This is a genomic window from Steroidobacter cummioxidans (genome assembly GCF_003104955.1).
Genome location: NZ_LSRW01000033.1, coordinates 56223 through 107371, shown reverse-complemented (window position 1 = coordinate 107371; position 51149 = coordinate 56223). Strand labels below are relative to the sequence as shown.

Sequence of the window (51149 nt, the reverse complement as noted above, 5' to 3'; positions counted from 1 at the left end):
TTTCCGGAGCTGGCCTGGTTGTTGGTGCCGTTCGCCACGTTGGTGGCGGCGTCACGCGTAGTGCTGGGCCTGCACTACCCGACCGATGTGGCCGCTGGTGCCATCATCGGCGCGACGTTGGCCATGGTCAGCATGGTGGTGTTCACGGTCGTTTGATGGCGTAAGAGGCGTCGGTGGCTCGCGGCGTCGGGAGTGTCCTAGCTCCTCCCGGCACCGGGCACGGCCGGAGCGCACTGCGCTCCTACACCGCACGTCCATGATGAGCCCTGCTGTTGCGGTCCCGTCCCTGTACCGCAAAGCTGCCGGGAGAAGCTAGGACACTCCCGACGCCGCCGATGCGTCAGCTGCGCGTTCGCGCGTGACTCGGATGCAATCCCGCGTCAGCTGCGCGTTCGCGCGTGACTCGGAGGCAATTCGGCGTCAGCTGCGCGTTCGCGCGTGACTCTGCTCCGATCCGCTCATCCCATGCAAAACCTCTCTGCCGGGAAGCTTCGAAGGTGCGGTGGCGCTCAGTATTTAGCGTAGCTCTTCTCTTCGACGATCTTCGAGCCGAGCTTGGTGTTGATCGTCTTCTTCACCGCCGCGCGCTCGTCGTTGTTGATGTACACGGCGCGCGCCAGCTCGATGAACTCCTGATCGAAGGTGCGCTGACGCTCCTTGTCGCGGATGTCGTCCTCGATGTCCCACAGCTTCTTGTTCACGTCGCGCAGCTGTTGCCACTCGGCATCGATGTTGGTTGCCGCGTGAGGTGAGCTGCGCCAGGTTTCCTGCAGCAGTTGCAGCTCCACTTTGACGTTGGCCAGCTTGGTTGCGTCGCTGATGTTGGCGGCCTTGATCTCCAGGATGGTGATCTTGTCGATCAGCTCGCCGGGAGAAATGGGAACTTTGATTTCGGTGCTCATGATGAAACTCTCAGGCCGGGCCCCAGTAGCCCAGGCGCTTGCGGATTTTGATTTTACGCCACCAGTTGCCCGGTTTCGGCCTGGCATTGCGGGCGCCGGCGGCGATGAATTCGTCGACGGCGTCGAGCACGCGTTCGCTCGAGTGGCCGTCGCGGTAGGGATGGATTGAATCGGCGTACTCGCGGATCGACTGCATCAGTTCCGGCGGCCGCGACAAAGCCCGCTCGATGGCGGGGAGCAGCTGGTCCGGTGAGTCGATGTCGATCAATTGCGGGCCGGGCCGGCGATTCTTGAAGGTCACGACCGGCTTGTAGGTCAGCAGGAACTCGTTGAGCGCGGAGGACGTGTCCGAGATCATCATGTCGACCTGCGGGAACAGGTCGAGAATGTTGTCTTCGGTGGCGAAGCGCAGGTACTCGTTCTCCAAGGCCTTGTATTTCGCGACAGTCTCGGGCGCGCTCTTCGGATGCAACGTCACGATCCAGCGCCAGCGGCCGGTACGCGACATCTCGCGAATGTTTTCATAAAGAATGGACGCCGCACTCCACGAAGGCGAGAACGTCGAGTGATACAAAATCACCGGCTGCGCCCGTACCGGCGGCGGCTCAGGGGCTCCATGCTCGCGCATGAATGGGTCGAGCTTGGGCCAGCCCGTTTCTCTCACGGCGAAGTGTCCCAGCTCGCGTGATTTCTCGGTGAACGCCTGCGTGTCGCGTGCGCCGGTCGTGCAGTACAAGTCGAAGAAGCCGCGAATATAGATGTGGCGCGGCTTGCCAGCGTCGAAGCCATGGAACACTTCGACCTTCGCGCCAGGAAAAAAGTGCGGCACGGCGTTGCTGGAGGTGAGCACGGCGATCGGTGCGAACTCGCGTACCTCGCGTGTGGTGCGAAGGAATGTTTCATTCGAACGCAGTTCTTCGCCGCCGGGGCCGTCGAAGAACCAGGCGGCTTTGTGTCCGCGCGCCCAGATCGCTTCCTGCAGAGGACGCAGAATGGCGAGCGCGTAGCGCTCCGAGCCGTAGAGAAGATAATGTTTGCTCACGAATGTCTTTTCAGGGATCCAGTCCGTATCCGTGCAATGTTTCCGCAGCCATGTCTCGCGACTCCGGATTGCGCTTCATTTCGTAGTAACGCATGCGCTTGTACACCGCGTAGGCCGCGGCGGTTTGCGACACTACGTAGCCGCGCCAGCCATCGAGAAACGCCAGTCGCAGGAAATAATCTTTGATGAACGCGCTCAAATAAACAAACGGCGTCATCCACATGTTCACCGGCTTGCCGCGATCCAGCCAGTCTCGGGCCTTCAGCTCGGCATAGCGCAGCGTCTTGAGCTGTTTGTGCACCAGCGTCGGGTTGTTCAAATGGATGAACGGATGCTTGAGCGTCGGCGTCGGCCCGTCGAAGCGCAGTGACTCGTGCACTCGCACGTCGGTCCAGCGCGCGCGGCCGCGATGATAGAGGCGGCCCATTCGCTCGCCAACCATGGGTCGATACCAGCGCATCGGCGCCCCCATGTACCAGGTCTGTCGCCGCAGAATTGCGCCGGCATTCGCCGATTGCATCAGCTGAGGCAGGCGCTCGCGCAGCTCGTTGGCAAGCTCGGGCGACAAGGCTTCGTCGGCATCGAGCGCCAGGATCCAGTCGTGGCTGGACTGGGTGCTGGCGAAATTGCGCTGCGGTCCGAAGCCCAGCCAGTCCTGATGGACCACGCGCGCGCCATGGCGCTGGGAGACCTCCTGCGTGCCGTCGGTGCTGCCCGAGTCGATCACCAGTTTTTCGGCGGCAAACGGCACGCTGTCCAGGCAGCGGCCGATCGCGGACGCTTCGTTGCGCGCGATGATCAGGAGCGTAATGGGCAGCTTCGGGAGCTGGCTGGGGTCGACGGCCATGTCGCCAGTTTCGCAGCGCGCGTCAGGAGGGGCAATGCCTGGCTTATTTCTTGTTCCGCGCCAGGCTCAGCAGCAGTGCGTGCATTTTCTTGATTACGTCGTCGGGCGTGATCAGGTCCATCACGCCGGGCCGCTCGATCTTGGTGGTCCAGGGGATCTCGGTCGCGGGCTTGCCCAGCAGGCGGCGTGACGCCTGATCGTACTTGTCGACGCACCACTGACGGCTCAGATAAGGCCCGCTGCGCGCCGGATTGGTCGCTGCATACAAGCCGATCACAGGGGTGCCGGCGGCAGTGCCCATGTGCGCGGGGCCGGAATCGGGCGTGATCAACAGGGTCGCGCGTTCCAGCGTCGCGAAGAACTGCAGCAGCGTGTCCTGGCCGATGGTGTTCAGGCACTGCTGCTTCATGAGGCTTTCGATCCGCTCGCCGGTACGCCGCTCGATGTCACTTGGCCCGCCGCATAGAATTACCCGCAACCCGAGCGACGCGATCGCATAGTCCGCGACCTCGGCGTAGTACTCGGGCCGCCAGTTGCGCAGCTGATGGCTGGAGCAGGGGCTGATGATTACGGTGTTGCCGGGCTCGGGAATGACGCGCTTGGCATAGGCGATGGCGTCGTCGGTGAGTGGCACATCCCAACGCAGCTCCCGCTCATAGACATCGAACTTCTCGGCGAAGCCGAACAGGCTGTCCAGTACATGCTGTCGCGACGCCGGCGCGATGCGCATGTTGGTGAACAGCCATTGCATCTCGCGTGCACGGCCGCGATCGAAGCCGAGGCGGATTTTCGCCGGAATGGCGGTAGAAATGATGCTCGCGCGCAGTGACAGCTGCATATGCATGAGCACGTCGAAGCTGCGGCCGCGCAGCTGTTCTTTCAGCTTGCTGCGTGCTTTCAGCGTGTTCTCGCGCTTGTCCACCACGATGAACTCGACGTCCGGCAGGTGCCCGAACAGTTTGGCCTCGAGGCGGCCAATGACCCAGGTAATTCGAGTATTGGGCCAGGCGCGCTGCAGGGTGCGAATGACCGGCAGCACATGGCAGGTATCGCCGATCGCCGAGAGCCGCAGGATGCAGACGCTGGCAGGTGGATGAGTGACGTTATACATTGCTGTCCGAATGACCGACGAGCAATTCATCGCCACCGCCGGCGGCGGCATCCTATACGACGCCTCGCGTCTAAGTAAGCCGGACGAAGAATTGTTCTCGCGAGCTCACTGGGCGTCGCTCGGCGCGCTGGAGGAGATCGCAGGCGGTCGCAGCTCGATAGCCGTGCTGAACGTGGGCGCGGTGCGTGCCGATTCCGCAGGCACTCGCTGGGTATTGCGCCACTATCGCCGCGGCGGGCTGATCGCAAAGCTGTCGCAAGACCGCTACCTGTGGCAAGGAGCGGCCCGGACTCGTTCCTTTGCTGAATGGCGCTTGCTCGCCGAATTGCGTCGACGGGGCTTGCCGGTGCCGGCGCCGATTGCGGCTCGTTACGTTCGCGGCTTGGTGACTTATCGCGCCGATTTGATCACCGAGCTGCTGCCCGGCGCGCGCACGCTGGCCGATGCGATCACCGGCCACGATCTGCCTGAAGCGGGCTGGCGCGCGGTCGGCAAAACCATCGGAGCCTTCCATCGCGAAGGCGTGCATCACGCCGATCTCAATGCCAACAACATTCTGTTGGCCGACAGCCAGCCCGAGGTCTATCTGCTCGACTTCGATCGCGGTCGGATCGAGGCGCGAGGCGCCTGGGAACAGACAGTGCTGGCGCGTCTGAAGCGCTCGCTCGACAAGATCAAGGGGCAGCGCGCCGACCTGAGATTCGGCGATCAGCAATGGCAGTGGCTGATGGCGGCCGCGGCCGATTAACAGGCCCTAGCGCTTGCGCTTGTAGTAGTCCGGATAGTCCGGCGTCAGGCCCTTGAAGCGGCGGTGAATCCACAGGTACTGCTCGGGCACGCGGCGCACTTGCGCTTCGATCAGCTCGTTGAAGCGCTTGGCGTCGGCAATCGGGTCGTCGCTGGGGAAATTCTCCAGCATGGGCTGGATCACCATGCGATACCGGCCGCTCGGCAGGCGTTCCTGAAAAAAGGGCAGCACCGCTGCACCGGTCATGCGAGCCAGGCGTGAAGTGGCCGTGTTGGTCGCGGCGGGAATGCCGAAGAACGGCACCATCTCCGCGCCTTTCTTGCGATACGCCTGATCGGGCGCATACCACACCGGCTCGTTCGCGCGGAGCGCCGCAATCAAGGTCCGGATGTCGTCGCGTGGAATCGCCCGCTTGGTGCGATCGCTGCGGTTTTGCGCCAGAAAACGTTCCAGCACCGCGTTGGCGGTGGGCCGGTACATGATGTTGATCTCGCCCGCCAGCTGCTCGCACAGCACGCGCCCGCCGATTTCCAGCGTGGTGAAATGGGCGCTCAGCAGAATGACGCCGCGGCCTCGCTCCATCGCCGCCTGCAAATGCTCGAGGCCTTCCAGGTCGGTGAGCCTGGCGATGCGTCGCTTCGAGCCCCACCAGGCGGTCGCCGTCTCGAAAATGCCCAGTCCGAGGCTCTTGAAATGTTCCTTGAGCAGCAAGTCGCGCTGTTGATCGGAAAGCTCGGGCAGGCAGATGCCGATGTTGGTCCGCGCGATGCGCACGAACGAGATGGGCAGGCGCACGATGATGCTGCCCAGGGCGCGCCCCAGGACAGTGAGCACGGGAACCGGCAGGGGCTGCAGCGCCTTGAGCGTGCCGATAGCCAGCCAGGTCGGCCAGTAATGCGGCCGGAGCAGGGGCAACAGGGTCTTCATCAGCGTCGATACGGGTCGTAGTCCGGGCGCTTGAAGCGCTTGTAGGTCCACAGGTACTGGGCCGGATTGCGGCGGGCGTGATCTTCGATCAGCTCGTGAAAGCGGAGCGTGTCGGCCACCGGATCGCTGGAAGGAAAGTCCTGCAGCGGCGGATGAATGACGATCACGTAGCCGGAATGGTCGGCGCGGCGTTCGGGAAAATAGGGTAGCACCGGTGCCCCGGAAATCTTCGCCAGTCGGGAAGTGGCGACGTTGGAGGCGGCGGGCACGCCGAAGAACGGCACGATCTCGCTGTTCTTGCCGGTGTAGCGCTGATCGGGCGCATACCAGACCGGCAAATTGTTTTTCAGATTCGTCAACAGCTCCCGGATCTGCTCGCTGGTAACTGCCTGGACCGTATGCCTTTCACGGTTACGGCGCGAGAGCTCGGCGATCAGGGGATTCTTCGGCGTGAGATACATGACGCTGGTCGGGCCGAGCGTAGTCAACGCGCGCGCGCCCATTTCCAACGTCGTGAAGTGCGCGCTCAGCATCAGCGCGCCGCGCCCCTTGGCCAGCGCCGCGCGCAAATGTTCCTCGCCTTCTACCTGAATGAGCTTGCGCAGGCGCGCATCGCTGGCCCACCAGACCAGGCCGGTCTCGAGCAGGGTGCAGCCCAGCGACTCGAAATGCTCGCGGACCAGCTCGTCGCGCTCCTGCGCGGACAGACCCGGCAGGCACAGCTCAATATTGATGGCAGCGATGCGGCGATCCCGACGGGCAAATCGATAGGCAAGGCGGCCGAGCGCGCGGCCCACCGCCAGCTGCATGCGCAATGGCAAAACATTCAGGGCACGCACCAGGCCCAGTCCCAGCCAGAGGGGCCAGAACCGGGGGCCGAGAAAGCGGTAGAGCGGCACGCGTTGATTGGCTGTGGCCGGCGGTGATGTAGTCATCACTTCATAGATGGCAGCGGTTGCGGGTACCATCTTATAGAAGAACACCACGACATGCTGCGTTCCGTCTATACCGCACTCCTCTATGTATTTGCGCCCATTGCTCTGGCAGGCACCGCCTTGCGGGGCGTGCGCGATCCTGCCTATCGCGATCGTCTGTCGGAAAGATTGGGATTCACGCGGGTGTTCGCAGCGGCGCGCGGCAGCCGGCCGCTGTGGATCCACGCGGTTTCGGTTGGCGAGGTCCAGGCCGCCGCGCCTCTGATCCGTGCGCTGCTGAAAAAATACCCGCAGCACTCGCTGTTGATAACGACCGCGACGCCCACCGGGGCACAGCGCGTACGGGCACTGTTCGGCGAGTCGGTGCGTCATGCCTACCTGCCGTACGACCTGCCAGGCGCGGTGTCCCGTTTCCTCGATCGCGTGCAGCCTGCGCTCGCCATCGTGATGGAGCGCGAGATCTGGCCGAATCTGTTCGGCGAGTGCGAGCGCCGTCGCATTCCCATCGTGCTCGCGAGCGCGCGTATCTCGGAGCGTTCCGCAGTCCGGCATCGGAAATTCGCTTCGTTGTTTCGTGACGCACTCTCAGGCAACGTCACGGTGGCTGCGCAGACATCCCAGGACGCTGAGAGATATCGTGCCATCGGCGCGCAGCGGGTGCTGGTCACCGGCAATGTGAAATTCGATATCGAAGTGCCGCAGACGGCTCGCGAGGCGGGAGAAACATTGCGTGCCGCGCAGTTCTCAAATCGTCCGGTCTGGGTGGCGGGCAGCACGCATGACGGAGAGGAGCAACAGATCCTCGCTGCGCATCGCGCAGTGACTGCACAACGTTCGGATGCGTTGCTCGTGCTCGTGCCTCGTCACCCGAATCGTTTCGATGCCGTGCGCGCCTGGTTGAAGAACGAGCAAGTCGAGTTTGCTGCGCGCAGTCGCAATGAAGCGGTGAGTCCGGCAACCCCGGTGTTACTGGTCGATACACTCGGCGAGTTGATGATGTTTTATGCCGCGGCCGACATCGCATTCGTCGGCGGCAGTTTGATTGCGACCGTCGGCGGTCACAACTTGCTGGAGCCGGCGGTGCTGGAGCGTCCCATTCTCGTCGGGCCTCACAATTTCAATGCACCCGACATCGCGCAACTGATGATGGAGAGCGGTGCCGCTCGCGAAGTGAATTCCGCCGAACAATTGGCCGCTGCAATTCTGGAGCTCTATGCCAATCCGGCGGCGCGCGCCGACATGGGCGCGAAAGGCAGCGCGATCGTGACTGCGAATCGTGGCGCGCTGAGTCGCGTGATGGAATTGATCGAGCCGCTGCTTCAGGCGCCGTCGCACACCACGTGACTGTGAATGCTGTGCAGGAGCTTGCGATAGCGCGGGTTCTCGGTGAACGGCGACGCGCGGTACGAGCAGAACATGCTGAAGCTGTGCTGACGGCTGAGTTCGTTCCACAACTCTTCGAGCTGAATGGCCACCGTCGGCTGGCCTTGCTCCGCCAGTAGCGAAACCATTTCGCCGAAAATTCGTACCGGTTGGCCGCGCGAGGCCGCCTGGGCGATCAGCAGATTGAATTGCCGATGGAATCGCTGCTGGTCGATACCGGAGTGTGTATCGAAGAATGTCGGCAACAGATGTTCGGCTTGCAGCGGCACATAGCGGTACTCGGCGGAGAGTGCAGCGGGATTCAAGCCTGCGTCGAGCAAGTATTGATCGAGTTTTCGATGATGCTCCGCTGTTGCGACCGCCACGCAGGTCTCGTCGGCCGCCAGGCCTTCTCGCAGGAAATAGCCGGCCGCGCGCACGTATTCGTCGTCGCTGCTAAAAAACTGAACGATATGCGCGGAGTGGTTCATGGTGCCGGGGAGTAACGGGCCGCTGATTCCCGTGCTGTCGTTGCGGCGTGGCACAGATGATAGTTGCATGACAATCCACCCGAGCAGTGCTGCTTTCCGAAGTGACAGCGCTCCTGCACCAGTGTTCCTTCTCCGTCTCGTCATCCGCCTGCAACGAAATCGTCACGACTCGGCTGCATAAAGCCTCCCGCGGATCGCCGCTACAGTCCTGGGAGCATTGTCGTGAAAATTGAGAAAGGCGCGAATTGGCGCAGAAATGGCCGTGGTATTTGGTCCACACCAGTGACGTTGACGGCGTTGGTCGTGGCCGGCACCTGCGTGACATCGGCGGCTGTGGCGGGCTCGCTGTCCGGTCGCGTGAGCGATGCTACCGGCGTCAAGTCTTTGCAGAGCGCTGAAGTCGAAATCGTCGAACTGCAGCGTCGCGCGGAGACTGGCAGCGACGGTGTGTTTCGTTTTGGTGATGTTCCCGACGGCTCTTACACATTGCGGACCCAGTACGTCGGTGCTCCGGCAATGGAAACAAAGGTCGATGTTGCCGGCGATACGCGCAGCCCGGACATCCGGCTCGGTGCGGCTCGCAACGATGGCGGCTACATCGAGAACGTGCTGGTGGTCGGCCAGCACGCCAGCCTGGCGAGCGCATTGTCGCGCCAGCGCTCCGCCGACGGGGTCGAAAGCGTGCTCAGTCGCGACGGTATCGGCCAGTTCCCGGATCAGAACGCCGCAGAATCGTTGCGACGAGTCGCGGGCATCAATGTGCTGAACGATCAGGGCGAAGGCCGCTTCGTCGCTGTGCGCGGCCTGTCGCCGGACATGAACGCAGCGTCCATCAACGGCGCGCGCGTGCCGGCGCCTGAGGCGGATGTGCGCTCCGTCGCGCTCGACGTGATTCCCGCCGAGCTGATCGAATCCATCGAGATCAAGAAGTCGCTGACGCCCGATATGGATGGCGACACCATCGGCGCGTCGATCGAAATCAAGACCACCAGCGCCTTCGATCGCAAGGAGCCGTTCCTGTCGTTCTCGGGCGAGGGCTCGTTCAACGATCTGAGCAGCGACTGGTCGCCGAAAGGCAGCCTGGACTTCTCCAGGATGATCGGCGATCGGCTCGGCATCGCCGGCGGTTTGTCCTATTACAAGCGCCAGTTCTCCACCGACAACATCGAGATGGACGGCTGGGATGTGAGCGACGGTGTGGCGTTCGCCGACTCGGTCGAATATCGCGACTACGATGTCGAGCGCAAGCGCCTCGGTGGGTCTCTGTCACTCGACTATCGCGCCAGTGAGAACACGACGTTGTATGCGCGCTTCCTGCGCAGCGAATTCGAGGATCAGGAGTATCGCGGCCGCTTGATCTTCGAGATGGACGAAGACCCGAACAGCGGTGCTGTCAATGTCGCCAACTTCTCGGACGCGGACGGTGAGATCAAGATCGTTCGCGACATCAAGGATCGCTTCGAGAAGCAGACCATCACTTCGCTGAATCTCGGCGGCGAAACGTTCGCCGGCGCGTGGACGTTCAAGTACAACGGCTCCTGGTCGGCCGCCAAGGAGCGCGAGGCGGGCTCGCTCGATCCGGTCGAGTTCCAGCGCGAGTTCGACGGTGATGATGAGCTCGATGTGAGCTTCGATTACAGCAACTGGCGTCTGCCGCGCTACACGCTGAGCGGCAACAATGTGGCGGCGGTCAACGATGCCAGTGAGTTCGAGTTCGACAAGATCGAGCGCACCACGCTCAGCCTGGCCAAGGACGAGGAGCTCGCGGCGCGCTTCGATATTGCGCGCGACTTCGCACTGAGCGATGGCCAGTTCACGTTGCAGTTCGGCGGCAAGGCGCGGCAACGCGAGAAGACCTTCGACAAGCAGGCGGATATCTTCGACGGCTTCGATGGCGACTTCACCCTCGCCGACGTGGCGGGCGCGCCGAGCTATGGTCTCAACAGCATCGGCCCGGTGCCCAGTGGTCCTGCGGTTCGCGATTTCTTCGGCCGCAACCGCGCGGGCTTCGAGTTGAACGACATCGATACTGCCTTCGAGTCGAACGTCGAAGACTTCCGCGTCGACGAAGACATCTACGCCGGCTACTTGCTCGGCCGGCTCGATCGGGGCGCGCTGCGCCTCGTCGGTGGCGTGCGTCTCGAACAGACGCGCAACGACATTCGTGCCAGCAGGGTGGAACTGGTGGAAGACGAGGACGACACCGTCGTCAATGTCACGCCGACCCGCTTCGATCGCGACTACACGAATGTCCTGCCGAGCCTGAACGTTCGCTACCAGGCCGCCGACGATGTGCTGCTGCGCATGGGCGTGTATCGCAGCCTGGTGCGTCCGAAAATCGGTCAGCTGGCGCCGCGCTTCGTCATCGAACAGTCGGTCGAAGAGAACGACGACGGCGAGATCGAAGTGTTACGCGAGGGCGAGTTCGGCAATCCGGAGTTGAAGCCGTACGATGCCTGGAACCTCGATTTGTCCGCCGAATGGTACTTGGGCAACAACGGCGTGCTGCAGGCTGGCGTGTTCTACAAGCGCATCGAGGACTTCATCGTCGACGTTGTGTACCGGGACTCGGAGTTCCTCGGCGTGGCGTTCAGCCGCGCGTTGATTCCGCGCAACGGCGATCAAGCGAAGGTGAAGGGCATCGAACTGAACTATCAGCAGTCGTTGAGCTTCCTGCCGGCGCCGTTCGATGGGGTGATCGTGGGCTTCAACTACACCTACACGGACGCGGAAGGTGAGTTCGATGGCCGGACCATCGCGTTGCCCATGTCGTCCGAGAGCACGTTCAACGCGTCCCTCGGCTACGAGAAGGGGCCGCTGAGCTTCCGACTGACGGCAGCTTATCGAGACAAGTATCTCGATGAGCTGGGCGACAGCAGCGAGGAAGATCGCTACGTGCAGGATCACATCCAGTTCGACCTCAGCGCCCGGTATCGCGTGACGCCGCAGTTCCAGGTCTTTGCCGACTTCGTGAATATGGGCGACCAGCCGTACGTGGCCTACCAGAATCTGGGCGGTCGCAAGCGCCTGCTGCAGTACGAAGAGTATTCGTGGACGGCGAAGACGGGCTTCCGTTACACCTTCTGACGCAACAAAAAGGGGCCTCGAAAGAGGCCCCTTCGTTTTAGTGACCGGCCTGCTGCAGCATCAGCAGCCGATCTTTCATCGGCGGTGGCGACCACTGGTAGGTCCAGGTCTCGGTCAACGTCAGATGGCCGAGACGCAGGTACAGCCGGATGTCGACCGGATCCATGCTCTCGTCCGGCAGCTTCACATCGAACATCGCTCGATAACCGCTGATCTCCCTGAGCGGGCGCGCTGAGGTGATCTCGACTTCGCCTCGCGACACGCTGATGATCGGCTCGACCTTCGCGCCGTCCGGCAGGGTCGCGAGCTCGCCGCCTTTGAAATCCACGGCGAAGCGCCACGAGAAATACTGGCGCCGCTGTCCCACCACGCCGCCCAGGCCTGTGCGCGTCGCGACTACTTCAGCGAGCGTGGACGAGATGGGCATCTGCGTGCCCCAATACATGCGATAGCTGTACAGCAGCTCTTCGCCGCCCTTGACCGGCGTCGCCGGATTCCAGAACGCGACGATGTTGTCGAACGTTTCATCCGGTGTCGGAATTTCAGTGAGCTGCACCGAGCCCTTGCCCCACGGCGACTTCGGCTCGATCCACAAGCTGGGACGGCGCTCGTAGAACACGCCGTCGTCCTGATAGTTGTTGAAATCGCGATCCCGCTGCAGCAAGCCGAAGCCGCGGGGATTTTCGTCGAGATACGAATTGAAGCGCAGCATCGGCGGATTGCTCAGCGGACGCCACAACCATTCGCCACTGCCCGTGTACAGCGACAGGCCGTCCGAATCGTGAATCTCCGGTCGCCAGTCGTAGCTCACGCGACGATCGTTCTCGCCGACCTGATACATGCTGGTGAGCGGCGCGATGCCCAGGCGTCGAATCGCTTTGCGCGGATAGATCGCGGCGTCCACGTCGATCACTTGCGGTGCACCGGGCGTCAGCGCGAACCGATAGGCACCGGCAACGCTGGGTGAATCCATCAACCCAAAGATCACCAACGTGCGCGAGTCCGGCGACGGACGCTCGAAGTAGTACTCGGAGAAGCGCGGGAACTCTTCGGGATCGAGTGCCGTATCGACCGCCAGACCGCGCGCCGACAGACCGAACTGTCGCGTGTCGCTACCGACGCTACGGAAGTAACTTGCGCCAAGGAAGGCCGCGACGTCGCGCTGCCAGTCGGTAACGGTGTGAATGCGGAACCCGGCCCATGACAGATCCTTCGGGATCGATCGCGGGTTGAGGCCGCTGCGGCTCAGGTCGAACAGCTCGGGGCGATACAGAATCTCGCGCGCCTGGCCGTTGACGATCTCGTGCATGCGCACCGGCTCCTTGAAGCCGCGGCCCATGTGAAAAAATTCCAAACGGAAGTTGCCGTCGGTATCGGCCCAGAGCGCGTCCTCGCGCTTGAAGCGGATCGATTGATACTCGTCGTAGGTCAGTTCCACCAACGCCTTCGGTGCGAGTTTGCTCGGTGGCTCGAATGGCTTGCTCGCCAGCGCGCGCGCCTGGCCTTTCAATACCGCGTAATCGAACGGGCGGGCCGGCCCGCGAAAGGCCTGTTCGGCGGCGGAGGCGAGGCCGGAGGCGGAAAGCGTAGAGAGCAGGACTGCGGATTGCAGGAAGTCGCGGCGGCGGAGCATGAGTGATCCAAGTGGCTGACGAGACAGGCTCAACGTATGAGGCGAGCAAAGGTTACCAGCTGAACGCAACCTGACCAAAGTTGTTCAGGTTCCGATCAGATGCGTTGGTCAATAGTGTCTCCCAACCCGGCCCTGCCGGTGTCACGAGGAGATGGCGATGAAAACCCTGTTTGCTGCAGCCGTTACGGTGTCGATGCTGATGGGCACGGCGGCCACGGCGTACGCGGACAACGATCGCGGCCGTCACGAGCGCCACTACAACGATCACGGCAAGGACCGGCGCGACTATCGCGGTCACCCCAACGATCGCAAGGATTGGGATCGCCGGGATCATGATCGCCGCGATTGGAACCGTCACGACCACGATCGTCGCTACGATCGACGCGATGCGTACCGCGCCGGCTACGTGCATGGCCGGGCCGACCAGCGTCGCTACGACCGCGGCCGATACATCGCCCCCCGTGGCTACTATGTCCGTTCTTGGCGACATGGTGACCACCTGCCGCGCTCGTACTACGAGACCAGGTACATTGTGCACGACTACGGCCGCTATCACTTGCACGCGCCCCCGCGCGGTCATCACTGGGTGCGGGTGAACAATGACGTGGTGCTGGCGGCCATCACCAGCGGGTTGGTGGTCAGCGTGGTGAACGGGTTGTTCTACTAGTAGCCAAAGGATCCAATCCCAGCCCCCTCCCGAATACGGAGGGGGTTCTAATTTCAAGAAAGATCTTTCACACGGAGTATTTTCCTTGGCGATTGCCGCAGCGACTGACGGACTCCCGGCCCTGACTGAATGGGAGTCGCAAGCAACAAACAAAATGGTTCCCCGCCCGTCCACGGCAGGGCATTCAGTTTTCAAAGGAACGTCCGCCCGGCGGTTCTCGCTGGCGGTTGCCGCAGCGACTGACGGGTTCCCGGCCGTGGCTGAATCGGAGTCGCAGGAAATAAAGAAGTAGGTTCACCCTCCCGTTCACAAAAAGGGCAGGGGTGGGTCTGCCGCACATAACCCAATAATGAGAAACGCGTCACGCGGCGAGCGTGACCGAATTCCGTAACCTCGCCACGGTTCTCCGTCGTTGGCGGCAGATTATGGAAAGACATGAGTTCTCGTCCCTGATCGGGCGCCTGGAACGCCAGGCCGACGACAATCCTCAGTTCTATGCGTTGAAAGTCGGTGCGCTCGCGGCGTTGGGTTACGCGTCGATTTTTCTGCTTGCCGTCATCATCCTCATCACGTTCTGGTACACGTTCAGCCCGTTACTTTCCGGTGAGCGTTTTCGTGCGCCGTTGATTGTCGCGTGCGGCGTCGGGCTCGTCACGTTGGTTGGAATGATTCGCGCGCTGTGGGTTCGTATCGCTGAACCGGCCGGCCTGCGTGTCACACGCGAAGAAACACCGCGTTTGTTTGCAGCGATCGATGAAGTCGCAGGGAAGATGGGCGGCGTGCGAGTCGATTCCGTCTCCGTCAGCTCGGAATTCAATGCCTGCATCGTGCAGACGCCCAGCTGGGGCATCTTCGGTAACTATCGCAATCATCTCGAGGTCGGTCTGCCGCTGGCGATGGTGCTCACCATCGACGAGCTGAAAGCGGTGATCGCGCATGAGATGGGGCATCTGTCGCAGGCGCACGGCAAGTTCGGCGCGTGGATTTATCGTCAGCGTGTGACGTGGCATGCGCTGGAGTCGAAGTTCAGCAATCCCGTTGGGATATTCGATCAGATTCTCGGTGCGTTCTATGGCTGGTATGCGCCGTACTTCTATGCATACAGCTTCGTGCTCGCGCGCAATCATGAATACGTCGCGGATCGCGCCGCGGCGAATGTTACTAGTGCCGCCGCGATCGGCGCGGCGCTCACGAAACTGGAACTGGCGGGGCGGTTCCTGTCCGAAGTGTTCTGGAAACGGTTGTACGATCAAGTGGAGCGGCAGCCCGATCCACCTTACATGCCGCACGCCGTGATGCCACGCGCGTTCAAGGCGGCCGAGCAGCAGTGGGCGCGCCCGGACTGGTTGCAACAAAGTTTGAAGCGCTATGCTGCCGACGACGACACGCATCCAAGTCTCGCCGAGCGTCTGGCTGCGCTCGACATCGAGCCGGCGACGCCGGTGCATGATCCCGGACGCTCCGCACTGACGTTGTTTCATCCATCGACGCCGTCATTGGTGAAGTTCTTCGACGATGAGTGGCAGCAGGACACGGGGCCGAAGTGGCGCAAGCGTCACACTGAAATCGCCGAAGCCAAAGCCAAGCTCTCCTTGCTGGAGGACGCGCAGAACGCGGCGCTCAATGAGCAGGAGATCTGGGAAAAAGTGCTGCTGTTGCTCGAGATCGATCGGGATACGCAGGCGCTGGAGGCACTCGATCAGTTGTTGTCACGGCAGGGCGAGCATCCCAAGGCGCATCTGCTGATGGGGCGAATGCTCCTGGATCGCTACGACGACCGCGGCCTGAAACACTTGCTGCTGGCGATCGAGCAGGATCTGGAGCTGAACGACGAGGCCAGCCGTGCGGGTTATGTGTATCTGATGCGACGCGGCCGCGAGAAGGAAGCAAAGCGCTTCTGGACCAAGGCGCAGGACCTGTACGAAAACCCGCGACACATGCGGGATTCGCTCGCCGACTAAGAGCGCCGCGCTTCGGCTGCTGCAAGCCGAGGCGCCGGCGCTCGATCAATAGCGAATAATCAATTCCAGTTATTGCGCGACTGAAATTCGCGCGCCTGGCGTTCCGCGTCATCACGCGCCAGGCCATAACGCTCTTGCAGCTTGCCGGCCAGAATCTCAGCGTGACCTTCCATCTGATCGATCTCATCGTCCGTGAGCTTGCCCCACTGCTCTTTGATCTTGCCTTTGAGCTGCTTGAAATTGCCGCGTGCGATGTCTTTGTTCATGCGAGTCTCCGGTAATCATTGGTTGCGCCGCACTGCATGCGACGCGCGCCGTAGTAACGACTCTCGGCGCCGCAAAGTTCACTTATGTTTGGTGGTGGGGTATTTACGGACGCCTGCCGGCGCTTCCTTGACAGGCCGGGCCCCGGGGCTTTAGCTTTCGTCCTTGCGCCGATTTGAGTTCAGCTTGCGGGCGCGTAAGAAATACGGCTAAAGCGAAGCAAACCCTGCTTGAGCTTTGGCGAGCGGGTTTTTTTATGCCTGCTTGCCGACCCTGTTCCGGTCAGCCTCCCTCCCGCAGCGCTCGTCGACGCCGTGAAGCAACGGTACAGCTGGAGAGTGGCGTGAATCCTTCCATTGTGGTGCTCAAATTCGGCAGCTCGGTGTTGCAGACCGAGGCGGATCTGCCGCAGGCCATCGATGAGATCTACCGTGAATGGCGCGCCGGCCGGCGAGTGATCGCGGTCGTCTCGGCGTTTGCGGGCGTGACGGATCAGCGCTTCGCACAAACACGCGGCAGCACCAGCGACTTGCACGAGCAGGCCGCGTGGGTTGCGGGCGGCGAAGAGGAATCCGGGACGAAGCTGGCTGCCGCATTGATCGCTAACGGCGTCTCTGCGCGCTATGTCGATGCTCGCGAGGCGGGGCTGCGCGCGCATGGCGAACCGCACGAATCCACACCGGTTGCGTTGAACGCAAGCTATCTGCGCGAGCATTTGCATGATCATGCGGTGCTGGTCGTTCCTGGGTTCATTGCGCAAGACATACAAGGTCGCACGGTGTTGCTCGGGCGTGGCGGCTCGGATCTCACGGCGCTGTTCCTGGCCAAGAATCTCGAGGCGCGCTGTCGTCTGTTGAAAGATGTCGACGGGGTCTATGAAAGCGATCCGGCGGTCGCCGGGAACCACGCGCAGCGCTTCAATCGTTTGAGCTGGCGCACCGCGCTGGAAATCGGCGGACGAATCATTCAACCGCGCGCGCTGCAGTTTGCGCAGTCACATGGACAGTCATTCGAAGTCGCGTGCGTGGGCTCGAACTTGTACACACTGGTCGACCATGGTCCGGACGACATTGCGAACGTGACTCATGAAAGCATCCAGCCCTTGCGCGTCGTGCTGCTCGGTCTCGGCACGGTCGGGCTCGGGGTGTATGCCCATCTGATCCGTCGGCCGGATTTGTTTCAGGTGGTGCGGATCGTGGTCAGAGATCTGGCGAAGCCGCGTCGCATCGAGGAGGCCAATCTCGAAGTGCCGAGCTCGCTGCTGTCGACCGATGTCTGGGAAGCTGTCACTCAGCCTGCCGATCTGATCATCGAAACCATGGGCGGTCTCGAGCCGGCGGGCGAAGTCGTGCATGCGGCGTTGGTGCGCGGCCGAGCAGTGGTTACAGCCAACAAGGCACTGATTGCCTCTCGCTGGTGGGAGCAGCTGGCGCGTTTTGCTACGGGCGACCAGCCTCGCCTGAAGTTCGGTGCCGCGGTCGGCGGTGCCGTGCCGGTGCTCGAAACCGTGAGTGCGCTGGTCCGTCAGTCTGGCGTCGTGCAGGTTCGCGCCATCCTCAACGGTACGTGCAACTTCATACTCGACGCGCTGGAGCAGCGGATAGACTTCGACACGGCGGTTGCGCATGCGCAGGCCCATGGTTTCGCCGAAGCGGATCCGCATGACGATCTGGTGGGGCTGGATGCTGCGCGCAAACTCGAGTTGATCGCGCGAGCCGCCTTCGGCGAAGCGTCGCTCTTCGAGCTGAGTGTACGCGGCATCGTAGGCGTGACGGCCAGCGAGGCGTCATTGGTGCGCGAGGAAGGATCGAGCCTGAAGCTGGTAGCCACTTGCGAACGAAGTGAAGGGCACGTGCGTGGTGTAGTGAAACTCCACGAGCTGGCCGAGAGTGATTTCCTGGCGGGCGCGCGTGCCGAACAGAATCGAGTCGAGATCGTGGCAGGAAATGGCCAGACAATGCGTCTGGCAGGTAAGGGCGCGGGCCGTTGGCCTACCGCACTTTCCATCCTGGGCGATGTCCATGAATACTTGCGGGCGGGCCGCATTGCTATAGCGGACGAGCAAGTGCAGCCCGTGGTGGTGAATGCATGATGGATAACTCTGACAGGAACCTGGAAGGGCATGAAAAAGTCATTGGTGCTGATCGTGGCGCTTGCGCTGCAGTCTGGATGTGCGAAACAGGAACCGAATACCGCGGCCGATGCCAACGCGCCGGCTGCACCGCATGCTGAGCTGGGAGACTTCGGCTTGGACCTCACCGCCGGCAATCCTCAGATCAAGCCTGGCGATGATTTCTTCTTCGCCTATGCCAGCGGCAAGTGGTACGACACCTTCGAGATTCCGCCGGACCGCGCTTCCTACGGCCCTTTCAACAAGCTCAACGATCTGTCCGAGGAGCGGGTCAAGAAGCTGATCGAGCAGGCGGCTCAAACCAACCCCGCGGCCGGCACGCCGGAACAAAAGATCGGCGATTACTTCGCCAGCTTCATGGATGAGTCGGTCATCGAGTCCAAGGGGCTGCAGCCCATCGAGGCGGATCTGGCGCGCATCCAGGCCGCGAAGACCAAAAAGGACATCGCGACCCTGTTCGGCTCGCCGGGCTTCATGTCGACGTTCGGCATCGGCATCGAGCCGGACCTGAAGAATCCCAGCCGCTATTCCATCGACATCGGCCAGAGCGGCCTGGGCCTGCCGGATCGCGATTACTATTTGAAGGACGATGCCAAGCTCAAAGAGCATCGTGCCAAGTACGTGGCATTCATCGAGCAGATGCTCACTCTCGGCGGGGTGCCGGATGCGGCCAAGAAGGCGCAGGGCATCATGGAATTCGAAACGGCGCTCGCCAAAGTGCAGTGGCCGCTGGAAAAGCGACGCGATGCCGAGGCGATGTACAACCCGCGCAGCAAGGCTCAGTTGGTCGCTTACGCGCCGGCCTTCGACTGGCAGGCGTTCTTCGTGGCCGCCGATGTCGGCGCGCGCGACAACTTCGTGCTCGGGCCGCTCACTGCGATTCGTGACAGCGCCAAGGTGCTCGACAAGACTTCGGTGAATACGCTGAAGGATTACCTCACGTTCCACCTGCTGCGTACCAATTCGCCGTTCCTGCCGAAGCGCTTCGATCAAGCGAACTTCGCGTTCTACGGGCAGCAGTTGCGCGGTCAGCCACAGCAGCGCGAGCGTTGGAAGCGCGGTGTGGCGATCACCGGCGGTGCGCTCGGCGAGCTGGTCGGCCAGGTGTACGTGAAGGAATATTTCCCGCCCGAGTCCAAGGCCAAGATGGAAGTGCTGGTCGGCAACCTGCGGGCCGCCTTGAAGCAGCGTCTGGCGACGTTGAGCTGGATGAGTGAAGAGACGCGCCAGCGCGCCGAAGCGAAGCTCGCCACATTCGTTGCCAAGATCGGCTATCCGGATAAGTGGAAGGATTACTCGGCGCTCGAAGTACAGCGTGACGACCTCATCGGCAACGTGCGCCGTGCCTCGATCTGGGATTGGAACCGTCAGGTGGCGCGTCTGGATCAGCCGGTGGATCGCGACGAGTGGTTCATGAACGTCACCGACATCAACGCTTATTACAACCCACTCAACAACGAGATCGTGTTTCCGGCCGCCATCCTGCAGCCGCCGTTCTTCGACCCTGCGGCCGACGACGCCGTCAACTACGGCGGTATCGGGGCCGTGATCGGTCACGAGATCGGCCATGGCTTCGACGATCAGGGCCGCAAGTTCGCCCCGGACGGCAGCCTGACCGACTGGTGGACCAAGGCCGACGCCAATGCCTTTGGCGGCAAGACCAAGGTGCTGGTCGAGCAGTACTCATCGTTCGACGCGCTGCCCGGCCTGAAGGTCAACGGCGCCACCTCGCTCGGCGAGAACATCGGCGATCTGGGCGGTCTGAACATGGCTTACGAGGCGTATCACAACACCTTGCAGGGCCAGCCAGCGCCGGTGCTCGACGGTCTGACCGGCGACCAGCGCTTCTTCCTGTCCTGGGCGCAGGTGTGGCGAACCAAGATCCGCGACGAGGCGCTGCGGGCGCAGGTGTTGTCGGATCCGCACGCTCCGCCATATTTCCGAGTCAACGGCGCCGTGCGTAACATGGACGAATGGTATGCCGCATTCGACGTGAAGCCCGGCGACAAATTGTTCCTGCCGCCGGAACAGCGAGTAAAGATCTGGTGAGGTCGCGCCCGGCGTGGATGCGCCGGGCCTGGCTCGTGGCGACGCTTGGCATCGCCACGCTGTCCGGCTGCAATAAACCGCCTGCCGAGCCGCCACCGGCTCCCCCGCCGCTCAGCAAACAAGGGTTGCCGCTCTCCTCTTGGAAAGCGGCGAGCCCCGACCTGCACGATCGACTGTTACTGGCGCACGCCACCGCCAAGGGTGACACCGAGGCCATGGTCATGGTGGCCACTGAGATCGGCAAGACCACGGAAGTAGCGACCGCGATCGCCGCGCTCGGCGGCGACATTCAAACGCGCTTCGACGATGTTGGTTATCTGCGGGTGCGTTTGTCGTTGGATCGCTTTGCCGACGTCGGCGCGTTGCCTAACGTGCTGATGGCGCACCTCGATGGCGGTGGCGCACATGGGTTGTACGAGAACGATCGCGATCTCGTGCGCTATCCCGTGGGTGAAACGGCGCAGACGCGCGCCGCCGGTCCGAAACCAGTGGATGCAACCGACACGTTGCTCGGCGCCGAGCTCGGCTCTCCGACGTCCTCGCTCGGCGTGGAGATCGAATCGTTGCTGACCGCCGCGGTCAGCAAGGAAAACCAGGTTCTGGCACGCGATGACGATGGCGGCCGATTCCCGGGCGGCGGTCTCGACCTGTTCGCACTCATGGCCAACCGCGCTTTCGAAGTGCACGGCACACCGCTGATATTTGCCGCCGGCGCTTCTGGCGGTGTGGAAAGCCTGACTGGCGCGTCGAGCGCACGGCGAGTGATTTCGGTGGGCGAGCTCTCAAACGATCGAATTCCCGTCACTGCGTCGCTGGGTCCAGCTGCTGATGGTGCTGCGAAGCCCGATGTACTCGCACCCGGCGGCTTTGCACATGCCGCCAGCGAAACCGAGTCGCTGATTGCAGCTGCGCGGGCTGAGAGCCTCCCGGCCGACGCGCGACACATCGCTTGGGCGCTCCGCATGAGTGCGCGAAGGCTCGATGGGTTGCAAGCGCACGAGCAGGGCTTCGGTGTCGTCGACACCGCTCGCGCGATCGAGTTGTTGAAGCAGTTGCGCGAACGGAAGTTGGATCTGCCCGATATTCAAACGCGAGCGCCCGTGAAGACGTATGTTTCGCGTTTTCTGCCTGAGCCTGGCATCGGGCAAGGGTTGTACGAGCGCGAAGGTTGGCTGGTGGGTCAAAAGGACACGCGCAAGATCACCTTGTCGCGTCAAAGCGGCTCGTCCACACCACTGATTTATTCGCTGCAGTGGCAGGGCAACGATGGCACGTTCAAGACTGCACAGGAGGAGGTATCGCTGCCATTCAATGAGGCTGTCGACATTCCGCTGGAGATTGCAGCTGCGGAAGCCGGCGTTCACAGTGCGCAGTTGTATCTGATCGATAAGGCGAGCGGGTTGCCGGTGCACGCGCTCATGACCACGATCGTCGCGGCGGAGCCGTTTACAGCAGCGAACAACTACCGCGTCGAGCGTCGCGAGCAGTCGCTGTCCGGTGCGAGTGTCAAAAGATACTTTCTGGACGTGGTGCCGAACATTTCCTCGCTGCGCCTGGAAGCTGGCGTCGGCGCGGGACAAATTCAGTTGACGCTGAATGGCGGCGAGCTCGACCTGCCGTCATCGAAGATCATTGCGCCGAATCAGCCGGCGGTCTTGCTCGTGCCGTACCCGCCGCCCGGCGTGTATGAAATTACGGTGCGGCCGACCCATGCCGGCGCGCAAGACGTGCAGGTGGCTGCTTCCATTCGATACGTCGATTCGCAGCTGGACGACAAGGTGCCCGGCGTCAACTCGACCACGTTCTGGCTGAACAATATTTACGCGCCCCTGCAACGTAGCGAGATCCTCACCGAGGTCGGTGCGCGTCGCATGCTGAAAGATGTTGGTGGGCTCAGTGGCATGCGTGCCTACAACATTGCAGTCGAGCCGGGCAGTTCGACGTTGCGAGTTGCAGCAACGCCGCCCGATGGGCGGACCCGCATCGGCCTCTACTTGTATGACTGCGCCAGCGGGGCGTGCAAGTTGTGGGGCAGTGAAGTCTTTACTCGGCCAGTCACCAAGACGCTCGTGGTTCCGACGCCGCGCGCCGGATTGTGGCGCGTCGTCGTGGATGCCACCGCTCCAGGAGCGGCATTCGAGTACACGCAGATCGTGACGCATCCTCGTTACGGCAGCGGCACCGTCGCTGGGGAGAATACGGAGCGTCGTACCGGAGCGCGTTGGAACCAGAAGGTGAGCTTTCAAGTTAGCGCAGCGGCGCCCTTTGGATACGACCTGGTCGGAGTGATGGACATCATCGATCCGCTCAGCGAGGCTGACGAGCGCGCTGCGCCGTTCAGCGATTGGCGAGCGACCGGCGACGCGCGCAACCAGCCGTTGCGTCCATTGCGGCTGACTACGCAGGTGATGCGGCTGGATGTCGGCGGCAGTCCCGCGCCGGGGTCGTGACATTGATGAACCCGAGTGCGCACGTCCATTCCTGGCGTTGCGCCAGCAAGTCTCGTATAACCGACGCAGCGATTGGAGGAATGTATGAGCACTGAATTCGCAGACGTCGGCTTGATCGGCCTCGCTGTCATGGGCGAGAACCTGGCGCTCAACATGGAGAGCCGCGGCTTTCGCGTCGCTGTTTACAATCGCACCACTTCGCGCGTCGACGATTTCATTCAAGGGCGCGCCAAGGGCAAGCGCTTCATCGGCACGCATGACTTGAAAGAATTCGTCAGGTCTTTGCAGAAGCCGCGCAAGATCGTGATGCTGGTGAAGGCCGGCGCACCGGTCGATCAGCTGATCGATCAGTTGCTGCCGTTGCTCGAACCGGGTGACATTCTCATCGATGGCGGCAACAGCTTGTTTACGGACACGATCCGACGCACCAAGCGCGTCGAAGAGAGCGGCATGCTGTTCGTCGGCTCCGGCGTGTCCGGCGGCGAAGAGGGCGCGTTGCATGGTCCGTCACTGATGCCGGGCGGCAGCGCCGCCGCATGGCCGCACATCAAGCCGATTTTTCAGGCGATCGCCGCACGCACTCCAGATGGCGAGCCGTGTTGCGACTGGATGGGCGAGAACGGTGCCGGCCACTTCGTAAAGATGGTCCACAACGGCATCGAATACGGCGACATCCAGCTCATCGGCGAAACCTACGATGTGATGAAGCGCGTGCTGGGCATGAGCAATGCCGAGATGCACGATGTGTTCGCTGAATGGAACAGCGCCGAGCTGGATAGTTATTTGATCGAGATCACGCGCGACATCCTCGGCTTCGTCGATAAGAACGGCGCAGCGACGGTCGACAAGATCCTCGATGCGGCCGGGCAGAAAGGCACGGGCAAATGGACCGTGATCGAAGCGCTCGACGAAGGCGTCCCACTCACGTTGATCGGCGAGGCCGTGTTTGCTCGCGCGCTGTCCGCAGCGAAGGAAGAGCGCGTCAACGCGTCGAAACAACTCAAGCCGGTGGTGAGCGAGTTCAAGGGCGACCGCAAACAGCTGATCGACGATCTGCGCCAGGCGCTGTATGCGTCGAAGATCATCAGCTACGCGCAGGGTTATCAGCTGATGCGCGCGGCGGCGAAGACTCACCAGTGGAATCTGAACTACGGCGGCATCGCGCTCGTCTGGCGCGCGGGCTGCATCATTCGCTCGGCGTTCCTGGGCGATATCAAGAAGGCTTTCGAGCGCGATCCGCAGTTGGTCAATCTGCTACTGGACCCATTCTTCCGGGACGCGGTATCCACCCGCCAGGCCGGCTGGCGGCGAGCCATCGTCGCCGCCGTTCAGGGGGGCATTCCGGTGCCCTGCATGGGTGCCGCTTTGTCGTATTTCGACGGTTATCGCGCCGAGCGATTGCCGGCGAACCTGTTGCAGGCGCAGCGGGATTTCTTCGGCGCGCACACCTACGAGCGCATCGATCAGCCGCGCGGACAGTTCTTCCACACGGACTGGACCGGCCACGGCGGCGCTACTACTTCGCGTTCCTATAGCGCGTAGCGTCGCTACGCGGTGCGCCGGGCTGGCGAGTTTCTTGCCAGTCATCGAAAAAAATACTGCGAGCGATTGAGTTGAATATCGCTCGCCGATGGGAGAGGGTAGCCACGTCACTCTCCCAGTGACACCTCGAGCAGAGTAAAGGAGAACACCGCCGGCAACGGATCTGCTGGGTGTCGGCGCGCCGCGGACCACAAAGCTCGTGACGGTGAGCTTTGACTCCGCGGCGTCCGTTATTTCTTAGAACTCCTGCCAGCTGGCATCGTCACCGCTCGCCTTCGCCATCGGCGCCGGGCGCGTAGCGGGGCGGCCGACTGGCTTCGATACCTTACGAGCCGGTATCGGGTGCACGCTGGCGCGCGGAGCGGAAGAAACATTCGAACTATACGAGGCCGGCGCGGCGGCCTGATGACCGCCGGTGGTCGAGAAGAACGACACCTTCTCCACCAGCAACTCCGCCTGCTGCTCCATCGTCTTGCTCGCCGCCGCGGCCTCTTCGACCAGCGCCGCGTTCTGCTGAGTGGTCGTATCCATCTGCGTGATCGCGGTGTTCACCTGATCGATACCACTGGCCTGCTCTTCGCTGGCCGCGGAAATCTCGGCAACGATGTCGGCGACGCGCTTGACGCTCGCCACGATCTCATGGAGCGACTTGCCCGATTCATCCACCAGCGCGGTGCCGGCCTGGACCTTGGCGACCGAGTCGTTGATGAGATCTTTGATCTCTTTGGCCGCCGTCGCGCTTCGCTGCGCGAGGTTACGCACTTCGCTCGCGACGACCGCGAAGCCACGACCCTGTTCGCCGGCACGCGCCGCTTCCACGGCCGCGTTCAATGCCAGCAGGTTGGTCTGGAAGGCGATCTCCTCGATCACATCGATGATGTCGGCAATGCGTTTGCTGGAGTCGCTGATCTCACCCATCGCGCCGACGGCGCGGCCCACGATGGCACCACCGCGATCGGCTTGATCGCGCGCGCCGGTCGCGAGCTGGCTCGCCTGGCGGGCGTTATCGGCGTTCTGCTTCACGGTCGCAGTCATCTCTTCCATGGAAGAGGCCGTTTGTTCGAGCGCCGACGCCTGTTCCTGGGTGCGTTGGCTGAGATCGTCGTTGCCGCTGGAGATCTGACGCGCGGCCGAGCCGACCGAATCGGCGCCGAGGCGCACGGCGCCGACGATGTCGCTCAAGTTGTTGTCCATGTCCTGCATGGCGCTCAACAGGCGGCCGAACTCGTCCCTGGTGGTGATTTCGATCCGATTGCCGAGCTTGCCCTTGGCAATCAGCTCCGCGGTGTTCACGGCCGTATGCAACGAAGTCATCATCGAGCGGATCAGCATCATGCCGAGCACGGCGGCGATCGCGCCGGAGATCAGCATCGACACCCAGGAAATCGTCAGGGCTTGGTGGTAGGCGGCGCCATTGTGCTCATTGGCTTTGGCGGCCCGGCGGTCCTGCAGATCGGTCAGCTTGTCGGCGATCTCGATCATGCCCATGATTGCGGGGCGCATCTCCTTCACGCGCAAGCGGCGGGCTTCATCGAGCGCGCCGGACTCGATCTTCGCGACTACCGTGTCGCGAGCCACGCGATACTCGTCGGTCTTCCGCTGCATTTCAGCCGCCAGGGCGGCTTCTTCCTTGTCCTGGGGCAAGGACATGTACTTCGACCATATCTGGTCGATCTTCTGGCTGTTCCGGCTCTGGGTGTCGTGGTACTCCGCCAGCGCCTGCGCGTCGCCCATCATGATCGCGACGTCCATGGCGCGAACGTTGTCCCGGCGCAGCGCGGCGATCTGGTTGACCAGGGCCGCTGACTGGAACTGGTTATCGTACATTTCATCCATCCGGGCGTTGGACTGCTTCAGGGCGTTCATACCCAGCAGACCCACGCACAGCATGGCCAGCGCCAGTAGGCTCAGCGTCATGGTCAGACGCGCTTTGACGCTGAGGTTGGACATACTCATCTTGGACTCCTCGACCGACTGTCTGCCACCGAACGGTGGCGTTCAGTGGCTCGCATCGGCGCAGTGCGGCACGTCTGAACGCAGGGTTTGCAGATTCAGGTGGCACCTGAGGGCTGGAGGGCGGGTCGCACTGTCAGGCACGCGCGCGAGTGCCTCACCTTGTAGGGCTATTGCTGTATCAACCCGGCGCGAGGGGCTCAGTCCGGGCGCAGCCGCTCGCGTTTCTGGCCGAACTGCATCTCAATGGCGATGCCGATTTTCGGGAACTGGGCTCAACGTTTCTTCGACCAAGTCTGCGGCGCGGCCAAGGAAAAAACGCCGCCCCGCAAACTCCAGAATGAGCCACTCGGGGGTGAGCTGACGGCGCATGATCAAGCGCGCCGCCGTGCGCGTCATCTGGACTTCGTTATCGGTCTGGCCTTCGACCTGCGCCTGCCACGCCAGCCCGGTGCGCTGGCCGATGCTTTGAAACAAAGTGAGCTGCGAAAACCACTCGATACCGATGGTTTCCTCGGTGAACTTGCCGAGGGTGCTCCAGCGCAGCAGGTACCGATCCGAGAACACGCGATCCAGATTGAGGCGCGTGGTGGTGCCGAAGCCTTCGGTGTTCTGCCAGAACACGGTCTCGCGCACACTGAAAACATATCGATCGGCGAAGGAGCGCACGATTTCATAGCGCGCGCGTGCGTAGGGATCGAGCGGCAGGTCGATGCGCACGCCGACGCCTGCATCGAAGTCATTGCCGGTGCGGGTGGGGCTGGAATAGCCCAGGCCGACCAGCACGCTTTCGTCTTCGAGCGTGCCGAACTGACGCGTCGGCAACGCGTCGAAGTCGTTTTCGGTGTCGGCGATGTAATTTTCCTCGCCGACGCGGCCGGCGAATGCGGAGATGCGTTCGTCCCATTGCGGCAATTGCAGGTGCGCCCTGAAACGCAACCGTGGGTCGAAGCCGTCGTACTTGCTCCACAGTGCGCCGGTGGTCACGGTGCCGTAGGTCGAGTGATATTCGTCACGGTGGATCTGATTGCCGAACAAGCCGTCGAGCCACGCCGACGATGCGCACGCCGTGACGGTGAGTGTCCGACGCACGCGCTGCAGGACGCCGATCTCTCCTGCCGCCGGCTGCGCGCAGATCTCCATCGGGCTCTCTTCGTCCTCGTCCTGGGGCGGGCCGGCGGACGCGTCGGTTTTAGGCTCGCCTGGCGCAGGGCGCGGATCGGACTCGACCGGGTCGCGCAACGGGCCCTGATTCACGTCCTCCGGATTGACGACCTCGGGCTTGTCGCCTGGCTGCTCCGGAGCGTCGTCCGCAGCTCTGGGTGCGGGCTGAACGGGTTCATCTTGCGGCTGCGGCTGCGCGCCGGGCTCGGGTGTTTGCGCAAGGGCAGGGGCGCTCCGAAGCACGGCCCACAGCAGTGCGAGCGCCATCGCCCGAAGGCATAGCCGCGGCACGAGGCGCTGTGGAACTGCTCTAACCCTTGGTGCATCCCCACCCATATGTCCTGTTTTTTGCCAGTAGTCTTGGGGAAATCAACGCAATCGCTTTGCCGTCAGTTCCTTGCCGCCCCGCGGCTCCGTTTATCATGTGTATTGGTGTTCTGTTGTCGAGGGTATCGTCCATGAGGTATTTGCACACTATGGTGCGCGTCACGGATCTGACGGCTTCCTTGCGTTTTTATTGCGAGGCGCTGGGATTGCGCGAGCTGCGCCGCATGGACAACGAGAAGGGCCGCTTCACTCTGGTCTTTCTGGCTGCGCCGGGCAATGAACACGCTCAAGTCGAGCTGACCTACAACTGGGACCCGGAACAGTACGGGATCGGGCGCGCATTCGGTCATCTGGCGTATGAAGTCGACGACATCTACGCGGCCTGCCAGCGCCTGATGGATCATGGCGTCACCATCAACCGCCCGCCGCGCGACGGGCACATGGCGTTCGTACGCTCGCCTGACAATATCTCGGTCGAGTTGCTGCAGCGGGGCGGCTCGCTGGAGCCGCGCGAGCCCTGGAAGTCCATGGCCAACACGGGCGAGTGGTAGAATCCGCTCACTGCACAAGACTTAATGCTCCAAGGAGTTTGTTCCATGTCCGCCTCCATTTTCAACGCCGAGCGAGAAGAGAAGCAGCCCGAGAAGGCCGAACGTCCGGAGACATTGGCGGAGCAGCTGTCGTTCAAGTCCCGTTTCGTGCTGGTGTTCGGCGAGATCAATCACGTGGCCGCGCGCAGCGTGTGCGAAAGGCTGATCGCGTTGTCGCAGCAATCGGATGCACCGATCCGCGTGCTGATTTCTTCGCCCGGCGGCCACGTCGAGTCCGGCGACGCCATCCACGACATGATTCGTTTCATCAACGCGCCGGTCATCACCATCGGCACCGGCTGGGTGGCCAGCGCCGGCACGCACATCTTCCTGGCGGCGGAAAAGCAGAACCGGGTGTGTCTGCCGAACACGCGCTTCATGATTCATCAGCCCGGCGGCGGCGCCGGCGGCCAGGCGACGGATATCGCGATTCAGGCCAAAGAAATTCTGCGCACGCGTGAGCGCATCGCGCGCACCATTGCGAAGCAGACCGGCCGTCCGTACGAGAAGGTCGTGGTCGACATGGAACGCGACTTCTGGCTGAGCGCCAACGAAGCCATCGAGTACGGCATCGTGTCGCGCGTGGTGGAGACGTACAAAGATCTAGCCTGATCTATCAGCGAGGCAGGCCAGCACCTGCGCCCGGAACCATTGCGAGGCCGGGTCTTCGTCGACGTTGGAGTGCCAGTACAGAAAGGACTCCAACGGCGGCACCTCGATGGGAAAGGGCAGCTGCTGATTGCCGGTTGCCCGGTTCACGATCGACGCCTGGCTGCGAGTCATCGTAGCCAGCAGGTCCGAGCTGCCGACGACCTGGCTCGCGGCCGCATGATGCTGGCAGCGCATCTTGATGTGCCGGGACAATCCCAAGCGCGCCAGCGCGCTATCTTCATAGCCACCGCCGCGGCGCCGTCCCGTGATGAGAATGTGCGACAGGGACGTGTAAGTCTCGATGTCCAGCTGTCCCTGCACGGCCGGATGATCGGGTCGAGCGAGCACGACCAGCGGCTCGGCACCGATCCGTTCGCGCCGCACCTCATTCGATAGCGGCAAAGCCACATCGATCGCCACATCGATCTCGCCACTTTGCAGATCTTCCTCCAGATCGCGCCGGTCGATGCGCACCGAGGCAATACCGATGTGCGACGCTTCGTTGCCAATGCGCTTCATCAACGCGGGCAGGAATGTCAGCTCGTGAGATTCGCGCGCGGCAATGGTGAAGCAGCGCTGCGCGGTGCCAGGCTCGAACTGTCCAACGCGCTGGAGCATTTGCTCCAGATTGCCGAGCGAGCTGGCGATACTGTCGGCCAGCGAGCGGGCCAGCGGGGTCGGAATCATCTCGTGCCCCCGGCGCTCGAACAGCGGATCGTTGAGCAGCTCGCGCAGCCGCCCCAGCGCATGGCTGACCGCCGGTTGGGACAAGTGCAGACGCCGGCTGGCCGGCGTAATGCCACCCTCGCGGTAGATCGCGTCAAAGACTGTAAACAGGTTGAGATCGATCCTGGACAGCTGCATGGGGCCTCCCTCGTCCGGAGCATTCTCCGGCATGGGACACTCCATGCATACCGCTGATTTGGCCGCATTCACACAATGCATTGGCGCCGTGGCCCGGCATGACGGCAAGTTAGTGGCTGGAGCATCTCCGGTTGAACCTCAGTAAGGGGAGTGAGCATGGATTTCGAATACAGCCCACGCGTGCGCGAACTGCAGGCGCGCCTGCTGAAGTTCTTCGACGAGCACATCTATCCGAACGAGAAGGTCTACGAAAACGAGGTGGCGCAGAACCGCCGCAACGGCGATGCCTTCATTCCGACCCGGATCATCGAGGAACTGAAGAGCGAGGCGCGGGCTGCCGGCCTGTGGAATCTGTTCCTCCCGCATTCGCCGCGCGCGCCGGAAGGGCTGTCGAATCTCGAATACGCACCGCTGTGCGAAATCATGGGCCGCGTGCCCTGGGCGCCGGAGGTGTTCAATTGCGCCGCGCCGGACACGGGAAATATGGAAACCATCGAACGCTACGGCACCGAGGCGCACAAGGTTCAGTGGCTGGAGCCGTTGCTGGCGGGCGAGATCCGCTCGGCGTTCCTCATGACCGAGCCGGCGGTGGCGTCGTCGGATGCGACCAATATCGAGTGCAGCATTCGTCGCGAGGGCGATGAATATGTGATCAATGGACGCAAATGGTGGTCGAGCGGCGCGAACGATCCCCGCTGCAAGCTCTATATCGTCATGGGCAAGACCAATCCCGAGGCGGGCAAACATCAGCAGCAGTCGATGATCCTCGTGCCGTCCGACGCTAAGGGCGTGAAGGTGCTGCGTTGTCTGCCCGTGTTCGGCTACGACGACGCGCCTCACGGTCACGCGGAAGTCGATCTCCAGGACGTGCGCGTGCCGGCATCAAACATTCTGCTCGGCGAGGGACGAGGATTCGAGATTGCGCAAGGCCGTCTCGGGCCGGGACGTATTCATCACTGCATGCGATCGATCGGCGTGGCGGAGCGAGCGCTGGAATTGATGTGCAAGCGATTGAGCTCGCGCGTGGCGTTTGGAAAGCCGGTGGCGGCGCAGTCGGTGTGGCACGAGCGCATTGCCGACGCTCGTTGCATGATCGATCAGGCTCGCCTGCTGGTGCTGCGAGCGGCGTACATGATGGACACGGTGGGCAACAAGGTCGCGAAACAGGAGATCGCGCTAATCAAGGTGGTCGTGCCGAATATGACCTTGCAGGTGTTGGACTGGGCGATCCAGGCGCACGGCGCGGGCGGCGTGTCGAACGACTTTCCGCTCGCAAAGTTGTGGGCGAGCCAACGGACGCTGCGATTGGCGGATGGGCCGGATGAGGTTCATCGGAATGCCATCGCGAAGTTGGAGTTGGCTCGGCATATGGGTGGCAAGGCTGGTGAGGTGGAGATGCCGGTTACGCGGGGGAGCTGACGCAGAAGGAGGCGTTGGTGGCCCGATAGCCACCGCCCCGAACGAATCGCTGTGAGTTCACCGGAGCGGCCGCGCTCTAGCGCTGTCGCAACGGCCGTTGCGACAGCGCGCGAACTCAAATCTTTAGTTGCGGGTCGGGGGTGGGAGCAGAGTCACGCGCGACGCCGCTGTGACGTTTCGGCGGCGTCGGGAGTGTCTTAGCTTCTTCCGGCAGCTTTGGGGCACATGGATGGGGCCCCAACAGCAGGGCTCAGCATGGACGTGCGGTGAGGAGCGCAGTGCGCTCCGGCCGTGCCCGGTGCCGGAAGGAGCTAAGACACTCCCGACGACGCGGACCACGACGCCTCCGGCAACCCGGCAAGCTGCAATTTCGCCCGGTGAGTCTGTCGTAATTTCGGCCAATTGACGCACATGGACATTGCAATGATAAGGCAACTCACCACGTCGATCAGTTGGAGCAATTCATGCGCTTGTTGCTTACGCTGGCGTTGCTTGCGCTAGCAGCGCCCGCACCGGGAAGTGCGACAGTCGAACAACCGGCAACCGCGGTTCAACCGACCCCTGCTCGTGTCATGGCCGAGCGTTTCCTCGCCGACATGAACTCGGCAGGCTCGAGCAGGCACTTCATTGAATCCTCATTCACTCAAGTCTCATTGAATCGTGAGCCGGCTGCGGAGCGCGCCAGGCAGTTCGACAGGCTGAAGTCGCTCTCCGGCGGCTTCAAGGCGCTCGATTGGCGCCCGCAGGGCGAACGTATGATTGAGGTGCTCGCTGCATCGAATCGAGGCAATCGGTACGCCAAGTTCGTTCTCTTCACGAGCAGCAAGGAGCCGGGGAAGATCGCGGACATCTTTGTGCTCCCGGAGCGCGATCCGGCTCGAGCCGCTGCCGACCAATTCCCGACCACCGCAGTTACGGACAAGGACATTGTACGGCTGGTTCGCCGACGGCTCGATGCGTTGGCCGCGGAGGGCAGCTTTAGTGGGGCAATCCTGATCGCACGCCGTGATGATGTCTTGGTTCGCGAAGCCCGCGGATTCGCCAATGAATCCTGGCAGATCGCCAATCGTGCAGACACGAAGTTCCACATTGCCTCGATCCCCAAGATGTGGACGGCAGTGGTCGTCATGAAGCTGGTCGAGGAGGGCAAACTTTCGCTCGACGATCTCCTCTCCAAATGGGTGACTTCCTATCCGCACCCGCAAGCGGCTGCAAAGATTACGCTAAGGCAGTTGCTCCAACATCGTGCGGGGCTCGGCGGATGGGACGTGCGGCAGTTAAGGACGCCGCTAACCTCATCCGAGACCGTAGCAACAATGACGGCAGAGCCGAGTGAGCCGGACCAGGGCTTTGCTTACAGCAACGCCGGATACGTCCTGCTTGGGGATGCCGTGGAAAAGGCCAGCGGCCTCACTTACGAACAGCTCGTCGAGAAGTTCGTCTTCCGTCCCGCCGGCATGAACGGCAGCGGCTTCTGGCCGGTCACGGCGATCATCAATAATCGAGCGACAGGTTACTTTCGCCCGGCCGATGATCCGCTTGGCTTTGGGCCGAAATTCTCGAATGAGCAGAACCTTGGCTATGCTGGAAATGCGTCGGGAGGGGCATATTCCACGGTCGACGATCTCTTCGCATTCCACCGCGCTCTCGCGTCCGGACGTCTGCTGAAACCCGAAACGGTCAAAATGATGGTGGACAACTCGGTCGAGTTCTCCGGTGCTCCCCGCCCGATGCGCTACGGTCTCGGCTTGCGCCTCGAGAATTGTGCGGGGGTGCCAACACTTGGCCACAGCGGGGGCGGCGCCAACAGCGGCGTCAGCTCAGCCACCTATGCGACGCTGGACGGTAGCTGGACTATCGTCGTGCTCGGCAACACCGATCCCATGCCGGAGCAGGTTGCAATCGACGTCTGCGAACTGGTCCACAGGCACTAAACCGGGTCAACCTCAGTTGCGGGTCGGAGTCACGCGCAAGGCCCCTGTGACGTTTCGGCGTCGACGGGAGTGACCTACCTCCGCCCGGCAGCTTTTCGGCACATGGACGGGGCCGAAACAGCAGGGCTCATCATGGACGTGCGGTGTAGGAGCGCTAGCGCTCCGGCCGTGCCCGGTGCCGGGCGGAGGTAGGTCGCTCCCGTCGAGGCAGACCACCGAAGCCTCCGAAACAGCAACGCCAACGCAGACCACGGACCCGCCTCCGACTCTTCAGGCCATCCGTGCAACCTTTCACCGCGCCATCACGTCTCAACCACCGTGAGCGCCGGATTGGCGGCGTTGGAGGTAACGGCAATGTCTTTCGTGCTGGCTGTATTCGCTTGGTGTGTGCTGTTCGTTCTTGCCTGGCCGCTGGCGGTGCTTGCCATCTTTCTGCTGCCGTTCCTGTGGCTGCTGTCGTTGCCGTTCCGGGCGCTGGCGGTTGTGGTTGAGGCGCTGTTTGCCTTCATCAAAGCCGTGCTGTTCCTGCCTGCACGGATACTCGGCCACCGTGGATAACGACCATTAACTCGCGGCGAGGATGGTCCGTTTGATCACGGTTTCGAGGACCGGCACTTTGTAGGCATTCTTCGCCAGCGGAGTCGCGCTACGGATAGCGGCGGCAGCGGCTTCGCTGGCGGATTGTTCATCGATACGGCGGCCCACCAATATTTCTTCGCTCTCCAGCGCTCGACGCGGGACCGGCGCGACCCAGCCTAGAACGATCTTCGCGCTCGCCACAGCTTCTCCATTCATTTGCAACACCACAGCCACGTCGCAGATGGGCCAGTCGTAACTGTCGCGTTCGGTCTGCTTGTGATAAGCGCAACGCGTTCCCGGCTGGATGGGCGGGACGCTGACCTGCGTCAGAATCTCGCCATCGGCGATGCTTGTGTCACGCTCCTGCTGCATCGACGGCGGCAATAAGAAATCCTTCAGGGCCACCGTGCGCGACGAGCCCTTGCCAAGCGTGAGATGAACGCTTGCGTCATACGCAAGTAGGGGTGTCGCGAGCGTCGAAGCATGAACCATCACTGTGTTGTGATTCTCGAAGATCGCGTGATATTGGTGCTCGCTATGGTCCGCCTCGGCAACACGGTGGAAATGCTCGTTTCGGAAATACCAGCAGCGCGGTCGCTGCAGTAAGTTGCCGCCGATGGTCGCTGCATTCCTCACCTGCGGCGTTGCTGCGTGAAACGCCGCTTCGGCCAGAGCGCGATAGTGCGATCGAATGCCGTTGTGGCGCTCGATCTGAGCCAGAGTCACGAGCGCTCCGAGCTGCATTCCCGACATGTCCAGCTGCACATCGCCCAGGGAAGGAATCGATTTGAGGTTCACGACGCGCGTCGGTTGGACGATGCCTTCCTTCATCAGGTCGAGCAAATCCATGCCGCCAGCTTTCGCAATTACTGGCGCGTTCGCCGTCGTCATTCCAAGCAGCGAGGCCGCTTCGTCGACTGATTTTGCATCCACCCACTCAAAGCTTCGCATGATCACTCCGCGCGCAATGCCGCGAGGACGTTCGCGGGTGTCATCGGCAAGGTGTAGATGCGCTTGCCCGTGGCATTGAAGAATGCGTTTGCGATCGCCGCGGCAGTCGCCACATTGGCGGGCTCGGCAACGCCGCGAGCGTCCGTCGAAGACTGTCCGCCGAGCAGCTCGATCAAATGCACATCGATCTGCGGCGTCTCGCGTGAGCCGACGATTTTGTATTGATCGATGTTGGCGTTGAGTTGCACGCCAGTGGGGCCGTCGAGTCGACGATCTTCATACAGCGCGTAACTCACGCCCTGAACTACGCCGCCGAGAATCTGGCTTTCGACCAGCTTGGGATTGATGGGCCGCCCGCAATCGTGCACGGCAACCATGCGCTCGACTTTCACGGCGCCGGTCTGCGTATCGACGCTGACTTCGGCGAACTGCACGCCGCCAATCGCGTGCGGACTGATATGCAGCTCGCCGGCCTTGCGCGCATAACCTTCGTAGTCGTCGCGGCGATCGCCTCGATGCACGAGCGTTTCGACGCCGGCGCGCCGCAGAGCCTCAGCGAAGCCGAGCGAGGTTTTCGAATCGTCGCGATGTTCGATGCGACCGTTGCGAAAGATGAGATCGTCCGCCTTCGCATTCAGCAGCGGTGCGACTCGACCCGCAATATCGCGAGCCGCTGCATGCGCCGCGTTTCGTGCAGCGGGCGTCAACGAGCTCGTGACTCGACTGCCGCCGGACGGCGGGCCGGGAGGGAAGCGCGAGTCGCCGACATGAACGCGCACATCTTCGGCGCGCAATCCCAATTCTTCAGCGACGACTTGAGCAAACACGGTCCGCGTGCCCGTGCCGATATCCTGCGTGCCGCAGAAGGCTTCGACAGTGCCGTCGCCAGCAATGCGGATCTCACAAGTGGTGTAGCTGTTCACGATGTAAGGCCACATGGACTGCGCCATGCCAATGCCGCGCTTGATCGGTCCTGTATCGCTGCCGGGAGCACGTCGACGTGACCAGCCGATTTTTTCCGCACCAATGCGGCGCTCCGCCGCGCGGGCGCGGACATCGTCGGCATCGCGCGTATCGATCTTGTCTCGCATGGCGATGGGGTCGATGCCTAGCGTGGTGGCGACCGAGTCAATCGCCTGTTCGAGCGCGAATATTCCTTGCGTCTGGCCCGGTCCGCGGAAGGCGGCGCAGGGTCCGGCGTTGGTGAACACATCGTAGTGCTCGATGCTCACATTCGCGCACGGATACATGCTGTGATGACACATGCCGACGCCTGCGCCGGCGGCGACGCCGCCAGTGCCGAAGCTGTGCAGCTCGATCGCTGTGAGTGAGCCGTCGCGCTTTGCGCCGATCTTCAGGCGTTGCAGGCTGCTCGGGCGATTGCCGACGGATACATGCTCTTCGCGCCGATCCAACACCAAACGAACCGGTGCGCGAGCCTTGCGCGATAAGTGAATCGCGAGCGTGCCGTAGTTGCCAATGCCGTATTTCGCACCGAAGCCGCCGCCCGTGTAATCGCTGATCGCGCGGATCTTTTCTTTCGGTAGTTTGAACGTCTCCGCAGCCTCGTCACGCACGCTCAGTACGTGCTGTGTCGACGCGTAGATCGTCAGTTCATCGTCACGCCAGTCCGCGACCACGCCATGAGGTTCGAGCGGCGTATGGGTCTGGACCTGCGTGCGGTACTCGCCTTCGACGATGACATCGGCTTCTTTGAAGCCGCGCGCTATCTCGCCTCGTGAGCCGCCTTGGCTCGGGCCGCGCAAGTTGCCTTTCTGTGGCAGCCCTTTCGCTGCGCCACCGCCGCCAGCCGTTGCACGCTGCTCCGTGGGGCCGGGAAAGACGGGGGGCGAGTCCGCATGCATCGCGGCCTCGAGCTCCGTGACATGATCGATCGGCTCGTAGTCGACGCGAATCAATTCGAGCGCGGCTTCAGCAGCTCGCGCCGATGTCGCAGCGACCGCCGCGATCGGCTGCCCGGTGAAGCGGATAATGGGGTAGGGCTCCTTCGCTTCGTCGCCCGGGTCGCGCAGCTCAGCGGCCATGAGCAGTCGTTCGAGCACATGCACGGCGCGTACGCCTGGATACTTTTCTGCCCGCGATGTATCGATCGATTTGATGCGTGCGTGCGGCACCGTGCTGTTGAGGGTTCGCGCGTACAACATGCCCGGGAGCTGAACGTCGAAGGTGTAGCGGGCGCGGCCTGTGACCTTGTCCAACGCATCCATGCGCGGCACATCTTTGCCAACGACTTGCAACTGTGCATTCGTGGGCCAGGCGGGGGGCTCGCCGCGAGGGACGTTGCGAGTGACCTGTTTTAGGGCATCGCCGACGATACCGGCGGACAGCGTGCGCTGTTCGAGCGAGTCATCGGCACGGCTCATTTCGCTTTGCCTGTACGCGTCGCGGCTGCTGCGGCCAGCGTGGCCTTGAAGATGTTTGGATAGGTTCCGCAGCGGCAGAGATGACCGGAGATCGCGGTCTTCACATCTTCCAGCGTGCAATTGGGATTGTGGTCTACGAGCTGCGCGCAGCTCATCACCATGCCGGGCGTGCAGAAGCCGCATTGCAGGGCGTCGTGTTCGATGAATGCACGCTGCACCGGATGCAACTTACCTTCGCTGCTCAAGCCTTCGATGGTGGTGATGGTCCGCTCGCGCACGTCGAGCGCGAGCGTCATGCAACTGGCGGCAACTTCGCCGTCGATCCACACGGTGCACGCCGAGCACGCGCCACGATCGCAACCGATCTTGGTGCCGGTGAGGCCAAGAGCCTCGCGCAGGAACTCCACCAGCGTGGTGGCGGGATCGGCGAGCGCGGTACGCACTTCGCCGTTGATGAGCAGTGACAGTGGCTGCGGCTCGGGGCCGAAAGTGCCCGGCGCTTCATGGCCGGGCCGATGATGGGGGGCGACGCTCATGGGAGCCTCCGTCGAAGGCCGAATCCTTCGGCGCCAGGTCCCTGCAATAAGACGGCAACGCTCCGACGCCCGCCGAGTTCCAGTATTGGAATCAGCGGGTAAGGGTGCGCTCTCTGAGAGAGGCGTTGATCTCTTCCAGATCGGCCCGATCCAGCGTGCCGGTCGCGAACTGCAGCTGGAATACGTTCACGATGTAGTCGTAGCGGCTGCGTGCGTAGTTGGTCTGCGCCTCGAACAGCCGACGGCGCGCATCGAGCACGTCCACGGTGGTGCGAGTTCCTACCTCGAAGCCCGCCTCGGTGGCCTGCAGAGCCGTGCGGCTGGATTCCAGCGCCTGGCGAAGCGCGCGGACGCGTGAGATCTCGCTGAGCACGCCGAGATAGGCGTCGCGAGTGGCGCGTTCGGTTTCGCGATTGGCGCGTTCCAGACGCTCGCGGGCAGCACGATGCAGATAGACCGTCTGGCGAACGCGCGACGAGACGAAGCCGCCCGAATAGATTGGCACAGTGACCTGAATGCCGATCGAATCCGCCTTCTGTGTTTGATCCGCGGGCGCGCGCGACGAGCTGCCTCCGTTACGAGCGATCTGAGTGCCGTCGAAGTTCTGATCGCCATGGTTCGCGACGATGTCGACGGTGGGTAGATGGCCGGAGCGCGCCACGCGCACATCCTGTTTGGCGATATCGGTCGCCAACCGTGCCGAGATGACCGCGAGATTCTGTTCCAGTGCGCGGCTCACCCACTGTTCTTCGTTCTCAGGGTCGGGCGACACCAAAGGCATGTCGTCCACCGGGGTCGCCAACGTATCGAACGATTCACCGGTCAGTTCACGCAGCAACTCACGAGCAGTCGCGAGCGAGCGCTTGGCTGCAATCACGGCAGCGGCCGCCTGGTCGTGCGCGGCGCGCGCTTCCTGAACGTCGGTGATGGCGATCAAGCCGACCTCGAAGCGCTTGTTTGCCTGCTCGAGCTGACGGGAGAACGCTTCCAGCGCCGCCGTGGCGGCATCGACCGTGTCCTGCGCGGCCAGCACGTTGAAATAGCGCACCGAGGTGCGCTGAATCAGGTCCTGCTGGGCGAATTGATAATCCGCCTCGGCCTGCGCCACTTCCGCGTCGGCGCGTTTCAGCGTCATCCATTGATCCCAACGGAACAGGGTCTGCCGCAAGCTCACGTCATATTGTCTGGCTTTCAGATCGGAGCTGCTGGTGACATTGATCGGCACCAGCGGACTGTCCGGGTTGGCCGGATCGGCACGAGTAAACTGGGTGCGGCCGTTGTCCTGATCGATCTTGTTGTACGAGCCGTTTGCGTTGATTTGGGGCAACAGCGCGGACAGTGCCTGCGGCTTGGACTCGCGACTGGCGAGTCGAAGAGCATCGGCTTCGCGGATCTGCGGGTCGTTCTGCAAGGCGCGTTGATAAACGGTGACCAGGTCGGCGGCGTCGGCCGCGGCCGAGGCCAGTATCAGACTGCAAGCGGCGACGATGAGCGGAGCGGGTACTTTCATCTTTGTTTCGTTCCAGTCCCAGTTGCGTTCGCCGGATCATGACATGCTGGCGAATCAATTAATGTCTGCGCGCTCGCGTCCGGCGAGCTTAACTATTCATGCCACAGATCCGGCGCGCCGGATCCGTATCGCCGCTTGAGACGCTCAATAAGTCGGAATGGTTGCATCCAGCTCGCGCGACCACGCGAGGATGCCGCCCGCTACGTTGACCGTGCGGAAGCCGTTCTGTTGCAGATACTTGGCCACTTCCAGGCTGCGACGTCCTGAACGGCACAGGACGGCCACTTCCTTGCTCTGGTCGAGCTCGCCGATGCGCTCGGCGACTTCACCCATCGGAATGTGCACGGCCTGCTGATCGGCCGGCACGCTGGCGACGCCGAGCTCCCAGGCTTCGCGCACATCGAGCAGCGTGAGCACGTCACCGCGCTGGCGGCGGGCGACGAATTCGGTGGGGGTGATCTCGGCGATCGGTTGCGGAGTGCTCATGGGATTGAGTCGAGGTAGACGATCAGAACACGAATTCCGACGGGCGCGGCGCGTTCATCAGCGGCGCGATGACAGTTTCGAACAGGCCTTCACGCAGCCACTCGCGCTCACCGACGCGCGTGACCTTCCAGGCTTCCATCACCGGTGCCTGGCCAACCACCACGAACAAGCGACCGCCGATGCGCAGCGCCTGCTGGAAGCGCTCGTCATACAAGGGCAGCGAGCCGGTCACGGCAATCACGTCGTAGGTGGACTGTTCCGTGAGCTGCATGCCATCGGCCACTTCCACCGAGACGTTGTTGATCGCGGCGTCGAACAGGTTGCGGCGGGCAAACTCGGCCAGCTCGGGCAGGATTTCCACGGTGCGAACGCGGGCCGCCAGCTGCCCCAGGCAGGCGCTCAGATAGCCGCTGCCGGTGCCGATTTCCAGCGCCACGTCGGCCGGATTGGGCAACAGCGCCTGCAGGATGCGGCCGTGAATCTTGGCCGGCAGCATCGACTGGCCGCCAGGCAGCGGAATCGACGCGTCGGCAAAGGCGACCTGGCTGAACGGCGTCGGGGCGAACTGCTCGCGCCGGACAGTGCGCATGGTGCTCAACACCCGCTCGTCGAACACGTCCCAGGCGTGCACCTGCTGTTCGATCATCTGCTGGCGGGCCAACTCGATATTCATAGGCAATATTCGTAGACAAATCAGGCGGGATTCGGCGGTGCGCAAGGGTACGGGCTTTGATTCCGCCAGACAAGTTAAAGCCCGGACAGCTGCGCGGCGGGCCTGCAGGGAACCCTGATCCCTTCTTCAGGGGCACATTCAGGCCAATATTTAGTGGCTCGCCGCATACAATATGGTCAATCCCCCCGGCAGATGTTCAGCCGTTCGCTATGCTCCTTACCCGGCTAATTAGGTGCTTGCGCGCGTATCTTCGCGACGCCACTCCAACTTACCGGGTGCCGGGGTCTGCCGCGGCAACCTAGGGGATCGAAGCAAAGAGCGTTCAATGTGAGTGCCCTGTTGGGGACTTTGACCATTTCTCTCGCCGTCGCGGTATTGCTGCTGCTGGGTTTCATCCTCTGGCGGGAGCGCCGCAGCTCGGCCCTGACACGTGCCGCCGGACAGCTGGAGGGCATCGTTCGCTCCGGAAATTTCGCCGAGCGCGTGCGCATGGGCGGCCCGGCGTCCGAGTTCGCCGACAATGCCAATCGTCTGCTCGAGCAGATGGCGATGAAGGATCTGATGATTAGCGAGCGCGAGCGCTCGCTGGTCGGGCTGCTGGCGGGCCTGCAGGAAGCGGTCGCCGTGCATCGGGATCACATCGTGTTCGCCAACGAGCGGTTTGCCGCGCTCACCGGCTCAATCGCAGCCGAGCATCTCACCGGCAAGAAAATCGCCGACTTGTTGCATCCCGATTACACCGAGCTGGTGACCGAGCATCTGCGTCGCTCGCTCGCCGCCGAGCCAGGGCTCGAGCGACTCGAGATCGAGCTGCATCCGGATACCGAAGGCGGCACGCCGCGCGTCGAGCTGACGGCGGTGCGCATCGACTATCAAGGTGGCCCGGCGTTGTTGTTGACGCTGGTCGAGATGGGACCGCGCTCGCTGCCAGCATCGGCGCCGGCGCGCGGTGGCCGGCCCACGGCCTGGGAAACGCTCGATTCGCTCGGCGAAGGCATCATTACCACTGACGTGAGCGGCCGCATCGACTACGTCAACCAGGCCGGCGAGCAGCTGATCGGCGTCAGCGCCGTCGATGCGCTCGGCAAGAGCATTACCGACATCATTCAATTGCTGGACGAGGGCGACCGCCGCTCGCTCGGCGATCCCGTGCGGCATTGTCTGGCGACTCAGTCCAAAGTCACCGCCGGCCGCCGTGGCTTGATGATCTCGCGCAATGGCAGCGAAGAGCGCTCGGTGGAGCTCACCGTCACGCCGTTGAAAGGCCAGAAGGGCGATCTGGTCGGCACGGTCGTCGTGGTTCGCGACGTGAGCGAGTTGCGCGGCATCACCAAACAGATGTCGTATCAGGCGAGCCATGACGCGCTCACCGGTCTGGTGAATCGCCGCGAATTCGAGCGTCGTTTGGAAGAGGCGCTGCAGACGGCGCACACCAACGAAGCCAAGCATGTGCTGTGCTACCTCGACCTGGATCGCTTCAAAGCGGTGAATGACACCTGCGGGCACATGGCCGGCGACGGCATGCTCCGCGAGGTCGCGGCGCTCATCAAAGAGACGGTGCGCGATTCGGATACCGTCGGTCGTCTCGGCGGCGACGAGTTCGGCCTGCTGCTCGTGGGCTGTCCGCTGGACAAGGCGCGACAGATCGCCGATGACGTGGTCCGGAAGATCAGCGACTACCGCTTCGTGTGGAAGGACAAGATCTTCAACATCGGCATCAGCGTCGGTTTGATCGAGATCTCACGCGAGAGCGGCGCGCCCGATGAAGTGATGAGCGCGGCCGACTCGGCGTGTTACGTCGCGAAGAAACAGGGCAATCACGTGCATGTTTACTCGGCGCGCGATGAAGCGGTCGCGCGTCATCGCGGCGAGATCCAGTGGCTGCAGCGTCTGCAGTCGGCGCTCAAGGACAATCGTTTCGAACTGATGGCTCAGCCCATCATCGCGTCCGCGGCGACCGAAACGGGCCCGGCGCTCGAAGTGCTGCTTCGTCTGCAAGATGACAGCGTGCCGGGCGGCATCTCGCCGGCGGAGTTCCTGCGCGCGGCGGAACGTTATCGTTTGATGTCGGATGTCGATCGCTGGGTGGTGCAGACGGCGCTGACTGCGCTGGGCCGCGGCGGCATTCGCTTGCCGTCGAGCCGCAGTCTTGCGATCAATCTTTCCGGTCAGACGCTGGGCGATCCGCAGTTCCTCGAGTTCGTGGTCGATGTGCTCGACCGTACCGGCGTGTCGCCGAATCAGCTGTGCTTCGAAGTGACCGAGAACTCGGTGATAACCAACATCGAGCACGCACAGCGCTTCATCGGCGTGTTGCATGGCATGGGCTGTCAGTTCGCGCTGGACGATTTCGGCCGCGGGCTGTCGTCGTTCGGCAATCTGAAGAATCTGTCGCTGGATTATCTGAAGATCGACGGCACGTTCATTCGCAACCTGGCCGTGGATTCGGTGAATCAAGCCATGGTCGCGGCGATGATAAAGCTGGCGCGCACGCTGAACTTCCAGGTGATTGCCGAGCAGGTCGAAGATGCCGGCGCGCTGGATGCGGCGAAGAAGATGGGCGTCGATTTCCTGCAGGGCTTCTATCTCGGCCGCCCGCAACCGCTCGCGCGTGTCGTGCCGGCGCGGAGCATCGGCAACGGTTAATTCACGTCGTTGCGTGGTGGCTCCGGTCGGCGCCACAGCCACATCAGCACCAATGCCATCACCGCAGTGATGACTTCGGCCACCCATATGCGGGTGGTGGTAAGGAACAAAATCACTGCGCAGGCTGCCATCATCACAGTGGCCGTGAGCTTCGCCCGCCGGCTGACTGCGCCGTGCTTTCTCCAATCACGCAGCATGGGACCGAAGATGCGATGGCTTTCCAGCCAGTTGTGAAATCGCGGCGAGCTGCGCGACGCCGCCCAACCCGCCATCAGAATGAATACGGTCGTTGGCAGGCCAGGCACGAAGATCCCGATCACGCCGAGTGCCACGCACAGCACCGCGAACACCAGCAGCAAGTAGCGGGCTACCGCGGGTAGAGGGCGGGCGGCGGGCTTGCTGGTGTCATCCATGGGCGAAGTTTGCCCGAGGCGAAACAAAAAGGGCGCAGCAATGCTGCGCCCTTTGTCGCTATTGCCGCTTGTTTTACAGCAACGGCACCAGCAGCAGTGCCACGATGTTGATGATCTTGATCAGCGGGTTGATCGCCGGGCCGGCAGTATCTTTGTACGGATCGCCCACCGTATCGCCGGTGACTGCCGCCTTGTGCGTCTCCGAGCCTTTGCCGCCGAAGTTACCTTCTTCGATGTACTTCTTGGCGTTGTCCCACGCGCCACCGCCCGTGCACATGGAGATGGCGACGAACAGGCCGGTCACGATCGTGCCGATCAGCAGACCGCCCAGCGCGCGAATGCCTGCGCCCGGGCCCATCAGGAAATTCATACCGAAGGCGACCACCACCGGCACCAGGATGGGCAGGATCGACGGCACGATCATTTCTTTGATCGCGGCGCGCGTCAGCATGTCCACGGCTTTGGAATAGTCCGGCTTGGCCGTGCCTTCCATGATGCCTTTGATCTCCTGGAACTGGCGGCGCACTTCCACGACCACCGAGCCCGCGGCGCGGCCGACGGCTTCCATCGCCATGGCGCCGAACAGATAGGGCACCAGACCGCCGATGAACAAGCCGATGATCACGGCCGGATCGGACAACGAGAACACCTGCAACTTGCCTACGGCGTCGAGGTTGTGGGTGTAGTCGGCGAACAGCACCAGCGCGGCGAGACCGGCGGAGCCGATCGCGTAGCCCTTGGTCACGGCCTTGGTGGTGTTACCGACTGCATCGAGCGCGTCGGTGATCTTGCGCACGTCCTTCGGCAGACCCGACATCTCGGCGATGCCGCCGCCGTTGTCTGTGATCGGGCCGTAGGCGTCGAGCGCGACGATCATGCCGGTCATCGACAACATCGCGGTGGCTGCGATCGCGATACCGTACAGATCGGCAATGTAATAAGAGCCCCAGATGGCCGCGACCACCGCGAGCACCGGCAGCGCCGTCGACTTCATCGACACCGCGAGACCCGCGATGACGTTCGTGCCGTGGCCCGTTTGTGAAGCGGCGGCGACGTAACGCACCGGCTCGAATTCGGTCGCCGTGTAGTACTCGGTGATCACGATCAACGCAGCGGTGAGTACCAGGCCGATCACCGCGCAGGCGAACAAGCTGCCGGCGAGCTCGGGGCCCATGACCATCTTGGTCACGAAGTAGAACGCGATCAGCGCCAGCACGCCGGACACGGCGGTGCCTCGATACAGCGCGTTCATGATCTTGCCGCCTTCGCGCGCCTTCACGAAGTACGAACCGATAATGGAGGCGACGATGGAAACAGCGCCGAGCAACAGCGGGTAAATGATGTAGCGGATGTCGATGCCGCCGTCGGCGGCGTGGAACATCAGGCCACCGAGCACCATCGTGGCGACCACGGTCACTGCATACGTTTCGAACAAGTCGGCCGCCATGCCGGCGCAGTCGCCGACGTTGTCACCGACATTGTCAGCGATCACGGCGGGGTTGCGCGGATCGTCTTCGGGAATGCCGGCTTCGACCTTACCCACCAGGTCCGCGCCGACGTCGGCGCCCTTGGTGAAGATGCCGCCGCCAAGGCGCGCGAAGATGGAAATGAGCGAGCCGCCGAAGGCGAGGCCGACCAGCGAATGCAGTGCGCGCTCATCGCCGATGATGCCGCGCATGAACGTGAAGTAACCCGCGACGCCGATCATGCCGAGGCCGACCACCAGCATGCCGGTGATGGCGCCGCCACGGAATGCGACTTGCAGAGCGGGATTCAATCCGACGCTGGCAGCCTGCGCGGTACGCACGTTGGCGCGCACCGAAACATTCATGCCGATATAGCCGGCCAGACCCGAAAGGATGGCGCCGACTGCGAAACCGCCGGCGGTGGCCCAGTCCAGCGCCAGGCCGAGCACAATTAATAAGACGACGCCAACGATGGCGATGGTGGAGTACTGACGATTGAGATATGCCTTGGCGCCTGCCTGAATCGCCGCGGCGATCTCCTGCATTCGCTCATTGCCCGCGGGCTGCTTGTTGATCCAACCGACCGAAATTACGCCATACAGCACGGCCAGAACACCGGCGCCGATCGCGAGCCAAAGCGCGACATCTGTGGACATCAACTTCCTCCCCCTTGCGGGTGCATCGTTGTGAGCAAATTTTTAAAGCAGGCAGATCGTCAGTAAGGCAGTTCCAAGTAAAACGTTGAGCTTGAGGGTCAGCGCGCCGACGCGGCGTCGGCGCGCCTGTGTAACAAAGGCTAAGTGCCGGAAAAAAGTCGCGAAACTATAGCACAAAGGGGGTGTCGAGCTTTTTCTTCAGCGGCGCGTTCTTGAGCGTGACGTATTGAGGCAGGCCATCGCGATAGGGCGGATAGTCTTCGCCGCGGATCAAGGGGCTCAAATAACGTCGCCCCTTGGCGGTGATGTGAAAGCCATCGGCAGTGATGTAATCACGCGGCAGCATTTTTTCCTGATTGGCGACTTTGTCGAGCGGGGCCATGCCGATCTTCCAGCGATACGGGCTCTGCGAGGTGCGCACGATGGTCGGCATCACCGAATTGTGACCCTTGAGCGCGAGCTCCACTGCCGCCTTGCCGACCGCATAGGCCTGTTCGACGTCGACCTTCGAGGCGATGTGGCGGGCGGCACGCTGCAGATAATCGGCGACAGCCCAGTGATATTTGTAATTCAGCTTGGACTTGATCAGCTGCGCGATCACCGGCGCGACGCCCCCGAGCTGCGCATGCCCGAACGCGTCCCGCAGGCCGGCATCGGACAGGAACTTGCCATCCGCGTTCTTGACGCCTTCCGACACGACGATGGCGCAATAGCCGAATTTCTCCACGCACTTCTTTACGCGCGCGCAGAATTTCTCTTCGTCGAATGTGATTTCCGGGAACAGGATGATGTGGGGTGCATCGCCTTCCTTCTCGGCGGCGAGCCCGCCGGCGGCCGCGATCCAGCCTGCATGGCGGCCCATCACTTCCATGACGAACACTTTGGTGGAGGTCTTGGCCATGGAGGCCACGTCGAAACCCGCCTCGCGGATCGATACCGCGACATATTTCGCCACCGAGCCGAAGCCGGGGCAGCAGTCGGTGATCGGCAGGTCGTTGTCCACGGTCTTGGGCACGTGGATGGCCTGAATCGGATAACCGAGCTTGTCGGCCAGCTGTGAGACCTTCAGGCAGGTGTCGGCCGAGTCGCCGCCGCCGTTATAGAAGAAATAACCGATGTCGTGGGCCTGGAACACTTCGATCAGGCGCTGGTACTGCGCCGGATTGTCCTCGAATTTTTTCAGCTTGTAGCGTGCCGAGCCGAACGCGCCGGATGGGGTATGGCGCAGTGCGCGGATGGCGGCGGCCGACTCTTTGCTGGTATCGATCAGATCTTCTGTCAAGGCGCCGACGATGCCGTGGCGGCCTGCATAGACCTTGCCGATGCGGCTGGAGGCGCGGCACGTTTCGATGACGCCAGCCGCCGACGCGTTGATGACAGCGGTAACACCCCCGGACTGGGCGTAAAAGGCATTGCGGGGGCGGGCGGTCTTTTTAGAGACAGTTTTCTTTGACCCAGTCTTTTTCGGCATGACTTCGACCTATGCAACGGAAACCGAGATCGGCGCCGCGAAGGATAGCGCTCGAACGGCGCTTTCTGTACCCTCCCCGGCTCTTGTCGGGAGGTCGGATTCAAAAATGATGCGGATCGTATTGCTGGGGGCACCCGGTTCTGGCAAAGGAACACAGGCGCAGCGCCTCATGGCCAAATATGGCGTGCCGCAGGTTTCCTCCGGTGATCTGCTGCGCGATGCCGTGGCCCGGGGTACCGAGCTCGGCAAACAGGCCAAATCGGTGATGGATGCCGGCCAGCTGGTCTCCGACGAGATCGTGCTCGGCTTGATTCGCGAGCGCCTGAGCCGTGCCGATGCCGCCAACGGTTTCATCCTCGACGGCTTTCCCCGCAACATCGACCAGGCGAATGCGCTGAATGCGCTGCTGAAAGAAATCGGCCAGCCGCTGGATGCGGTGCTGCTGCTGGATGTGCGCAACCAGACGTTGATGCAGCGCCTCGCCGGGCGTCGTATCTGCCAGAAGTGCGGCACCGTTTACAACATCCACTCGCTGCCGCCGGGCACCACCACCTGCGCTAAGGATGGCACCGAGCTGTATCAACGCCCCGACGACAAGGAAGAAGTCATCGGCAAGCGTCTGGCGGTGTATGACCAGCAGACCAAGCCGCTGGTCGCGCACTATTCCAAGCTGGGCCTGCTGCGCAAAGTCGCGGGCGAGGGCGAGCTGGAACAGGTCTTCGAGCGCATGGAAGCCGCCGCACTGGCCAAGCCCGTGCCGGCCTCCAAGGTGAAAGTCACGAAGACGCGTGCTGCGAGCAAAGGCAAGACGTCGGCGGCGAAGTCCGCCAAGCCCGCGGCCAGGAGCGCGAGCAAGACTTCTGCCAAGGTCAAGGCCAAGGCTAAGGCCAAGCCTGCCAAGCAGGCGGCCAAGAAATCTGCGAAGAAAGCGGCCAAGAAGCCTGCCGCCAAGAGCAAGGCGCCGGCTGCGAAGCGCAAAACCTCCGCCAAGGTTGCGAAGAAGTCTTCCAAGCGCGCGGCTGCTGCCCGTCGTCCTGCGAAGAAGGCAGCTGGCAAAGCTCCGGCCAAGGCTGCGCGTCGCGTGACCAAGGCTCGCAAGAAGAAGTAACGTTTGCTGCCGGGCGCCAACGCGCGCCCGGCCTATGCGCTCGGCGCGACTGCGCCGGCGCGCACTGACGCTCGTTAAGGCGCTTCCTTCGACTTTGCGATCAGTCGATCGCCAATCACATCCTTGCGCCAGCCACTGGCGAGGCGGTCCGTACGGCGTGAGAACACCAGCTGTTCCACGTCACGACGCGTGGCGAGTATTTCCGGACTGATTTTCAGTTCTTCCGCCGTGGCGCGGGCGAGATTCATCAGCTTCGTCACCATCGCGACCTGCTGAGCTTCGGGGCGCGGCGGGATGAAGCTGGCGGGCTCCGACTGCGCCTGTTCGCGACCGCGTGTCACCAGGGCCAGCAATTCTTCGCCGCGTCGGCGTGCAACCCCTGCGGGCAGCGTGCGTATGCTTTCCAAATCAGCCGCCTTGCCTGGCAGGCGCTCCGCGATTTCGCGTAACGCGTCATCGGCCAGAATCCAGCCACGTGGCTTGTCGTGTTTGATCGCGGCTTCCTCACGCCACTGCGCGAGCAGCTTGGCGGTGGCGCGTTGCTCGGGACGCAACCGATCCAGGCCTTTCAAGCGCTTCCAGGCGGCTTCCGGCTCGGTGCGATGGAGTGAGGGCTGCTCCAGTTCGTGGGTCTCCTCATAGAGCCACTGGGTGCGTCCGGTTTCTTCCAGAGCGTCGCGCAGGTTCTGATACAGCGGCACCAGATAGCGCACGTCGTCCTCGGCGTACTGCAGCTGTTCCTTACTCAGCGGTCGCCGCGACCAGTCGGTGCGCGTATGGCCTTTTTCCAGCTGGCGATCGAGACGTGCGGCCACCAGCGCGCCATAACCGATCTGCGCCGGCTGACCGAGCAGGGCGGCGGCGATCTGAGTGTCGAAGATCGGCCCCTGCAGCGCGCCCCGCATGGCGACCATCAAGACTTCGAGATCCTGGCGCGCGGCGTGCAGGACTTTGATCCGGCCGCGGTCATTCAGAAAATCCCACAGCGGTTGCAGGTCGGGCACCGCCAGCGGGTCGAGCAGCACGCACTGTGTTGTTCCATCGGCGGTACACACCGCCATCTGCACCAGGCACAGCTTGGGAAAATACGTGCTCTCACGCATGAACTCGGTGTCCAGCGCGACGAAATCGGCGTCGCGGAGTTGCTCGAGCGCGTGTAGAAGTTCAGCGGACGTGGTGACTATTGGCGCGGGTTGCATAGGCGTGCGTGTACAATTCATCGCATTATAGGGGAGTCCGCCGGCATGGCTTGCCGGCACAACACGCGTTTCGCTCATGGTTATTTTGCGATTTCTGCAAAGCTTCCTGGACATCGCGCTCTGGCGCAAGGGACCGCAGGACCTGCCGGCTTCCACCACGCTCGCGACCCTGGCGCTGATCGCTTATCTGAGCACCGGCTTCCTGCGCATGCGGCTGTTCACGTTGGATCGGTCCACCGCGCTGTTGTTTATCTGTATCGACGCCTTGATGATCGGCGCCTGGCTGTGGCTGGTGCTGGCGTTTTTCGGGCGCCGTCAGCGTTTCGTGCAGACCATCACGGCAGCGCTCGGCGTGGGGCTGCTGATATTGCTGCTGGATGTGACGATCCGCTCAGCGCAGCTGACGCTCGGCTGGAGCGATGAGTTGTCGAGGAACTGGCTGCGGGCCCGCTTCCTGGTCGTCTCGGTAGTGCTGGGGCGCGTAATCATGCTGGCGCTGGACCGCGGTCTGATGACAGGCATCGCGCTCACCATCGCAATCATTTATTCCACTCAGGCGGTCGTGCAGCTGATGCTCGACCTGCGCGGCTAGGACCGGAAAAGCTAGGGGATCCATGCACGTTCATATTCTTGGCGTTTGCGGCACCTTCATGGGCGGCATCGCCGCGCTGGCGCGCGCCTCGGGCCATCGTGTCACCGGCTCGGATCAAAGCGTCTATCCGCCGATGTCCGATCAGCTGCGCGAGCTCGGCATCGACATCATCGAGGGGTACGGTCCGGAGCAGCTGCAGCTCAAGCCCGACGTCGTCGTGGTCGGCAACGTCATGAGCCGCGGCAATCCGCTGATCGAAGCGCTGCTGGAAAGCGACATTCCCTACACGTCGGGGCCGGAATGGCTGGCGCGGCATGTGTTGAACAAACGCTGGACGCTGGCGGTCGCCGGCACGCACGGCAAGACCACTACGTCGAGCATTCTCACCTGGCTGCTGGAATACGGCGGGCTCGAGCCGGGCTTCCTGATCGGCGGGGTGCCGGGCAATTTCAACGTGACCGCGCGGCTCGGCACAGGCCAGCACTTCGTGGTCGAGGCCGATGAATACGACACCGCGTTCTTCGACAAGCGCGCCAAGTTCGTGCACTACCGGCCGCGCACGGCGATTCTCAACAATCTCGAGCACGATCACGCGGATATCTATCCCGACGTGGCGTCCATCCAATGGCAGTTCCATCAACTGCTGCGCATGGTGCCGAGGCACGGCATGGTGGTCGCCAACTCGGGCGATGCCAATGTGATGCATGTGATCGACATGGGCTGCTGGACGCCAGTGGAACGTTTCTCCAGCGGCATGCATGGCGATACGGCGTGGTATGCGCTCGCGCCGGCAGGTGGGGACTACAGCACCTTCTCCATCATGGAAGGCAATGCTGCCGTCGCCGAGGTGAGCTGGTCGATGGTTGGACGGCACAACGCCGAGAATGCGTTGGCCGCCATCCTGGCCGCGCGCAGTGCCGGCGTGCCGATCGAAACATCGGTCGCGGCGTTGAAGGAATTCCAGGGCGTGCGTCGGCGAATGGAAGTGCGCGGTGTGGTCAATGGCATTACGGTGTATGACGATTTTGCACACCATCCGACCGCGGTGGCCACGACCGTCGACGGCCTGCGACGCAAGATCGGCTCCGGCCGGCTGATCGCGGTGCTCGAGCCGCGCTCCAATACGATGAAGCTGGGCACGCACGCTGCCGCACTGGCGGGCGCGTTGTCACAAGCGGATCATGTGTGGATGTATCAAGGGCCGAATGTCACCTGGGATGTCGCTGGCTCGGTCGCGTCGCTGGGCAAGCGTGCCGAGACCGTCAAGGATCTCGACCAGCTCATCACCCAACTGGACGCAACGCTGGTCAGCGGCGATCACGTGCTGATCATGTCCAATGGCGGCTTCGGCGGCATTCACGGCAAATTGCTGGACCGTTTGCGGAAGCGTTGAGGGCGCAAGGAGGACTCATGTCGCTGGTCCTGCCT

General features: G+C 62.6%; 42 protein-coding genes (1 of these 42 only partly in view). 20 read left to right on the top strand and 22 right to left on the bottom strand.

Annotation, left to right across the window (positions count from 1 at the left end; genetic code table 11):
• Nucleotides 1-156, top strand: a 156-nt coding sequence (locus D0550_RS36870) for a phosphatase PAP2 family protein (protein ID WP_116810452.1), incomplete at its 5' end; no start/stop codon positions are given.
• Nucleotides 157-509: 353 nt separating this feature from the next.
• On the opposite strand, the gene D0550_RS17365 is transcribed toward D0550_RS36870, so the two are convergent.
• The 4 genes from D0550_RS17365 to D0550_RS17350 are packed head-to-tail and all read right to left on the bottom strand — an operon-like array spanning nt 510 to nt 3902.
• Entirely contained in the window at nt 510-902 is a 393-nt protein-coding gene (locus tag D0550_RS17365; protein WP_116810451.1) for a DUF6165 family protein, read from the bottom strand.
• A 10-nt stretch (nt 903-912) separates the two neighbouring features.
• Nucleotides 913-1944 carry a CDP-glycerol glycerophosphotransferase family protein gene (locus D0550_RS17360; RefSeq protein WP_116810450.1) on the bottom strand — a complete coding sequence of 344 codons (1032 nt, stop codon included), beginning with the start codon at nt 1942-1944 and terminating at the stop codon, nt 913-915.
• A 10-nt stretch (nt 1945-1954) separates the two neighbouring features.
• Nucleotides 1955-2791, bottom strand: a complete 837-nt coding sequence (locus D0550_RS17355) for a glycosyltransferase family 2 protein (RefSeq protein ID WP_116810449.1) — start codon at nt 2789-2791, stop codon at nt 1955-1957.
• Between the two features lie 43 nt (nt 2792-2834).
• The gene (locus tag D0550_RS17350; protein ID WP_116810448.1) at nt 2835-3902 is read right to left on the bottom strand and encodes a glycosyltransferase family 9 protein; all 1068 of its coding nucleotides are present in this window, start codon (nt 3900-3902) and stop codon (nt 2835-2837) included.
• A gap of 10 nt (nt 3903-3912) precedes the next feature.
• On the opposite strand from D0550_RS17350, the gene D0550_RS17345 reads away from it, so the two are divergent.
• Nucleotides 3913-4650 (top strand): 3-deoxy-D-manno-octulosonic acid kinase, encoded by a 738-nt coding sequence (locus D0550_RS17345; RefSeq protein WP_116810447.1) that lies wholly within the window; start codon nt 3913-3915, stop codon nt 4648-4650.
• 6 nt (nt 4651-4656) lie between these two features.
• Here the strand turns inward: D0550_RS17345 and lpxL are convergent, their stop codons facing one another.
• Both lpxL and D0550_RS17335 read right to left on the bottom strand, forming a co-directional pair.
• A complete protein-coding gene (lpxL, locus tag D0550_RS17340; RefSeq protein ID WP_116810446.1) occupies nt 4657-5577 on the bottom strand; it encodes an LpxL/LpxP family Kdo(2)-lipid IV(A) lauroyl/palmitoleoyl acyltransferase in 921 nt (306 codons plus the stop codon).
• On the bottom strand, nt 5577-6563 hold the full coding sequence (locus tag D0550_RS17335) for an LpxL/LpxP family acyltransferase (RefSeq protein WP_206606361.1): 987 nt from the start codon (nt 6561-6563) through the stop codon (nt 5577-5579). The genes lpxL and D0550_RS17335 overlap by 1 nt, the downstream gene beginning before the upstream one ends.
• A 3-nt stretch (nt 6564-6566) precedes the next feature.
• Here D0550_RS17335 and waaA point away from each other — a divergent pair, with 3 nt between their 5' ends.
• A complete protein-coding gene (gene waaA / locus D0550_RS17330; RefSeq protein WP_116810445.1) occupies nt 6567-7856 on the top strand; it encodes a lipid IV(A) 3-deoxy-D-manno-octulosonic acid transferase in 1290 nt (429 codons plus the stop codon).
• Here the strand turns inward: waaA and D0550_RS17325 are convergent.
• Nucleotides 7832-8434, bottom strand: a complete 603-nt coding sequence (locus D0550_RS17325) for an MEDS domain-containing protein (RefSeq protein WP_161965884.1) — start codon at nt 8432-8434, stop codon at nt 7832-7834. The genes waaA and D0550_RS17325 overlap by 25 nt on opposite strands.
• A 153-nt stretch (nt 8435-8587) precedes the next feature.
• Between D0550_RS17325 and D0550_RS17320 the strand changes: the two genes are divergently transcribed.
• Nucleotides 8588-11452: a TonB-dependent receptor gene (locus D0550_RS17320; protein WP_206606360.1), complete on the top strand. Its 2865-nt coding sequence runs from the start codon at nt 8588-8590 to the stop codon at nt 11450-11452.
• 37 nt (nt 11453-11489) lie between these two features.
• Here D0550_RS17320 and D0550_RS17315 read toward each other — a convergent pair whose 3' ends face one another.
• The gene (locus D0550_RS17315) at nt 11490-13085 is read right to left on the bottom strand and encodes an OpgD/OpgG family glucan biosynthesis protein (protein WP_116810443.1); all 1596 of its coding nucleotides are present in this window, start codon (nt 13083-13085) and stop codon (nt 11490-11492) included.
• Nucleotides 13086-13242: 157 nt separating this feature from the next.
• On the opposite strand from D0550_RS17315, the gene D0550_RS17310 reads away from it, so the two are divergent.
• Together D0550_RS17310 and D0550_RS17305 are read left to right on the top strand one after the other, a co-directional pair.
• On the top strand, nt 13243-13752 hold the full coding sequence (locus D0550_RS17310; protein WP_116810459.1) for an RcnB family protein: 510 nt from the start codon (nt 13243-13245) through the stop codon (nt 13750-13752).
• 425 nt (nt 13753-14177) lie between these two features.
• Entirely contained in the window at nt 14178-15713 is a 1536-nt protein-coding gene (locus D0550_RS17305) for a M48 family metallopeptidase (RefSeq protein ID WP_116810442.1), read from the top strand.
• 59 nt (nt 15714-15772) lie between these two features.
• On the opposite strand, the gene D0550_RS17300 is transcribed toward D0550_RS17305, so the two are convergent.
• Nucleotides 15773-15979 (bottom strand): CsbD family protein, encoded by a 207-nt coding sequence (locus D0550_RS17300; protein ID WP_116810441.1) that lies wholly within the window; start codon nt 15977-15979, stop codon nt 15773-15775.
• Between the two features lie 341 nt (nt 15980-16320).
• On the opposite strand from D0550_RS17300, the gene D0550_RS17295 reads away from it, so the two are divergent.
• From D0550_RS17295 to gnd, 4 genes are all read left to right on the top strand, one after another.
• The gene (locus D0550_RS17295; RefSeq protein ID WP_161965883.1) at nt 16321-18069 is read left to right on the top strand and encodes a homoserine dehydrogenase; all 1749 of its coding nucleotides are present in this window, start codon (nt 16321-16323) and stop codon (nt 18067-18069) included.
• A gap of 30 nt (nt 18070-18099) precedes the next feature.
• Complete coding sequence (locus D0550_RS17290; RefSeq protein WP_116810439.1) at nt 18100-20157, top strand: M13 family metallopeptidase; 2058 nt, start codon at nt 18100-18102, stop codon at nt 20155-20157.
• Nucleotides 20154-22607, top strand: a complete 2454-nt coding sequence (locus D0550_RS17285; RefSeq protein WP_161965882.1) for a S8 family serine peptidase — start codon at nt 20154-20156, stop codon at nt 22605-22607. The genes D0550_RS17290 and D0550_RS17285 overlap by 4 nt, the downstream gene beginning before the upstream one ends.
• 84 nt (nt 22608-22691) lie before the next feature.
• Entirely contained in the window at nt 22692-24149 is a 1458-nt protein-coding gene (gene gnd, locus D0550_RS17280; RefSeq protein WP_116810437.1) for a decarboxylating NADP(+)-dependent phosphogluconate dehydrogenase, read from the top strand.
• Nucleotides 24150-24386: 237 nt separating this feature from the next.
• Here gnd and D0550_RS17275 read toward each other — a convergent pair whose 3' ends face one another.
• Together D0550_RS17275 and D0550_RS17270 are read right to left on the bottom strand one after the other, a co-directional pair.
• Nucleotides 24387-26105, bottom strand: coding sequence for a methyl-accepting chemotaxis protein (locus tag D0550_RS17275; protein WP_116810436.1), 1719 nt, complete (start codon nt 26103-26105; stop codon nt 24387-24389).
• 240 nt (nt 26106-26345) lie between these two features.
• A complete protein-coding gene (locus tag D0550_RS17270; RefSeq protein ID WP_116810435.1) occupies nt 26346-27533 on the bottom strand; it encodes a hypothetical protein in 1188 nt (395 codons plus the stop codon).
• A 191-nt stretch (nt 27534-27724) separates the two neighbouring features.
• Here D0550_RS17270 and D0550_RS17265 point away from each other — a divergent pair, with 191 nt between their 5' ends.
• Together D0550_RS17265 and D0550_RS17260 are read left to right on the top strand one after the other, a co-directional pair.
• Nucleotides 27725-28144 (top strand): VOC family protein, encoded by a 420-nt coding sequence (locus D0550_RS17265; RefSeq protein WP_116810434.1) that lies wholly within the window; start codon nt 27725-27727, stop codon nt 28142-28144.
• A gap of 45 nt (nt 28145-28189) precedes the next feature.
• Complete coding sequence (locus tag D0550_RS17260; RefSeq protein WP_116810433.1) at nt 28190-28795, top strand: ATP-dependent Clp protease proteolytic subunit; 606 nt, start codon at nt 28190-28192, stop codon at nt 28793-28795.
• On the opposite strand, the gene D0550_RS17255 is transcribed toward D0550_RS17260, so the two are convergent.
• The gene (locus D0550_RS17255) at nt 28787-29698 is read right to left on the bottom strand and encodes a LysR family transcriptional regulator (protein WP_116810432.1); all 912 of its coding nucleotides are present in this window, start codon (nt 29696-29698) and stop codon (nt 28787-28789) included. The two genes, D0550_RS17260 and D0550_RS17255, sit on opposite strands and share 9 nt — an antisense overlap.
• Nucleotides 29699-29854: 156 nt before the next feature.
• Here D0550_RS17255 and D0550_RS17250 point away from each other — a divergent pair, with 156 nt between their 5' ends.
• The 3 genes from D0550_RS17250 to D0550_RS17240 all read left to right on the top strand — a co-directional run bounded on the left by D0550_RS17250 (nt 29855) and on the right by D0550_RS17240 (nt 33609).
• Nucleotides 29855-31117 carry an acyl-CoA dehydrogenase family protein gene (locus D0550_RS17250; protein ID WP_116810431.1) on the top strand — a complete coding sequence of 421 codons (1263 nt, stop codon included), beginning with the start codon at nt 29855-29857 and terminating at the stop codon, nt 31115-31117.
• A gap of 572 nt (nt 31118-31689) precedes the next feature.
• A complete protein-coding gene (locus D0550_RS17245; RefSeq protein WP_161965881.1) occupies nt 31690-33051 on the top strand; it encodes a serine hydrolase domain-containing protein in 1362 nt (453 codons plus the stop codon).
• A 354-nt stretch (nt 33052-33405) separates the two neighbouring features.
• Entirely contained in the window at nt 33406-33609 is a 204-nt protein-coding gene (locus D0550_RS17240; RefSeq protein WP_116810429.1) for a hypothetical protein, read from the top strand.
• A gap of 6 nt (nt 33610-33615) precedes the next feature.
• On the opposite strand, the gene D0550_RS17235 is transcribed toward D0550_RS17240, so the two are convergent.
• The 6 genes from D0550_RS17235 to D0550_RS17210 form a co-directional block, all read right to left on the bottom strand.
• Nucleotides 33616-34581: an FAD binding domain-containing protein gene (locus D0550_RS17235; RefSeq protein WP_116810428.1), complete on the bottom strand. Its 966-nt coding sequence runs from the start codon at nt 34579-34581 to the stop codon at nt 33616-33618.
• Between the two features lie 2 nt (nt 34582-34583).
• Entirely contained in the window at nt 34584-36965 is a 2382-nt protein-coding gene (locus D0550_RS17230) for a xanthine dehydrogenase family protein molybdopterin-binding subunit (protein WP_116810427.1), read from the bottom strand.
• Entirely contained in the window at nt 36962-37501 is a 540-nt protein-coding gene (locus D0550_RS17225; RefSeq protein WP_116810426.1) for a (2Fe-2S)-binding protein, read from the bottom strand. Before D0550_RS17225 ends, D0550_RS17230 begins: the two co-directional genes overlap by 4 nt.
• 91 nt (nt 37502-37592) lie before the next feature.
• Nucleotides 37593-39011, bottom strand: coding sequence for a TolC family outer membrane protein (locus D0550_RS17220; protein ID WP_116810425.1), 1419 nt, complete (start codon nt 39009-39011; stop codon nt 37593-37595).
• 144 nt (nt 39012-39155) lie between these two features.
• Entirely contained in the window at nt 39156-39497 is a 342-nt protein-coding gene (locus tag D0550_RS17215; RefSeq protein ID WP_116810424.1) for a rhodanese-like domain-containing protein, read from the bottom strand.
• A gap of 22 nt (nt 39498-39519) precedes the next feature.
• Nucleotides 39520-40170, bottom strand: coding sequence for a protein-L-isoaspartate O-methyltransferase family protein (locus D0550_RS17210; RefSeq protein WP_116810423.1), 651 nt, complete (start codon nt 40168-40170; stop codon nt 39520-39522).
• Between the two features lie 327 nt (nt 40171-40497).
• On the opposite strand from D0550_RS17210, the gene D0550_RS17205 reads away from it, so the two are divergent.
• The gene (locus tag D0550_RS17205) at nt 40498-42816 is read left to right on the top strand and encodes a bifunctional diguanylate cyclase/phosphodiesterase (RefSeq protein ID WP_116810422.1); all 2319 of its coding nucleotides are present in this window, start codon (nt 40498-40500) and stop codon (nt 42814-42816) included.
• Here D0550_RS17205 and D0550_RS17200 read toward each other — a convergent pair.
• The 3 genes from D0550_RS17200 to D0550_RS17190 all read right to left on the bottom strand — a co-directional run bounded on the left by D0550_RS17200 (nt 42813) and on the right by D0550_RS17190 (nt 46822).
• Complete coding sequence (locus D0550_RS17200; RefSeq protein ID WP_116810421.1) at nt 42813-43229, bottom strand: YbaN family protein; 417 nt, start codon at nt 43227-43229, stop codon at nt 42813-42815. The genes D0550_RS17205 and D0550_RS17200 overlap by 4 nt on opposite strands.
• A gap of 73 nt (nt 43230-43302) precedes the next feature.
• Entirely contained in the window at nt 43303-45351 is a 2049-nt protein-coding gene (locus D0550_RS17195; protein WP_116810420.1) for a sodium-translocating pyrophosphatase, read from the bottom strand.
• A 166-nt stretch (nt 45352-45517) separates the two neighbouring features.
• Nucleotides 45518-46822: a 6-phosphofructokinase gene (locus D0550_RS17190; RefSeq protein ID WP_116810419.1), complete on the bottom strand. Its 1305-nt coding sequence runs from the start codon at nt 46820-46822 to the stop codon at nt 45518-45520.
• 106 nt (nt 46823-46928) lie between these two features.
• Between D0550_RS17190 and D0550_RS35225 the strand changes: the two genes are divergently transcribed.
• The gene (locus D0550_RS35225; RefSeq protein WP_241520829.1) at nt 46929-47930 is read left to right on the top strand and encodes an adenylate kinase; all 1002 of its coding nucleotides are present in this window, start codon (nt 46929-46931) and stop codon (nt 47928-47930) included.
• A gap of 74 nt (nt 47931-48004) precedes the next feature.
• On the opposite strand, the gene rnd is transcribed toward D0550_RS35225, so the two are convergent.
• Nucleotides 48005-49129, bottom strand: a complete 1125-nt coding sequence (gene rnd / locus D0550_RS17180; RefSeq protein ID WP_161965880.1) for a ribonuclease D — start codon at nt 49127-49129, stop codon at nt 48005-48007.
• A gap of 76 nt (nt 49130-49205) precedes the next feature.
• Here rnd and D0550_RS17175 point away from each other — a divergent pair, with 76 nt between their 5' ends.
• The 3 genes in view from D0550_RS17175 to D0550_RS17165 are tightly spaced (at most 22 nt apart) and all read left to right on the top strand, a layout consistent with a single transcriptional unit that may run on beyond the window.
• Nucleotides 49206-49721 (top strand): hypothetical protein, encoded by a 516-nt coding sequence (locus D0550_RS17175; RefSeq protein WP_153067209.1) that lies wholly within the window; start codon nt 49206-49208, stop codon nt 49719-49721.
• 22 nt (nt 49722-49743) lie between these two features.
• Entirely contained in the window at nt 49744-51114 is a 1371-nt protein-coding gene (gene mpl, locus D0550_RS17170; RefSeq protein WP_116810416.1) for a UDP-N-acetylmuramate:L-alanyl-gamma-D-glutamyl-meso-diaminopimelate ligase, read from the top strand.
• Nucleotides 51115-51131: 17 nt separating this feature from the next.
• Nucleotides 51132-51149 carry the beginning of an LON peptidase substrate-binding domain-containing protein gene (locus D0550_RS17165; RefSeq protein WP_116810415.1) on the top strand. 564 nt of this gene lie beyond the right edge of the window, so only the first 18 of its 582 coding nucleotides appear in the window; it begins with the start codon at nt 51132-51134; its stop codon lies beyond the right edge, outside the window.

Bases quoted from the DNA above. Each gene is read 5' to 3' on its own strand.
- D0550_RS17365 (WP_116810451.1), bottom strand. From the start codon at position 902: ATGAGCACCGAAATCAAAGTTCCCATTTCTCCCGGCGAGCTGATCGAC.
- D0550_RS17355 (WP_116810449.1), bottom strand. From the start codon at position 2,791: ATGGCCGTCGACCCCAGCCAGCTCCCGAAGCTGCCCATTACGCTCCTG.
- D0550_RS17350 (WP_116810448.1), bottom strand. From the start codon at position 3,902: ATGTATAACGTCACTCATCCACCTGCCAGCGTCTGCATCCTGCGGCTC.
- D0550_RS17345 (WP_116810447.1), top strand. From the start codon at position 3,913: ATGACCGACGAGCAATTCATCGCCACCGCCGGCGGCGGCATCCTATAC.
- lpxL (WP_116810446.1), bottom strand. From the start codon at position 5,577: ATGAAGACCCTGTTGCCCCTGCTCCGGCCGCATTACTGGCCGACCTGG.
- waaA (WP_116810445.1), top strand. From the start codon at position 6,567: ATGCTGCGTTCCGTCTATACCGCACTCCTCTATGTATTTGCGCCCATT.
- D0550_RS17325 (WP_161965884.1), bottom strand. From the start codon at position 8,434: ATGCAACTATCATCTGTGCCACGCCGCAACGACAGCACGGGAATCAGC.
- D0550_RS17315 (WP_116810443.1), bottom strand. From the start codon at position 13,085: ATGCTCCGCCGCCGCGACTTCCTGCAATCCGCAGTCCTGCTCTCTACG.
- D0550_RS17310 (WP_116810459.1), top strand. From the start codon at position 13,243: ATGAAAACCCTGTTTGCTGCAGCCGTTACGGTGTCGATGCTGATGGGC.
- D0550_RS17305 (WP_116810442.1), top strand. From the start codon at position 14,178: ATGGAAAGACATGAGTTCTCGTCCCTGATCGGGCGCCTGGAACGCCAG.
- D0550_RS17300 (WP_116810441.1), bottom strand. From the start codon at position 15,979: ATGAACAAAGACATCGCACGCGGCAATTTCAAGCAGCTCAAAGGCAAG.
- D0550_RS17290 (WP_116810439.1), top strand. From the start codon at position 18,100: ATGAAAAAGTCATTGGTGCTGATCGTGGCGCTTGCGCTGCAGTCTGGA.
- gnd (WP_116810437.1), top strand. From the start codon at position 22,692: ATGAGCACTGAATTCGCAGACGTCGGCTTGATCGGCCTCGCTGTCATG.
- D0550_RS17275 (WP_116810436.1), bottom strand. From the start codon at position 26,105: ATGAGTATGTCCAACCTCAGCGTCAAAGCGCGTCTGACCATGACGCTG.
- D0550_RS17270 (WP_116810435.1), bottom strand. From the start codon at position 27,533: ATGGCGCTCGCACTGCTGTGGGCCGTGCTTCGGAGCGCCCCTGCCCTT.
- D0550_RS17265 (WP_116810434.1), top strand. From the start codon at position 27,725: ATGAGGTATTTGCACACTATGGTGCGCGTCACGGATCTGACGGCTTCC.
- D0550_RS17260 (WP_116810433.1), top strand. From the start codon at position 28,190: ATGTCCGCCTCCATTTTCAACGCCGAGCGAGAAGAGAAGCAGCCCGAG.
- D0550_RS17255 (WP_116810432.1), bottom strand. From the start codon at position 29,698: ATGCAGCTGTCCAGGATCGATCTCAACCTGTTTACAGTCTTTGACGCG.
- D0550_RS17250 (WP_116810431.1), top strand. From the start codon at position 29,855: ATGGATTTCGAATACAGCCCACGCGTGCGCGAACTGCAGGCGCGCCTG.
- D0550_RS17245 (WP_161965881.1), top strand. From the start codon at position 31,690: ATGGCCGAGCGTTTCCTCGCCGACATGAACTCGGCAGGCTCGAGCAGG.
- D0550_RS17240 (WP_116810429.1), top strand. From the start codon at position 33,406: ATGTCTTTCGTGCTGGCTGTATTCGCTTGGTGTGTGCTGTTCGTTCTT.
- D0550_RS17235 (WP_116810428.1), bottom strand. From the start codon at position 34,581: ATGCGAAGCTTTGAGTGGGTGGATGCAAAATCAGTCGACGAAGCGGCC.
- D0550_RS17230 (WP_116810427.1), bottom strand. From the start codon at position 36,965: ATGAGCCGTGCCGATGACTCGCTCGAACAGCGCACGCTGTCCGCCGGT.
- D0550_RS17225 (WP_116810426.1), bottom strand. From the start codon at position 37,501: ATGAGCGTCGCCCCCCATCATCGGCCCGGCCATGAAGCGCCGGGCACT.
- D0550_RS17220 (WP_116810425.1), bottom strand. From the start codon at position 39,011: ATGAAAGTACCCGCTCCGCTCATCGTCGCCGCTTGCAGTCTGATACTG.
- D0550_RS17215 (WP_116810424.1), bottom strand. From the start codon at position 39,497: ATGAGCACTCCGCAACCGATCGCCGAGATCACCCCCACCGAATTCGTC.
- D0550_RS17210 (WP_116810423.1), bottom strand. From the start codon at position 40,170: ATGAATATCGAGTTGGCCCGCCAGCAGATGATCGAACAGCAGGTGCAC.
- D0550_RS17200 (WP_116810421.1), bottom strand. From the start codon at position 43,229: ATGGATGACACCAGCAAGCCCGCCGCCCGCCCTCTACCCGCGGTAGCC.
- D0550_RS17195 (WP_116810420.1), bottom strand. From the start codon at position 45,351: ATGTCCACAGATGTCGCGCTTTGGCTCGCGATCGGCGCCGGTGTTCTG.
- D0550_RS17190 (WP_116810419.1), bottom strand. From the start codon at position 46,822: ATGCCGAAAAAGACTGGGTCAAAGAAAACTGTCTCTAAAAAGACCGCC.
- D0550_RS35225 (WP_241520829.1), top strand. From the start codon at position 46,929: ATGATGCGGATCGTATTGCTGGGGGCACCCGGTTCTGGCAAAGGAACA.
- rnd (WP_161965880.1), bottom strand. From the start codon at position 49,129: ATGCAACCCGCGCCAATAGTCACCACGTCCGCTGAACTTCTACACGCG.
- D0550_RS17175 (WP_153067209.1), top strand. From the start codon at position 49,206: ATGGTTATTTTGCGATTTCTGCAAAGCTTCCTGGACATCGCGCTCTGG.
- mpl (WP_116810416.1), top strand. From the start codon at position 49,744: ATGCACGTTCATATTCTTGGCGTTTGCGGCACCTTCATGGGCGGCATC.